Origin of the sequence: Acinetobacter sp. V91_7 (assembly GCF_031799075.1) — a bacterium.
GTDB classification, from domain to species: domain Bacteria; phylum Pseudomonadota; class Gammaproteobacteria; order Pseudomonadales; family Moraxellaceae; genus Acinetobacter; species Acinetobacter calcoaceticus.
The window spans coordinates 1-57671 of record NZ_JAVQNT010000041.1; the positions used below are offsets into that span (position 1 = coordinate 1).

Annotated in this window: 48 protein-coding genes and 1 pseudogene (1 of these 49 running past the window's edge); 28 read left to right on the plus strand and 21 right to left on the minus strand. The window is 31.1% G+C overall.

The window, feature by feature from the left end:
- The 8 genes from RMB03_RS13550 to RMB03_RS13585 form a co-directional block, all read left to right on the plus strand.
- The coding region (locus tag RMB03_RS13550) for a BapA/Bap/LapF family large adhesin (protein WP_311076595.1) at window positions 1-2525 on the plus strand (2525 nt) is incomplete at its 5' end.
- 113 nt (window positions 2526-2638) lie between these two features.
- Window positions 2639-4297, plus strand: a complete 1659-nt coding sequence (locus RMB03_RS13555) for a poly alpha-glucosyltransferase (RefSeq protein WP_311076596.1) — start codon at window positions 2639-2641, stop codon at window positions 4295-4297.
- 3 nt (window positions 4298-4300) lie between these two features.
- Window positions 4301-5026 (plus strand): CatB-related O-acetyltransferase, encoded by a 726-nt coding sequence (locus tag RMB03_RS13560; RefSeq protein ID WP_311076597.1) that lies wholly within the window; start codon window positions 4301-4303, stop codon window positions 5024-5026.
- 3 nt (window positions 5027-5029) lie between these two features.
- Entirely contained in the window at window positions 5030-5824 is a 795-nt protein-coding gene (locus RMB03_RS13565; RefSeq protein WP_311076598.1) for a serine hydrolase, read from the plus strand.
- Window positions 5824-6873 carry a YheC/YheD family protein gene (locus RMB03_RS13570; RefSeq protein ID WP_311076599.1) on the plus strand — a complete coding sequence of 350 codons (1050 nt, stop codon included), beginning with the start codon at window positions 5824-5826 and terminating at the stop codon, window positions 6871-6873. Before RMB03_RS13565 ends, RMB03_RS13570 begins: the two co-directional genes overlap by 1 nt.
- A gap of 10 nt (window positions 6874-6883) precedes the next feature.
- Window positions 6884-8398 (plus strand): glycosyltransferase, encoded by a 1515-nt coding sequence (locus tag RMB03_RS13575; RefSeq protein WP_311076600.1) that lies wholly within the window; start codon window positions 6884-6886, stop codon window positions 8396-8398.
- On the plus strand, window positions 8352-9338 hold the full coding sequence (locus RMB03_RS13580; protein WP_311076601.1) for a hypothetical protein: 987 nt from the start codon (window positions 8352-8354) through the stop codon (window positions 9336-9338). The genes RMB03_RS13575 and RMB03_RS13580 overlap by 47 nt, the downstream gene beginning before the upstream one ends.
- Before the next feature lie 609 nt (window positions 9339-9947).
- The gene (locus RMB03_RS13585) at window positions 9948-10355 is read left to right on the plus strand and encodes a hypothetical protein (protein WP_311076602.1); all 408 of its coding nucleotides are present in this window, start codon (window positions 9948-9950) and stop codon (window positions 10353-10355) included.
- Between the two features lie 90 nt (window positions 10356-10445).
- On the opposite strand, the gene RMB03_RS13590 is transcribed toward RMB03_RS13585, so the two are convergent.
- Both RMB03_RS13590 and RMB03_RS13595 read right to left on the minus strand, forming a co-directional pair.
- Window positions 10446-10820, minus strand: coding sequence for a hypothetical protein (locus RMB03_RS13590; protein ID WP_311076603.1), 375 nt, complete (start codon window positions 10818-10820; stop codon window positions 10446-10448).
- A gap of 561 nt (window positions 10821-11381) precedes the next feature.
- Entirely contained in the window at window positions 11382-11969 is a 588-nt protein-coding gene (locus tag RMB03_RS13595; RefSeq protein ID WP_311076604.1) for a recombinase family protein, read from the minus strand.
- Between the two features lie 840 nt (window positions 11970-12809).
- On the opposite strand from RMB03_RS13595, the gene RMB03_RS13600 reads away from it, so the two are divergent.
- Complete coding sequence (locus RMB03_RS13600; RefSeq protein ID WP_311076605.1) at window positions 12810-13394, plus strand: resolvase; 585 nt, start codon at window positions 12810-12812, stop codon at window positions 13392-13394.
- Window positions 13395-13609: 215 nt separating this feature from the next.
- A complete protein-coding gene (locus RMB03_RS13605; protein WP_311076606.1) occupies window positions 13610-13903 on the plus strand; it encodes a hypothetical protein in 294 nt (97 codons plus the stop codon).
- Window positions 13904-14236: 333 nt separating this feature from the next.
- Here RMB03_RS13605 and RMB03_RS13610 read toward each other — a convergent pair whose 3' ends face one another.
- Window positions 14237-15097 carry a LysR family transcriptional regulator gene (locus RMB03_RS13610; protein WP_311076607.1) on the minus strand — a complete coding sequence of 287 codons (861 nt, stop codon included), beginning with the start codon at window positions 15095-15097 and terminating at the stop codon, window positions 14237-14239.
- A gap of 225 nt (window positions 15098-15322) precedes the next feature.
- Here RMB03_RS13610 and RMB03_RS13615 point away from each other — a divergent pair, with 225 nt between their 5' ends.
- The 4 genes and pseudogenes from RMB03_RS13615 (at window position 15323) to fdhD (ending at window position 20178) form a co-directional block, all read left to right on the plus strand.
- Window positions 15323-16216 (plus strand): PhzF family isomerase, encoded by an 894-nt coding sequence (locus RMB03_RS13615; RefSeq protein WP_311076608.1) that lies wholly within the window; start codon window positions 15323-15325, stop codon window positions 16214-16216.
- A gap of 61 nt (window positions 16217-16277) precedes the next feature.
- A pseudogene (locus tag RMB03_RS13620) lies at window positions 16278-16421 on the plus strand (TetR/AcrR family transcriptional regulator); the annotation flags it as partial.
- 463 nt (window positions 16422-16884) lie between these two features.
- Window positions 16885-19308 carry an FdhF/YdeP family oxidoreductase gene (locus RMB03_RS13625; protein ID WP_311076609.1) on the plus strand — a complete coding sequence of 808 codons (2424 nt, stop codon included), beginning with the start codon at window positions 16885-16887 and terminating at the stop codon, window positions 19306-19308.
- An 81-nt stretch (window positions 19309-19389) separates the two neighbouring features.
- Window positions 19390-20178, plus strand: coding sequence for a formate dehydrogenase accessory sulfurtransferase FdhD (fdhD, locus tag RMB03_RS13630; RefSeq protein ID WP_311076610.1), 789 nt, complete (start codon window positions 19390-19392; stop codon window positions 20176-20178).
- A gap of 301 nt (window positions 20179-20479) precedes the next feature.
- On the opposite strand, the gene RMB03_RS13635 is transcribed toward fdhD, so the two are convergent.
- On the minus strand, window positions 20480-21343 hold the full coding sequence (locus RMB03_RS13635) for a bestrophin family ion channel (protein ID WP_311076611.1): 864 nt from the start codon (window positions 21341-21343) through the stop codon (window positions 20480-20482).
- 941 nt (window positions 21344-22284) lie between these two features.
- Here RMB03_RS13635 and drt2 point away from each other — a divergent pair.
- Window positions 22285-23688, plus strand: coding sequence for an antiviral reverse transcriptase Drt2 (gene drt2 / locus RMB03_RS13640; RefSeq protein WP_311076612.1), 1404 nt, complete (start codon window positions 22285-22287; stop codon window positions 23686-23688).
- Between the two features lie 224 nt (window positions 23689-23912).
- Window positions 23913-24914 carry a hypothetical protein gene (locus tag RMB03_RS13645; protein ID WP_311076613.1) on the plus strand — a complete coding sequence of 334 codons (1002 nt, stop codon included), beginning with the start codon at window positions 23913-23915 and terminating at the stop codon, window positions 24912-24914.
- A gap of 244 nt (window positions 24915-25158) precedes the next feature.
- Here RMB03_RS13645 and RMB03_RS13650 read toward each other — a convergent pair whose 3' ends face one another.
- The gene (locus RMB03_RS13650; protein ID WP_311076614.1) at window positions 25159-25833 is read right to left on the minus strand and encodes a metallophosphoesterase; all 675 of its coding nucleotides are present in this window, start codon (window positions 25831-25833) and stop codon (window positions 25159-25161) included.
- A 203-nt stretch (window positions 25834-26036) separates the two neighbouring features.
- Between RMB03_RS13650 and RMB03_RS13655 the strand changes: the two genes are divergently transcribed.
- Window positions 26037-26294: a helix-turn-helix transcriptional regulator gene (locus RMB03_RS13655; RefSeq protein WP_311076615.1), complete on the plus strand. Its 258-nt coding sequence runs from the start codon at window positions 26037-26039 to the stop codon at window positions 26292-26294.
- 34 nt (window positions 26295-26328) lie between these two features.
- Here the strand turns inward: RMB03_RS13655 and RMB03_RS13660 are convergent, their stop codons facing one another.
- The gene (locus RMB03_RS13660; RefSeq protein ID WP_311076616.1) at window positions 26329-26541 is read right to left on the minus strand and encodes a helix-turn-helix transcriptional regulator; all 213 of its coding nucleotides are present in this window, start codon (window positions 26539-26541) and stop codon (window positions 26329-26331) included.
- Between the two features lie 96 nt (window positions 26542-26637).
- Here RMB03_RS13660 and RMB03_RS13665 point away from each other — a divergent pair, with 96 nt between their 5' ends.
- From RMB03_RS13665 to RMB03_RS13690, 6 genes are all read left to right on the plus strand, one after another.
- On the plus strand, window positions 26638-27357 hold the full coding sequence (locus tag RMB03_RS13665; protein ID WP_311076617.1) for a hypothetical protein: 720 nt from the start codon (window positions 26638-26640) through the stop codon (window positions 27355-27357).
- A 121-nt stretch (window positions 27358-27478) separates the two neighbouring features.
- Entirely contained in the window at window positions 27479-27967 is a 489-nt protein-coding gene (locus RMB03_RS13670) for a hypothetical protein (protein ID WP_311076618.1), read from the plus strand.
- Between the two features lie 66 nt (window positions 27968-28033).
- The gene (locus RMB03_RS13675) at window positions 28034-29176 is read left to right on the plus strand and encodes a CBASS cGAMP-activated phospholipase (RefSeq protein WP_311076619.1); all 1143 of its coding nucleotides are present in this window, start codon (window positions 28034-28036) and stop codon (window positions 29174-29176) included.
- Window positions 29177-29191: 15 nt separating this feature from the next.
- Window positions 29192-30442 (plus strand): CBASS cGAMP synthase, encoded by a 1251-nt coding sequence (locus tag RMB03_RS13680; protein ID WP_311076620.1) that lies wholly within the window; start codon window positions 29192-29194, stop codon window positions 30440-30442.
- A gap of 65 nt (window positions 30443-30507) precedes the next feature.
- A complete protein-coding gene (locus RMB03_RS13685) occupies window positions 30508-32619 on the plus strand; it encodes a ThiF family adenylyltransferase (RefSeq protein ID WP_311076621.1) in 2112 nt (703 codons plus the stop codon).
- Window positions 32616-33167 carry a Mov34/MPN/PAD-1 family protein gene (locus tag RMB03_RS13690; RefSeq protein WP_311076622.1) on the plus strand — a complete coding sequence of 184 codons (552 nt, stop codon included), beginning with the start codon at window positions 32616-32618 and terminating at the stop codon, window positions 33165-33167. Before RMB03_RS13685 ends, RMB03_RS13690 begins: the two co-directional genes overlap by 4 nt.
- Before the next feature lie 156 nt (window positions 33168-33323).
- Here RMB03_RS13690 and RMB03_RS13695 read toward each other — a convergent pair whose 3' ends face one another.
- The 14 genes from RMB03_RS13695 to RMB03_RS13760 all read right to left on the minus strand — a co-directional run bounded on the left by RMB03_RS13695 (window position 33324) and on the right by RMB03_RS13760 (window position 49779).
- Window positions 33324-33596 carry a hypothetical protein gene (locus RMB03_RS13695; RefSeq protein ID WP_311076623.1) on the minus strand — a complete coding sequence of 91 codons (273 nt, stop codon included), beginning with the start codon at window positions 33594-33596 and terminating at the stop codon, window positions 33324-33326.
- A gap of 156 nt (window positions 33597-33752) precedes the next feature.
- Window positions 33753-35687: a TniQ family protein gene (locus RMB03_RS13700; protein ID WP_311076624.1), complete on the minus strand. Its 1935-nt coding sequence runs from the start codon at window positions 35685-35687 to the stop codon at window positions 33753-33755.
- A 15-nt stretch (window positions 35688-35702) separates the two neighbouring features.
- Window positions 35703-36650: a TniB family NTP-binding protein gene (locus RMB03_RS13705; protein ID WP_311076625.1), complete on the minus strand. Its 948-nt coding sequence runs from the start codon at window positions 36648-36650 to the stop codon at window positions 35703-35705.
- Window positions 36640-38514: a transposase family protein gene (locus RMB03_RS13710; protein ID WP_311076626.1), complete on the minus strand. Its 1875-nt coding sequence runs from the start codon at window positions 38512-38514 to the stop codon at window positions 36640-36642. Before RMB03_RS13710 ends, RMB03_RS13705 begins: the two co-directional genes overlap by 11 nt.
- Window positions 38514-39221 (minus strand): hypothetical protein, encoded by a 708-nt coding sequence (locus RMB03_RS13715; RefSeq protein WP_311076627.1) that lies wholly within the window; start codon window positions 39219-39221, stop codon window positions 38514-38516. The genes RMB03_RS13710 and RMB03_RS13715 overlap by 1 nt, the downstream gene beginning before the upstream one ends.
- Window positions 39222-39402: 181 nt before the next feature.
- Window positions 39403-39594, minus strand: a complete 192-nt coding sequence (locus tag RMB03_RS13720; protein WP_311076628.1) for a DNA-binding protein — start codon at window positions 39592-39594, stop codon at window positions 39403-39405.
- A 170-nt stretch (window positions 39595-39764) separates the two neighbouring features.
- Complete coding sequence (locus RMB03_RS13725; RefSeq protein ID WP_311076629.1) at window positions 39765-41003, minus strand: MFS transporter; 1239 nt, start codon at window positions 41001-41003, stop codon at window positions 39765-39767.
- Between the two features lie 130 nt (window positions 41004-41133).
- A complete protein-coding gene (locus RMB03_RS13730; protein WP_311076630.1) occupies window positions 41134-41985 on the minus strand; it encodes a hypothetical protein in 852 nt (283 codons plus the stop codon).
- A 17-nt stretch (window positions 41986-42002) separates the two neighbouring features.
- Window positions 42003-42848 (minus strand): glycosyltransferase family 2 protein, encoded by an 846-nt coding sequence (locus tag RMB03_RS13735; RefSeq protein ID WP_311076631.1) that lies wholly within the window; start codon window positions 42846-42848, stop codon window positions 42003-42005.
- Window positions 42849-42874: 26 nt separating this feature from the next.
- Window positions 42875-44518 carry a class I adenylate-forming enzyme family protein gene (locus tag RMB03_RS13740; RefSeq protein ID WP_311076632.1) on the minus strand — a complete coding sequence of 548 codons (1644 nt, stop codon included), beginning with the start codon at window positions 44516-44518 and terminating at the stop codon, window positions 42875-42877.
- Window positions 44519-44538: 20 nt separating this feature from the next.
- The gene (locus RMB03_RS13745) at window positions 44539-46461 is read right to left on the minus strand and encodes a radical SAM protein (RefSeq protein WP_311076633.1); all 1923 of its coding nucleotides are present in this window, start codon (window positions 46459-46461) and stop codon (window positions 44539-44541) included.
- A gap of 40 nt (window positions 46462-46501) precedes the next feature.
- Window positions 46502-48673 carry an AMP-binding protein gene (locus RMB03_RS13750; RefSeq protein ID WP_311076634.1) on the minus strand — a complete coding sequence of 724 codons (2172 nt, stop codon included), beginning with the start codon at window positions 48671-48673 and terminating at the stop codon, window positions 46502-46504.
- A 21-nt stretch (window positions 48674-48694) separates the two neighbouring features.
- Window positions 48695-49354, minus strand: a complete 660-nt coding sequence (locus RMB03_RS13755; RefSeq protein ID WP_311076635.1) for a cupin domain-containing protein — start codon at window positions 49352-49354, stop codon at window positions 48695-48697.
- A 23-nt stretch (window positions 49355-49377) separates the two neighbouring features.
- On the minus strand, window positions 49378-49779 hold the full coding sequence (locus RMB03_RS13760) for a hypothetical protein (protein WP_311076636.1): 402 nt from the start codon (window positions 49777-49779) through the stop codon (window positions 49378-49380).
- A gap of 597 nt (window positions 49780-50376) precedes the next feature.
- Here RMB03_RS13760 and RMB03_RS13765 point away from each other — a divergent pair.
- The 5 genes from RMB03_RS13765 to RMB03_RS13785 are packed head-to-tail and all read left to right on the plus strand — an operon-like array spanning window position 50377 to window position 56218.
- A complete protein-coding gene (locus tag RMB03_RS13765) occupies window positions 50377-52005 on the plus strand; it encodes a condensation domain-containing protein (protein WP_311076637.1) in 1629 nt (542 codons plus the stop codon).
- Between the two features lies 1 nt (window position 52006).
- Window positions 52007-53344 carry a histidine--tRNA ligase gene (gene hisS, locus RMB03_RS13770; RefSeq protein WP_311076638.1) on the plus strand — a complete coding sequence of 446 codons (1338 nt, stop codon included), beginning with the start codon at window positions 52007-52009 and terminating at the stop codon, window positions 53342-53344.
- A complete protein-coding gene (locus RMB03_RS13775) occupies window positions 53331-54617 on the plus strand; it encodes an ATP phosphoribosyltransferase regulatory subunit (RefSeq protein ID WP_311076639.1) in 1287 nt (428 codons plus the stop codon). The genes hisS and RMB03_RS13775 overlap by 14 nt, the downstream gene beginning before the upstream one ends.
- A gap of 15 nt (window positions 54618-54632) precedes the next feature.
- The gene (locus tag RMB03_RS13780; protein WP_311076640.1) at window positions 54633-55412 is read left to right on the plus strand and encodes a hypothetical protein; all 780 of its coding nucleotides are present in this window, start codon (window positions 54633-54635) and stop codon (window positions 55410-55412) included.
- A 23-nt stretch (window positions 55413-55435) separates the two neighbouring features.
- Window positions 55436-56218 (plus strand): formyltransferase family protein, encoded by a 783-nt coding sequence (locus tag RMB03_RS13785; RefSeq protein ID WP_311076641.1) that lies wholly within the window; start codon window positions 55436-55438, stop codon window positions 56216-56218.
- A 380-nt stretch (window positions 56219-56598) separates the two neighbouring features.
- On the opposite strand, the gene RMB03_RS13790 is transcribed toward RMB03_RS13785, so the two are convergent.
- On the minus strand, window positions 56599-57671 hold the 3' portion of the coding sequence (locus RMB03_RS13790; RefSeq protein WP_311076642.1) for a ribonucleotide-diphosphate reductase subunit beta. The gene runs 211 nt beyond the window's last position; the window shows 1073 of its 1284 coding nt (coding positions 212-1284); the start codon falls outside the window, past its right edge; it ends in the stop codon at window positions 56599-56601.

A 57671-nucleotide genomic window follows, 5' to 3' on the forward strand; every position in this document is an offset into this window, starting at 1 on the left:
GCGACTCGGATTCGGACAGCGACTCGGATTCTGACAGTGACTCTGATTCTGACAGTGATTCAGACTCAGACTCGGACTCTGACAGCGACTCTGACTCTGACAGCGACTCGGATTCTGACAGTGACTCGGATTCTGACAGTGACTCTGATAGCGACAGCGATTCAGACTCTGACAGCGACTCGGACTCTGACAGCGATTCGGATTCGGATAGCGATTCTGACTCTGACAGCGATTCTGACTCTGACAGTGACTCTGATTCGGACAGCGACTCTGACTCTGACAGTGACTCTGATTCTGACAGCGACTCGGATTCTGACAGCGATTCTGATTCTGACAGTGACTCGGATTCTGACAGCGATTCGGATAGCGACAGCGACTCGGATTCTGACAGTGACTCTGATTCGGACAGCGACTCTGATTCGGACAGTGACTCTGATTCTGACAGTGATTCGGACTCTGACAGCGACTCGGACTTGGTTGCGAATGATGACTTGGCAACGCTCGATGCCAATATTGATCCGACGACAAGTTCCGTACCTACACAATCTAAGACGTCTGTAGTTTTACCTTCTTATGATGGTTTGATTTTGGATTGGACATGGGCTGCGAACAATGCGTTGCAAGTAGAAGTTCCTCAAGGAACATTGCAGGACTTTAATGTAAATATCAGTGGCTTATATGCTGGTGTGGGTATTGTGAGTTTAGGCCTCGATGTTCTTCGCCTAAATGAAAATACGGGAGAATATGAGCTTTATGAGCATATTCCAAATGCTGGAACTGCTTTTGCAGCAGTTGTAGGGTTCTATACAGGTGGAACTACAATTAATGACTTACCTGAAGGTAAATATGCCATTGTCATGACAAATGACCAAGGGCTTAACTTTACAGGTTTAGGCTTCCCAACTTTAACCATTCCATCAGGTGGCGTAGCAACTGATTATGGTGAGGTTGTTGTAAGTGGTAACGTCATTGTTCCTGAAGGTCCGGGGGATGTAGCGGATGTCGATCCTGAAGGTCAGCCATTAGTCGTTACGCAAGTAGTTTCTGAGACTGGTAATACATTAACGGTGAATCAATCTGATAATGGTTTCCAAAAAATAGAAGGGGCTTATGGCGATCTCTATATTGATAAGGATGGGAATTATGAATACATCAGAAATCCGGAAATTCCTAACTCAGTAGGTAAAGTTGATACGTTTACTTATACAATTCAAGATGTTGATGGAAATACAGCAACAGCTAATCTCAATATCCGAATTGATAGTTCTCAAGTAGACATTAACTGGCCAGCTGACCCTACTTTGGATGGTACAGTTGATTTAGTTGCTACTAATGATATCAATGGTGCTCAAGTAGATTACAAAAACTTTGTTGAAACAAAATCGGCAGATCTTGGTTCAATGACGGCTTCAGTTACTCGTACTGGTAGCTTATTTGGTGGTTATACTTATACGCGTAATCCTGGAACAGATACTTCAGATGTTGTTACTGTAGATAAAAATGCCTCAGCTGTTTTATCTATCAAAGTTACTACAACTGATTCATCTGGCGCTAATAATGATACCTTCGGTTATAGCGTACAAAAATTGGTAGGGGGTAGCTGGCAAACTGTATATGTTTCACCAACTACAACTTATAGTCATCCATTCCTAGGTGGATCGAATGCTACGATCATTGATAATAGTTATTCAATACCTGCGGATAGTGTGGCGACACAATGGCGTGTAGTGTATACAAGTACTGAAAGCAATGAGTCATTCCTTGTTAATGGTACTAATACGACTACGGTACAAACCTCAGTTCAACCAACATTGACACATTACGATGTATTTACTGCTTCTGGAGAATTTACTCCAGCAACAGGTAACATAATTACAGATGATAGTGGTAATGGTACTGATGTGACAGGTGGTGTGGGTACCAAGTTGTTTGTAGAAAATGCAGCTGGCGTATTTGTTGAAGCTACTGGTCAAACTTTGGTTTACAGTAATGGAACATTAAATATTGCTGCAAACGGTACATATACATTTACTCCAAATGCCACAGCAGACGGAAGTCAAACTACAAGTTTCAATTATAAACTTATAGCTGCGAATGGCGATGAAAGTAATGTAGCTACATTAACAATTAACTTGGGTAGACATTATGAAACGGGTACTGGAAATGATTTAATTTCTGGTACATCAGGAAATGATGTTTATACAACTGGTACTGGTGCAGATACAGTTATATTCAACCTTCTAAATGCTACAGATTCTACAGGTGGAAATGGTTCAGATACCTGGAGTGATTTTAATAAAGCAGAAGGAGATAAAATCGATATAAGTACTTTATTATCAGGTCAGTCTGTTAATAATACAAATATTGGTCAATATGTAACTGCTACTCAAGTAGGTGCAGATACAGTAATTAGTATAGATAGAGATGGAAGTGGAATATCTTATAATTCTACAGAAATCTTAACTCTTAAAAATACTACTACTACGATTGATGAACTACTGCAAAATAGTCAAATATTATTTTAATTTGATTATTTGAAAAAAGAGGATCTACGGATCCTCTTTTTTATTTTGTTAAATAATTTTGAAATTAAATATGATATGTTATAATAACTTAAAAGATTTTTTAAAGTGATAATATGGAAATTAATACCTATAGTAAATTTGAGGAATTCAAAAAAAAATTAAAAGATTGGTTGTTAATTCAATTGAAAAACCATTCTGAAAATGAGGGAGGTATATGTGTTTTCTTATCTGTTGGAAATGAGAAAAAACGCTGTGAAGTATGGAATACTTTTGATGAAAATATTAATACTGTATTAAAGAGAATATATTCTTTTTTAGATAATTTATATTCTAAAAATAGAGGACTAGCTGAGTTTTTTAAAATAGATCTTGCATATAATATCAGTGAAGAGAGCTGGGGTGATGTTGAGTTTTTTATTTTAAATCAAGAGCATAATAATCATTATAGAAAAGGTATCAGCTTTGATGGAAAGTTTAATCTATGTTTTTTAGAACAAGAAATATATGGTAAAGCTATTATAAAAGGTATTTCATTTGATAAACCTAATTTTTTTGATGAAAAGAATCTTAATGATGCGATAAAAGCAAAATATAAAAATATTACTAAGTACTTTAAATTGAATGATATAAAAAAAGTGTGGGTTTTTGACACTATAGCTGCTTTTTATGAAAATGGGGTGTTTGTTGATTTGCAGACTGTAGGTGTAGCAAATGGAATAAGATGTCATTCTAAAATTAGTAAGGCTGAGATCAAAGAAATTATTATTAATAATGCCGAGTTTTTGTATAATCAAATTATGGATGATGGTCGCTTTATTTATGGTTATTTTCCTGCTTATGATAGAGAGATTAAAAGCTATAATACAGTCCGGCATTGTACATCTTTATATGCCTTGTTAGAAACATTAGAAGTAGATTTTAATAAAAAATATTTAGATAAAATTGAAAGATCTATGGAGTATGCATTTCAGAAATTTTATAAAATTATAGAAGAAAAAGGATTTATGATTGATGGAGAGCAAGATTTAGAAATAAAATTAGGTTCAAATGCAACTGCAATTTTTATGCTTGCTAAATATCAGGAAATAACTGGTAATGATAAGTATCTTAAAAATGCTGAAATGCTAGCAAAGGGGATAAAATATATGATTGATGAACATGGACAAACTAGTCATATTTTAAATTATCCTTCATTAAGTGTAAAAGAGAAATTTAGAATTGTATATTATGATGGTGAAGCTGCTTTAGGGCTTTTACGTTTATATCAGATTAATAAAAATAAAGATTTACTAGATACTGTTAAACTAATGTTTAACAATTTTATTGTTAAAAAATATGATAAGTATCATGACCATTGGTTAAGTTATTGTACAAATGAATTAACAAAAATATGCCCTGAAGAAAAATATTTCAGATTTGGAATGAATAATTATCTAAATCACATGGATTTTATTAAAAATAGAAAAACTGCTTATGCAACATTTTTAGAAATGATGATGTCAGCATATAAAATGGTTTTATATATGCGAGATAATAATTATCTAGAGTTGTTTAATGAAGCTAAATTTGATGAGTTAAAAGAATTAATTAAATATAGAGTTGAGTTTCAGTGTTCTACCGGTTTCTTTTATCCAGAATTAGCAATGTATATGGCTAGGCCAGATAAAGTTAAGAATGCATTCTTTGTTAGACATGATCGTTTTAGAGCACGAATAGATGATCAAGAGCATAATTTATCTGGTTTAGTAGCTTTTTATAAATATTTTGAGTGATATATGAAAAGACAATATATAGAGCTAAAAGAAACCATGGGTGAAAATAATATATTTTTTACTCGTAATGGTAACTCAAGATTTCTTGATGAAGATTTTATTAATTTTTTAGAAAAAGTAGAAATTGAACCTTTTTGTGCATTTTTAGTCGGTAACAACATTTGGAGTATGGGCGCATTTTCTTATAGTTGGTCTCTATTGCCAATTACGACTAAAGTGGGTCGGTATTGCTCCATAGCAGAAGGAGTGAGAGTACTTGGTTTAAGGCATCCTCATGAATGGCTTACAACCTCAGCAACAACATATGATCGAAATTTTATAATTTATCAAAAATATTTAGAAATAAATAAGGTGGATCAAAATGCTCGAAGGTTACCAAATAATCCTGAATTAAAAGGACTGGATATTGGGCATGATGTTTGGATAGGGGCAAGAGCGTTGTTAAAGCCAACGATAACTATTGGAAATGGAGCTGTAATTGCAGCAAATTCAGTCGTTACAAAAGATGTACCTCCTTATGCAATTGTCGGTGGCAATCCTGCAAAAATTATAAAATACAGATTTGATAAAGATACTATTAACCAGTTACTAAAATCAAAATGGTGGGAATATGGATTTTCAGATATTCAAAATCTAGAAATAGATAATATTCAACAGTTTTTAATTGAATTTGATTTGAAAAAAAATAATTTAGAAAAAATGAAATTGAAAAAGTTAATAGTGGAGTAAAGTATGAACACTATTATAAATGTAGAAAATAAAGTAATAGGATTAATCGAATTTAATTCAATTATGAAAAAAATTGAGAAAATCTCGGCTAAGTCATTGTCAATCTTTATTGTTGATGAAGAGCACAGCATTGAAGTTTATTCTAAGAGTAAAAATATAAAAATTGTACCAGGGTCTGTTGTAAAGTTATTAACATTGTTTTTGGTTTTTGATTTAAATATTTCTTTAAGAGAAATTGTTAAAATTAAAAAAAATAATTTAATAGTTGGAAGTGGTTATAACTTGTTGGAGAATGATCTTATAACAATTAATGACTTACTTAAAAATATGATGTTTAAGTCAAGTAATACGAGTGCTGAAGTATTAAAGGAAGTAATTGAAGAAAAAACGAATGTTCCTTATGAGGAACATGCAAGAAAAGTAATAAATAGAATTGGGATGAAGCTTACAAATATTGTAAATTCACATGGCTTATATGAAAGTAAACAATATACAACTGTTAATGATTTATTGAAATTAGTTCTTAATATATTGGAAAATAAAAAAATAGAATCTTTCTTATTTTATCCTCATCAAAGTATCGTTGTTCAACGGAATAAGAATTATATCAATATTGATTTTGATTCAAATGAGAAAACATTTATTAAAACAGGAACACTTTTTCCAAATGTATTTAATAGTGTACAGATAGTAAAAATACGCAATAAATATCTTATTGCTTGCCTAGGGTATTCAAAAGATGATCACAGTAGATTGATTGATCAAGAAATGATTAATGATTTAATTGGAGTAATATAATGTCTATATTTGGAATTTTAAAACCAGCAAAAAACTTAACTGATGTAGAGGAAATCTTCATTATTGTTGCCCAAAGCCGAGGGCATGAAGCTTATGTTTTTACAGCAAAAGATGTATGTTTTGAAACTGAAAAGATAGTAGGCAAGACTATATTAAATGGAAAAGTTTTAGAAAAAGAATTTAACTTTCCTCATGTAATTCAAAATAGGCTAGCTGTTAAGGCGGAGGATAAGGAAATATATCTAAAATTAGCAGAAAAAATTCCTTTTACATCAAATAGAATTGGAACAAAAAAGAATGTTGACCTAAAATTAAAAAAAATTGAAGATATCAATGAATTCTTGATAAGTGTTGAAGACTGTAAAGAATTTGATGATCTTTTGAATGCAATTCAAAAATATAAGAAAGTGATATTAAAGCCCTTATCAAGTAATCAGGGGAAAGGAATTTTTTCTGTAGAGTTCTTAGATAAAAAATATATTGTAAAGCAGTTAGATAAAAAAAATGAATTTAATAAAAATGAACTTAGACATTTTTTTGATAAAGATATTAAGAATAAAGGTTATTCCCTAAGTAAGTATTTTAATAGTTCTACAAATAATTCACTCAATACAGTTTTTCGCATGCAAATTAGTAGAGGAGCGGGTGGTAAGTGGAAGTTAATAAAATTCTTTCCCTATGTGAATATCAATAAAAATATTGATATTACGAATGGTATGCAAGGAGCATTAATCACTACGCGTGAAAAAATGTTTTTAGAGCAATATTATCCAAATTCATTTGAGAAAATTAATAAAAGTATAAAGAAAATTTTCGAAAAATTCCCTCTGGCTTTCCAAAAGCAATATGCATGGCGCTTAGACTCATTAGGTTTAGATTTAGGCATTGATCAGGAAGGGAACATTGCTATATTTGAGGTCAATGCAGGTCCAGGAATTGGATTTATGGCTTATCCTGTAGCAAAAGCTCAGGTTGATTATTATGAGTGGTTACAAGAAAATGCAAAACCACCTTTCAAGAATAACTTTTTACCTATCAATTTAAGATAAGAGAATTATAATGTTACAGGAAAAGGGTATATATATGCTTTATCCTGCAATTAAGCAGGAAAAAAATGGTCTATTAATTGCACTGATTAAAAGAGCAGATTTATTTAGTAGAAATGGAATTAAAGTAAATATATGTACTCTTTCTTATAATCCTATGATTAATGTACTTTATAAGGATTTATATTTAAGTGGACTGTTAGATCTAGAAGTAAATAAAAATATTAATTTCTTAAATTTATATTCTTATTATCAAAAAAATGAATTTTCAGTTGATCTTGAGCATGGAAATAGTTATAAATTTTCCACCGAAGAAGAAAACATTGAAAATGATAATCTAGGAAATGTTAAGGTCTTTGATGATAAAAATAAACTTTGTAAATATTATGTTAAAAACAAGCAAGGGCTTTTAAGTCATATAAATATTTTTGAATCTGGACAAATAGTTAAAAGATTGAAATTTAATGAAAAGGGAATTTTGAGCTCATCACAAGTCTTAGATAGTAATAGATTAGTTATTACAGAAGACTTCTATGACATTAATAATCATCTTGTTCTATCAAGAAATTATAATAAGGAAGGAAAGATAATTAGTTTATATCTATATGGAGAGGAGGGTATAATTTCACGAAAGTTTAATTCAGAAATTGAATTGTTTGAATATACTTTATCTAAAATTAATATGAATGAACATAAGGTTTATATTATTGATAGAGCTATAGTTTTTGCAAAAAACATACTTTTGAATAAAAAAGAAAATTCTACTGTGATTGGGGTTATTCATGCTGCACATTACTCAAAAGCTAGAGAAAAAGATTCAAAACCTAATGCTCACTACAATAGTTATATTGAGAACTTAGATAAAATTGATCATCTCATTTTTCTAACAGATAAACAAAAAATAGATTTTAGCAAGAGATTTGGTTCTTATTCTAACTATACAGTTATCCCCCATTTTTATAAAAATACAACATTTGAAAATAGTTTAACTTCACCACAGGAATATCAATGTGTATGTTTGGCAAGGTTTGATAAAGTAAAACGGTTAGATCTACTTATTGAATTATTTAGTGAGATTCATAAGAGAATTCCTCAAGCAAACTTAGATATTTATGGCTTTGGGCCTGAGAAAGAAAATTTAAATAAAGTTATAAAAAATAATAATTTGGAAGGTATTGTGCGACTACGTGAATTCATTGCAGATGTAAGTTCTGTACTTAAAAATGCAGATCTCATGTTGTTTACTAGTGGATCCGAAGGATTTTGTATGGCCATATTAGATTCTTTGAAGAATAATTGTCCAGTAATTTCTTTTGATATTGATTATGGTCCGAGTGAAATGATTATTAATGACTATAATGGTTATTTGATTGAGGATAATGATACAGAAAAATTTATTAATACTACTGTAGAATTATTAAGTAATAGACAAAAAATAAATTTATTCCATAAAAACTGCGCTAGATCTGTATGGAGATTCAATGATGAAAATAATTTTAAACTATGGAAAAATCTTATTTTTAAATAATGTATTAAAGATTATTTTCTTATTTTTGATCTCATCGTTTAGCTTAGTATGTCTAGCTGGAGTCAAAGAAAATATGACTATAAAAGACGAAAAAAAATATTATAAATCTGGGAAAATTAGGGTCGTCTATACTCTGAATGAGATAGAGCAGATAGATGCTAATAAAAATAATATTCCAGATTATATAGAAAACATTGCAATTCAAGCTAATGCAACTATAGATGCACTTGACTATCTAGGTTTTGTTAATCCTATCAAGAGCCCTAGGTATAATTCTGAAGTAAATTATATTGATATTCATGTGGTTAGTATAAATTATAATGGTATTGCCTATGATAAACCCTATGTATACAGTTTTGATGGACCTAAAAGAAACAAGGCTTTGTTGATTAAATTAAATAGTAGATTAAAAAACTTTCCGGGAAATTATTGGACAGTTGTTGCCCATGAGATATTTCATCTTTATCAATATGGTTATAGTCCATTAAAACCAAGTTGGTATCTTGAAGGTATGGCAAACTGGTCAGAAAGATTATTAAGAAAAGATGACATTGACACAAAGGGGAGAGTTCTTTTACCAACAAATAGCAGCAATTTACAAAATAATATTTACCAAGTACCTTATAATAAGTTGTGGTATAGATTAGCTTTTTTGGCTAAAAAGGATGACAGTCAATTGAATTTACCAGATAGCATAATAAAGCGTACGTATGTTGATGGTAGCTTAGTTTTTAAAGATAATTCTTTCTCTGGCTATATGTTCATGAGAAATTTTTTATCAAATTTATCATTAGCAGCAAGTGACCGAAATGTATTACTTCCATTAAATAGATATAATAATTTTTATAACTCTGCAATAATCATTAACTGTCTTAAAAAAACAATCATAGAATCAGGGATAAAACTAAATTCTGATGAGAAGGGTTTTTTAGCTTTGTAATTCTTGGTGCCTATAGTTTATTTTATTAAACCTTTAAATAATAAATCACCAATATTTAACTAATCTTAGATATAAATATTATAAAATAGGTTTTATTATTATAATTTTTAATATGTTTATAAAAGTGTAGTTATTTAAAATCTTAAAAATTTAGTACTTTTTTAATTGAAAATTGACTTAAAAAGAGTGTATTTAAAACATAATTTTAAAACATTTTTTAAATTATGAGTGAGATTACTGTATGTAAATTAAGGATATTTTTTAACCTAGGAAAAATTATTTTTAACTTAATTAATTTGTAATTGATAGTGGTGGATTCTCATGTGAATATAATTTTGAGGATACTTATTACATAATCATCCTCGTATTTCAGGTTTGAGTGATATTCACTAAGTCCACAACCTCTTAGGATGTGGACTCTTCTTGATTAATAAAGAATTTAAAGTCATATTGATTTTTTGATTCTAATTTAAGAATGTAAAGTCAAATTTCACTTAAACTTATTTTAATGATATATCTATTATTAATGATCCTAATTCTATAAATTTTAATTTAAGATGGGTTTTATAAAAATGGATGTTTATATATTTAACATGAGGATTAAAATTAATGAAGAATTTAATTCTAACTCAAATCGTATTTTCATTAACACTCATCTTGGCTGGATGTGCGAATCAGCCATATGGACATCAATTTGTTTATTCGCCAGCTTCTATTAATACCATTGCTAGCCATAAATTGTATTTAATAGCAGAAAAATCAGGCCACCCTAGTTTAGGTACGGGTGAGGTTACAGCAGATAAAGCTACTCAGTATGCAAGTAATCATAAGAAGACAGTGATTTGTGATAAGCATCATTACTATGCTGCGAGTAATGCTACTAGCGATGTGAAACAGACAAAGATTACTTTAGTAAGTGGCGAGGAGATTAATGTCTCTAAATCATGTTGGGTAGAAGATGCAAACCCACAAAATTCAATTTATGTTTCTAAATCATCTGTTAGTCATGGTTTTTGATAATTAAGTACATAAAAGTAGACTAAGTTTTAGTAGCTTAGTCTCTCTATAAATCATTCAAGTAATTTAAAAAAGTTCTCTTTAAATATGTTAACTATTTAAACTAAAGCAATTAATTGAAGTAATAGCTTGAAAATAATTTTTATATGATTCCATATTGAAATCTATCAGATTATTTTTTTCAATTTCTATTAAGTATATCTTATTACTATTTACCTCCTCTCGGCTTAAAATATATTCTATTGTTGAACCAATTTCATTTTTTTTATTTAAGTTTAATTTTATTATAAAAACAGAAAAACCTATTTCTTTCATTTTTTTTGCATAGAAAGTAGCATAAGTTTCTGTGATTTTTATTAAACCTGTATCAAAAATAATAATTGTTGGAAAAGGTCCAGTTCCTGTCGGAATATAAATCTTACCTGTTGCTGAGCCTATTGAGAAATTCAAAAAAATATCATTCATATTAAATATTTATCATATTTTAAAATAAATAAACTATTCATAATAGAGCCTGTAAAAGCATGAATTGCTTTTGTTGAAAGCTGAAATTTATAAATTTCAAATGGTTGAATTGTTAATCAATTGTTTAAAATAGATCTATACTGTCAAGTTTTTCTTGAAAATAAAATCATTTTAATTCAAGGAAAACTCTACGATCTAAATATAATATAATCAATAGTAAATATATATAAATTATATTTTTATATAATTTTTTTTTGCAAACTATTGAAAATAAATATTATTTAATTTGTTGAGCAATCATAATAAAAGTATAAAATTACTTTTAACGAATCGTATGGAAAAAGTAATTTAATCTATAATGGTCGACATCTAAATTTCAAGCATAAAATATATTTTGAATATGTGTTTAAATTTCAATAACTTATTTTATCATTGCTTGGGATTTAATAGTATCTCGAGTTAATTTTGCTTAGCGGTTTAATACTGTATTGTTCATTACTCTTCCTTGTTATATTATTCCATGTGTATGTAATAGGATGCAAAGTTAAAAAATTTTAATAATTACAATACATTACTTTTCGTTGCATTATTTAAAATTCGCTGAATTACTGTTCTTGTAACTGAAAATTCTTTAGCGAGTGAATATACGCTGTAGCCTTTCTTAAATAATTCAATCACTCTATTTTTTTGTTCATTATTTAATATTTCTGGCCGACCAACTTTTCTTGCTGGTTTGTGATCCTTGAACTTCTTATTGTCAGACTTGAACAATTTCTCAAATTCGGCTGATAATTTGAGAAAATGGAGAAAGAAAATTTTCAAGTCACCATTAATTTCATTTTTAGAATAGTCTAAGCATATTAATCGAATTTTTTTCTGATCAATTTTATCAACTATTCCTAAAATTTCTTCAAAACTATTGCCCAAGCAATCCATGCTTTTTATCACTAAAATATCTCCTTCCTCTAAAGAATAGCTTATTAAATTCAGAAATTTATCTCTATAAGCAATAGATTTATTAACTGATACTTCTTCTACTACTAATCTATTCTTTTGGATTTTATAGCCATACTCACTAAAAAAAGAGATATACCTAGAAAATTCAAATTGCAAATTAGGCTCTATTCTAACATAGGCATATGTACGCATATTAAAACACCAAAATGAAACAAAAACAAAACAAATCTTAGCATCTTATTTTTTTAAAAAAAACATGAACTAAATCACAAAAGTGTACTATACAGTGTTTAAAACATATCAATTAAATACATAGTTAAATAACTACTTACTTCTAACTTTTATTAACTTTCACAATTATATTAGTTAATAACTTTATTGATTTTTTTTGTATGATATTTTCCATCTTGAATTAACCCTTTAATTTGAATATTTCTGAATCTAATATAAATATTATATTAAAATCTAGTTTTATTGTTTAATTAAATTAATTTAAGTAGGTGGAAAATAAAAAAACAATAAGTTATTGCTAATGTGATTATTTGTAATTGCTATATGTAGTTGATTTTTATTAATTTATTTTTTGTTTTTATTTTGTTTGGGGTTGTGTGTATAAATTTATGAAAAATTAAATACATAGGTTTAAAACAATTTTGGATAATTTATTGTAAAGAGTATCTGGCTTGTTGTTATATATATAAAGATACTTTGTTATTTAAAATTGATTTTTATAGCTATTATATTTAAAGTATATTGCTAATTTTTATTAATGATATCTAAATCTGAAAATAATAATTAACTTCTCAGGGTATCTTTTTTGTTATTTATATAATGTTTTTTAATATTATATATTTCTGTTATTTAATGGGTGGAAATATAAAAATATTTATATTAATATAAAAAAATATAAATTTAAGATATTAATTATATATAAAAAACAATAAGTGAAGCTCTAAAAGTGTCTAGAACCAAATTTTTGATTTGAACATACATTTGGAATGTACTTCACATAATTCCAAGGACGGGGGAAGCATGCGTACTTATGCTTATATGCGGATTAATTCTAATCTTGATGACTTTGATAAAGAAAAAGAATTTTTTATTTCAATGTTAAATGATTTTAATCATAAAGTTCAAGATACTAGAGTAGTTCTAGAGTTGGTCTCAGTTGATAAATCTATTAGTTTAAGGTCTATGTTTTTTAATTTAATTAATTATTCTTTGGAAGAGGATGACTTTTTAATTGTCAAAGGTATTGACTGTTTAGGAAATAGCTTTAAAGAAATATTATCAACAATTATTTTAATTGAAAGAAAAAAAATTAAATTGATTATATTGGGTTATATGAATAATGAATTAAAAGGAGATATTAAAGAAAATTTAATTCATTTTATAGGAATTTGTATCGGTTTTGAAAAACTTTTCTTGTCTGATCAAACTGCGGACAAAAAATATAAATTATCTAAGAAAGTAGGTAGACCTGAAAAATTAACGAATGATCAAAAACAAGAAGTTATTAATAAATTTAAAAAAGGATTTAGTGTATATTCTTTAGCTAAGGATCTTGCTGTGTCGAGAACTGTGATACAAAGAATAATTGAAAAATCTAGTGAGTAATTATAATTATTAATATTGGGGTTTAATAATAAATTATTTTTTTAGTTTGGCTGTTTTTTATGTATTAAATTATGTTTAAATCTTTAATTTAATACTTACTAAATTGAATTTTATTTTTAAAATTAAATTCATATTGATGTTTTTATTTTTCTGTTGATATTGTTATGTATGTTTTGTAGCACAATCTTAATTTATATGATGTGGTAAACTTAAATATGCATATTGGTATTGATTTAGATAAATGGAAGTGTCCTATATGTAATGGTTTTATAGTAATTGATCATTCAAAAATTCAAAAAGAGGATTCAGTACAATTTGTCTTTAGGCGAATAAATAATAATGATTCTCTTTATTTTGTTTATCGAGTTGGTTTGGTAGTTGATCGAAAAGAAAAAATACTAATTATAAAATATAAGACTAGGCTATATAAAGTTCTAGATCGTGATACCTATCCTATAGGGGCTCCAGCTCTCCTTATCTATAACATGTTTTGGGCTTGTGGTTGTTAGGTTTGAATATTAAAAGATATTTATTTTTGTATATACTAAAAATTAGTATTTAGTTTTTTTTGATTTATATATTTGATTTTAAAATTTCTAGATTTAAGTGATTCTTCTTTAAAATATTTTTATTTAGTATATAAGTGGGAAATCTATGAGTGTTGAGGTGGGATAGGAGTCAAGTCTTACACTAAAACTTTCCTAGGATATGGGTGCCTACAAACTATCTATAGTGAATTAGAGGGTAACCGATAGTTTCCGTATCTAATTTGACGATTACGAAGAAAATTTTGTGCGTTCTCTCTTCCTCTTTTTATCAGTCTGAGTCAAGCAAACAATCTATCACAACAGATATTCTTGTAGTTCTTTTTCAATCGTTTCACTAATCAACGTTGAATAGTCACTTTTCTTAGTATCTAAATGACGCATTAACCAGACATCTTGTTTTAAAGTTTGCTCAGGTAGTATTGGCACTAAACCCGAAGCCTTGGCAACAAAACAAGGTAGAGCTGTAACTCCTTGTCCTTCAATGACTGCTCGTAGTTGCGAGTGCATGTTATCAAAAGATAAGGCAGGGGATGCATCTTGGGTGAGTTCACGCATCCATTGTGCTAAGAAAGTATATTGAAGGCTTCGGTCCCAACCGATTATACGATGATTCAATAAATCATCCGTTTCAGCATGCTCTGTGAAACTGGCGAGATAATCTTGACTACAATAAAGACCATACTCCAGTTTGCCAAGTCGCCGAATAATGTAACGCCCGCTTTCTGGACGAACAAGTCGAAGAATAATATCAGCTTCCCGTCGGGAAAAATCAACAGGAACGACACTCGTTGAGATTTCTAATTGTAAATCTGGGTGCTTCAGTTGCAATGCTGTTAGCTTTGATTGGAGCAACTGCTGCCCAATTAACTCAGGTAAAGCAATACGGAACAATGATTGTTGTCCTTGATCGTTGTAACGTTCCATCGCTATTAAATGCTCTTCTGCTTTTTCAGCCAAAGAAAAAAAATGTTTTCCAACGTGGGTAAGTGTATAGCCATCATTGTCTCGGGAAAAAAGAGTCGCATTGAGACTTTTCTCCAGTTCAACGGCTCTGCGATGTACTGTAGAAACACTGATACCAAGCAATTTTGCACTGCGGCTCAACCCGCCAGTCCGGCCAATAGCTAACAAAATTTTAGTATCGTCCCAGTTCATACCTTTCCATATTTAAAAAATGCGTTTTCAATAAAAACTATAGTATCTCCGATGTTTAGATTTATACAATTCAAACAACCACTACAAAGGCTCAAAAAATCATTATATGAGGCGACTATAAACCTTTTAGAGCTATGACATGTTTTGCTGCAATTAAATAAGATTTTCTGGTTATGGCGAGAGCTATTTCTGAGATCACTATTTTAACAACAGAGGAGTCGTGCCATGACGACCATTTATGTGGTTGATGCATTTACCACCAAACCAAATACAGGAAATCGAGCGGGAGTTGTTCTAGAGGCAGACCATCTTACAACTCAAGAGATGCAAGATATTGCTGCATTCGCAGGGTATTCAGAAACTGCCTTTGTTTTGTTACCTAAAGATCAAAGCTATGACATACATGTTCGATATTTTACGCCAACAAATGAAGTCCCGATCTGTGGACATGCGACGATCGCCACTCATTTTTTACGTGCAACTACAGGCCACCAATCAGACTATCCATTAATCGCAAAAACAGGGGCTGGTCATTTACCCGTTTCAATATTTGGAAGTCCAGAAGCGTTATTGGTGAAAATGACTCAAGGTCGCGTAGAATTTTTACCACCTTTTAATGCGAGACAACGGGGTGAACTTACAAGCGCGCTGGGTATGAGTGAAAGTGATTTTGCTGACTTGCCAATACAAGTTGTCACGACGGGGCATTCCAAGGTGATGGTGCCAATGCTGAGCAGAAGTAAGCTTGATGGATTAATTCCAAACAATGAAAAATTGAAAGCTATTAGTGCTGAAATAGGTTGCAATGGGTTTTTTCCATTTGTTTTGGAAGGTAGTAAGCAAGAACCTATTACTTATGGTCGAATGTTCGCACCTGCAATCGGTATTAATGAAGATCCTGTAACTGGTAATGCAAATGGTCCCGCAGGAGCATACCTTGTTCACTATGATTTAATCGAATGTGACCAGAAAGTAAGTTATTGGGGGTATCAAGGCCTCGCAATACAAAGACCGGGGCGAGTTTTAGTTACAGTTGAGAAAACAGATTCAATATTACATGTCAGCATTGCAGGACAAGCGGTTTTAGTTGGTTCAGTTTTGTACTCGGGAAAAGATTGATTATATTTAAGAAATTATGACATCTTGCGAGTTTTAAAGAAGTTCTTTTCTTTACCTAAGTTCATCATCTAAAGCAGCCGCACAAGATGTAATTGCTTTAAGTAAAGGGATGATTAACGCGGCAAGCATGGCAGGGGAAAGTGATTTAAACCATTTACAGCAGCGAGTTGAAAAGGCTGTATTTGGTTATTTGGATCTCACATAAAGATCATATATTTTTATGAATATGTAGATATGAAAGAGGGCAGCGAATAGACCAGTTTTTTTTGAAAAATAAGCATGATATAAAAGTGAGTTGTTAATTATTAATTATACCTATAATGTGTATTATATCTTGGAAGTACTTGAAGATTATAGATTAATAGGAGATATTAATTTAATAAAAATATTATATATAACAAATATTAAATGAATCGAGTTTAAAAATATAATTTTCATTATGATAGAAAATTATTAATTTAAGGAAATAAACTTATAGTGGATGATCTGCAAAAAAAATCGATTTAAGAACTGTTTTATTATGTCGAGTAGATAATTGTAATTTAATGAAATAAAGTGATAACAATGATGAATGATTGTTATGAGTGGTTGTAAAGTAAAGTGATCTAAAATTTTTTCATGAGCTGATTTTAGAGTAAATCAGGTAACCCAATAAAGAGGGCACTCAAATGAACAATTCAGAACAAATAAAACCTGAAGGTGAAGAGCGTCATATTCAGGAAAATACGAATTTCGCGCGTATCGAACCTTATACACATCCTGCTGGTGGATGGGGGGCTTTATTGAGTGTTGCTCGAAATTTAAAAAGGCAAGAAGTTTTCGCAAAAGGCTCAATTACTTTAATGAATATTAACCAGCCAACAGGTTTTGATTGTCCTGGTTGTGCATGGCCTGAAAAAAAGAATGCTCATGCATTTAACTTTTGTGAAAATGGAGCAAAAGCTGTTGCATTCGAAGCAACAAGTAAAAGAGTTACTCCAGAATTTTTTGCGCACCATACTGTCAGTTGGCTAGCCGAGCAAAATGATTTCTATTTAGAGGATTTAGGACGTTTAACAGATCCGATGCGTTATGATGCGGCTACGGACAAATATGTTCCAATTTCTTGGGATGATGCGTTTCAAATCATTGCTAAGCATCTTCAGGCTTTAGATAACCCAGATCAGGCCGCTTTTTATACTTCAGGTCGAGCAAGTAATGAAGCTGCGTTTTTATACCAATTATTTGTGCGCAGTTTTGGAACCAATAATTTCCCCGATTGTTCAAACATGTGTCATGAAACGACTAGTGTGGGTTTGAAAGACTCTATTGGGCATGGGAAGGGTACAGTTACTCTAGAAGACTTTGATGAAGCAGATGCTATCTTCAGCTTTGGACATAATCCAGGTACGAACCATCCTCGAATGCTAGGTACTTTGCGTGAAGTTTCGCGTAGAGGTGGGAATATTATTGCCATTAACCCTATTAAAGAACGTGGATTAGAACGCTTCCAAGACCCGCAGGCTCCAATTGAGATGATGACTAATGGAAGTACTCCGATTAGTCGTTTTTATTTCCAGCCTAAAATTGGCGGGGATTATGCTCTTCTGTTAGGCATGATGAAACATCTTCATGAATGGGATAAACAAGCATTGCTTGCAGGTAAAGCCAGTGTATTTAATCGTCAATATATTGCCGAGAATACAGTTGGTTTTGACGAAATGTTAAAAGAAATTGATCGAACAGAATGGAGTGATATTTATAAGTATTCTGGTCTTTCTCCAGAAAATCTAGAATCAATTGCTAAAATGTTCTTAGATTCTGAGCGTTCAATTTTTTGTTGGGGCATGGGGATCACACAACACAGACATGGTACGGCCAATGTCCATATGTTAGCGAATTTACTGTTAGCGAGAGGGCAGATTGGCCGTCCAGGAGCAGGCTTATGCCCAGTTCGTGGGCACAGTAATGTGCAAGGCGATAGGACGATGGGGATTCATGAGTTACCAAGTGAAAAAATGCTTGATAACATAGACCGCGTTTTTGGAATTAAATCACCTAGAAAACATGGTTATGGTGTCGTTGATACCATTAAGGCGATGTATGAAGGGGATGTGAAGGTCTTTATTGGTTTAGGTGGAAACTTCGCGGTTGCAACTCCAGATACTCCTTATACACAAGAGGCTTTAAGACGTTGTTCATTGGTTGTCAATATTGCAACTAAGCTAAACCGTAGTCATCTAGTTTGTGGTAAAGACGCATTAGTTTTACCGTGTTTAGGTCGAACAGAAGTAGATAAACAACTGAAGGGTAATCAAGCTATCTCAGTTGAAGATTCAATGAGTAATGTCCATTTGTCAGCTGGACGTAATGAGCCTGCCTCACAAAACTTACTTTCTGAACCTGATATCGTTGCGCGAATGGCTGAAGCGACTTTATCAGACTCTAAAATTAAATGGCGTTGGTATATTGAGGATTATGATCGTATTCGTGATTCTATTGAAGACGTTTTTGAAGAGTTCAAAGATTTCAATGGTCGCGTATATCAACCAGGTGGTTTCCATCTTATCCATCCTGCGAATGAGAAAGTTTGGAATACCCCAGCTGGTAAAGCTCAGTTCCTCATCACACCATTAACAGAAGTCTATAAAGATCAAGAAAATCAATATGCTGCTGAGTATAAAGAGAGCAAAGTCTATACGTTAATGACGACTCGTTCACACGATCAATACAACACGACTTTATACGGACTTGATGACCGATATAGAGGTGTTTTTGGTCAACGTCGCGTATTGTTTATGAATCAAAAAGACATTGATGAAGCAGGATTTGTTGATAATCAATGGGTTGATATTGAAAGCGTATTCTCTGATGGCGTGAAACGAGTGGTCAAAAGTTTCCGAATAGTGCCTTATAACATTCCGCAAGGAAGTTTAGCGGCATACTATCCTGAGACGAATCCTCTTGTTGCGCTTTCAAGTCATGATAAATACGCGAAAATTCCAGCCTCGAAGAGCATTCCGGTTGTTCTACATCCAGGTGATGCGCCTGAGCACTTCAATTTATTTACTGAAGTTGATCCTGAAAATGCAGAGAACAAGGTTGGAATCTAAGTATTTAGTACTTTAGTTCACTATGAGTGAAATTGAATGGCAATCTTTGATTGCCATTCTTAATTGTAAGGAAAACTAAAGTTGGAGCTAAAATTGTCAGGTTATGAGTCAATTCAAATTACACGATTTGAGAAAGGCCAAACAGAGACTCAGTTTGATAAAGTTGTTCAAGAGTATCCTATTGCCTTAGTTTATAATGGTATATCGCATGCTGTTATGATGGCTACACCAACTGATGTAGTTGAATTTGCAAAAGGCTTTAGTCTTTCTGAAGGGATAGTTGGAAGTTTAAAAGAAATTTACTCAATTGATATAATTCAGAATAATTTTGGCATACAGGTTGAGATGCAGATTTCATCAAAAGCTTTTATGGCATTAAAAGAACACCGCAGAATGCTCATTGGTAGAACAGGATGTGGCTTATGCGGTATAGAGAGCCTACAACAATTACATTTTTCTTTACCAAAAATTAGTCATCCAGTTAAATCAGATTGGTTAAGTGAAATCCCTAGCGCAGTGAAACAATTAAAAAGTCAGCAAAAAATTACGGCTGTTACAGGGGGAGCGCATGCTGCAGCTTGGGTTGAGAATGGAATAATTCTAGCTTTATTTGAAGATGTTGGACGTCATAATGCATTAGATAAATTGCTGGGGCATATTTCTGCACAGAACTTTGACTTATCGAAAGGCTTTGTTGTGATGACTAGTCGAGCAAGTTATGAGCTGATTCGAAAGTGTGCTGTTTTAAATATAGCTTTACTTGCAACGATTTCGGCCCCAACGAGTATGGCAATACAAATGGCACAAACAGCTGGCTTAACTTTGGCAAGCTTTTGTCGAGGCGACGGTTTTGTAATCTATACTCAATAAATTCTGATGCTTTAGTAATAGGTCTGGGTGGACATTCAGGTGCAAGAAAAAACAGTATCTTGCATGTGATTGCTAGACCAATAGCTCCAACATAAGGTTGGATTTAAATAAATAGTCAGCTTTGCTTTGGATAAAAAAGAGAAAATAAATTTATCTATTTAACAACGTCGTATGGGTGTTTAGTCTCGCAAACAAATATTCCCACAAGCGTTTTGGTCGGAGAAAAGCAGAGAGTAGCATTAAGACTATGAACAGATACTATTTGGTATCTATAAGAAGGGATCAAATTATATTATTAATCTCATAAATGTTTATTCATTTCATATTCAATATTCGAAACCATCTTGTCGAGAGGTAATCCATTAATATTTAAATTAAAAGGTTCTTCAAGTTGAGTGCTGAGAGCATCTAATCCTAAGAATAAATAAGCAATCAGGCCAACTAAGAAAGGAGTGCCAATTCCTAATGTGGTTTCTAAGCTAAATGGTAATGTAAAACAAAAACAATATACCGCACGATGTAATAGTACAGAATATGAGTATGGAAGAGGTGAGTCTTTTATTCTATCGCATCCTGCTTGGACATTACCTAAATCGGTGATATGTGTGTTTATTTGATTGTAAATAATATCTGTCACCGCTTGTTCTTTTAGTGCTGTAATCAAAACATGTTGTATTTTTTCTAAAATAAATTGAGGTGGATTTTTTTGTTCTAGTAATATTTTGATATCAGAATCGCTAAGAAAACTATAATTTGAGAGTATGTCTGCATTTAATGGGATATTACGTAATCTATAGCGTAATATGCTACTGAATAATATTAAATAATTCAGTATCAATATTCGATATGATTTTGTGAGTAGAAGAGTTTCACGGAGAATGTGTCTTGATGAAGCGATTAATGTTCCCCAAAGTTTTCTCGCCTCCCACCACCGATCATAACAAGCAGTATTTTTGAAACCTAAGAAAATGGATAAAATAACACCAAATATTGAAAAGCTAATAGTAGGGAATGTTGCAATTTTAATGACATTAAAATATATCAAACTGCTAAATGCTGTTGAAATTATTAAAACTAGAAGTAGTGCAGGAAGTATTTGAGGCAAAACTGTTTCATTCCATGCAAAAAGTAAGGATATGATGCTTTTTTTGTCTCTTTCAAACATGGTTTTTTCCTTTATATCTGATTTTATTATAATTTAGATATATTAGAATTAATAGAAGCCTAAACTTATCTGCTTGGATAAGTTTTTATATCGAATTTGTTGTTAAAGTAATTAAAATCAATATGTTGTGATCGAGTTGTGTGAAATTTAATAATCAAAGTGAATATGTTTTCATGTTGTATTATAAAAAGAAAAAATGAGCGAAATAGTTAAAATATCTATATTTTATTTATCCTATAAATTAAAAAGAGCCTAAAATTTAGGCTCTTTTTTAACTCGATCCGAAAAACGACAATTGAAACTTCCTTGGTAGCACATATAAATCAATGACTTAGGTTTTGGTGCGACAATTGAAAAGTGCATAAAACGACAATTGAAACTTCCTTATTTTGCCAAAACGACAATTGAAACTTCCTTTTTTTGTCTGATAAAACGAAGCAGGCTTCTGTTTGACTAGTATTTCCTAAATTAAATATTGTATGAGTAACTATAAATTTGATACTTGGTGTTAATTTATATAAAAAAATGAATTTTTCTTAGGAAGAGGGAGCAATAATTAATGAGAGAGAAGTTTTAAAATTTAAATATTGATTTTGTTTATATTTTTTAATAAATTAATATTGCCTTTGGAGTAGGTCGCCTAGCTCGCAAAGGGAGACAGTTTGAACTGTCAAGCAGTTTGTTAAGAAGTATTGTAATAATGAACCTAGCCATTAAGGCAATCCATGGTTTCAACACTAACAGTATCATTAGCAAGTGGTTTGTGATCATACTAGCTCCAATAGTATAGCATGTTAAGTTTAATGCGTTTGTCAAAGCTGTTTTTTTGACTAAATTAAGTGCTGGGTTTAAGAAGTTTTTGAACCAAAGTTTAAAGACTCCGTAAGGGCGTAACGTGAGACGCGCCACAAGCCCTTACGGATCTGCTAAATGGAATTGTTTTGTTAAATTTTAATCAATACAAAGAAGAAATATACGATAAAAAACATCGGATAAACGATTCCCACAATAATAGGCTCAAGTCGAGAGTACATTTTGATACTCCATTAGATGTTCACTCTGCTTTTGAATTAGTCTCTAATCCTGATAAAGTCTCAAAACATTGGTTTTTACCATTTATTGGTTTTGATCAAAGTGTTAGAAAAATTAGAAGACACAATGGTTTAACTCGAAGAGTATCTAAAGTTCGACCATTACGATATGCCGCAAACAAAGATGGTTATATTTACGCTTACTACTCATATCTTCTTGATAGACAATATGAGAATTTAATTAAAAAGACATCCTTAAACAATTCAGTATTAGCATATCGTTCTTTAGGAAAATCTAATGTTGACTTTGCAAAAGAGGTATTTGATTGGATTGCTCAAACACAAGGATGTAATGTCTTAACTATCGATTTATCTAGTTTTTTTGATACTTTGGATCATGAAATATTAAAAAAACAGTGGCAAAAAGTTAATAATGTCGATCGTTTATCTCAAGATAACTATATGGTTTTTAAGTCTTTAACAAATTACTCTTTTATGAATATAGAAGATGCATTACTCGCGTTGGGATGGAGCGATAAACTTAATAGAAAACGATTAGGTGAAAAAATTCCCAATCCCTTAAGGAAAAAGACAAGCGCCTATCATCAATCCTTAAAGGATTTTCGAGATATTCGTAAATATAAGTTTTTGGGACCAAATGAATCATTTAAATATTTGATCCAATTTCCTGAAAGAATAGAGGGAAAACGCTATGGTATTCCACAGGGTTCTCCAATGTCAGCCGTACTTTCTAATATTTATATGTTAGATTTTGACTATCATTGCTGTGATTTGATGGAAAAAATAGGAGGACTGTATAGACGTTATTGTGATGATATTATTGTTTTATTTCCTGAAAATGTTCAAATCAATGATATCTATATTGCCTTACAAAGCGCTTTAGGAGAACTTGGTGGTTCTCAGCTCAAAATAAATCCAACTAAAGTTGAAAAAATACAATTTATCAATGAATCTGGACAATTAAAAGCAGTAGATGCCAGTACTAAAGTTGATAAGCCTTTGCAATATTTGGGTTTTACTTATAATGGGAAAAAGATTCTAATTCGTTCATCAAGTATATCTAACTATTACAGAAGGCTTGTTTCGAAAATAAGGTCTTCTAAAAACAAAGCTAGTCAAAATAACTCTATACTTTATCGTAGAAAAATTTATCGTATGTACAGTCATTTAGCTCGTAAGCAACGTAACTTTATAACTTATGCGTATAGAGCTTCAGAAACAATGGAAGATAGCTTTATTAAGAGGCAGTTATCTAATCATTGGCAGCGCATTCATCATGAAATAAATAAATAGTCGTCAATTTAAATATCATTTGGTAGTGGTGTCGCAATTTACTAACGGGCTATGCCCGTAAGAATCTAGCGTTTAGTTTTTTTAGGCGATAAGATGTTAGATGATATGTGAGGATGATTTAAGGACAGGTTTTAGATAGTTGTAAGTAAAGGTTGCATTTTATGTGATTATATTTATGCTGAAATAAACATTTAATATAAGTAGATAAAATGAATAAGAGCTATATGACTAATTTCGGTTTAGAAACTAACAATGATCATTATGTTTTTAAGACCTCACATTCACTAGACCATAAATTTTCTGAAAATCATGAAGATATCATTAATAAATGTCATATTTATTGCGTTGTTGACTGTCCAAGAATAACTTTTATACCTAATACATTAAAATATGAAATTATAAATAATCAGCTTTTTTTTACTGTAGAAATGAATTATAGATTTAAAGGTAAAATAAAAAGTGTCAGTATTTTTGATAGTTTTGTTGTTCATAATAATAAAGTTCGAGTGGAAATTGATGAATTCCCACATACGGATATAATAATAAAAGATGAAAATAATCAATTTATAACCTCTAAAACAGCTATAGAAATTGCTTATCTGCTTGGAATTGAAGATATTACAACAATGAAAGTGCTGTATGTGGGAAAAGGGACAGGTATAAAGAAAAAGAAAAATGCTTTAGAGCGTGCAGACGGTCATGAAAAAATTGGTAAAATATCATTGGATTGGGGGGCAAGACATCCAGACCGTTCAATTTTAGTAGGTTTTTTTGATTTTCCGCCCATAATTAAACCTATAACCATTGTTGATTTTTCGGATCCTACTAGAGTACATGGCGAAGAAAATGAAAAAAGAATAAGAAAAATAAGTAGTTTTGAAATGTCATTAAGAGAACAAACTTTAATGATCGAAATGGCTTTGATTAGATATTTTCAGCCTGAGTATAATACCCAAGTAAAAAATGACTTGCCTGAGAAAGATTCAGTTAGTTTAAGAAAATGTTATGAATATGATATTACAGCAATTCTTGTTAAATTTTGGACAGAAGATGAAACAAGCAAAAAATTTAAATATTCTTTGTATTCTGATAGTGTAGAAAAAAGTTCAAAACATAATATTAGTATCGAACTTGTAGACCCCCAGGTTAGAAAAGGAATCTATTCGTTTGGTGGTAATAATATAGCTCCACATGGGACGATTAGACGTAATAAGAAAAAAAAGTGATAGAGATAAGGGGAATATTAAGGATTTTAATCTTCAAAAAATATAAATGATTCTATTACCATTAACAAATGAGATTAGCCTGCGCTACTAGCTTGCCAGCTACTAACAAGCTCTAGCATTTGAATAATTCCAGTTATTCATTCTGATTCTTTTAATTATATATGATTAAAAGAATCAAGACGTTTAGGTTAAAGCTATAAATTTTTAATATTGACCAAAGATAGGTTCTCTAATCACTCATTGGTTAAGTGAGTTTTTTTATATATAGATTATTACTCCAAAAAGAACCGATATCGATATAAAAACAATTATCAAGTTGGATGGGGGATTTCACGATCGTATGCCCTAAATAGACTTCATCTATATTTCGGATAGGTTCATAATCTTCACAATAGTTGCGAATACGATCTCGGCCCCATAGCGCTTTTTGATAAGCGGACTGTAGTCCAGATATTTGATAATTACCTTGCTCAACGTCTTTCTTGAATAACTCCCAGTCATTGCAATCTATATCTGCATGAACAAAGCCAATTTTTTTGCTAAAGGTTTTTAGCTCTATAAGAATTGGAAGTTGAGAAAAGGTGGCAGAAATTTCTAATTGTTTATTTTGTGGTAATGAGTAGAACCATTCACCACCATTCCTTAAGTGTATATCCCGAATTCTAAGATCAGTTTTTCCTAAGATACACATTTCCTCATGATTTCCCCGAATCATAGTGAACCATGGTTGGTTGATAAGAGTTAGACAATCGATATTTTCTGGACCTTTATCTATTAGATCACCCACTGATATAAGTAAATCATTATCAAAGTCAAAATTGTGTTCATCTAATTTTTGCATTAGAAGAGAATAACAACCGTGGATATCACCTACGACAAAAATATGTCCTTTAGAATGGGATAGGTAATGAGTAAACATAGTCTTTTCTCTTGTAAAGCAATTGAAGAGTGTAATCATCAAAAGATTTTAAAACTAATACTTTTGAAAAGTTCATTCCTGTTTTCTAGTAGGGTACTCGGTGAGATAGATTAATAGATCTTATAAAGTTAGCTATATAGCTAACTTTATTCATTATTTATAGAATGTTAGCCATATAGCTAATTTTGTATGAGAGGAATACGATGGCGCATAGAGGCCAGATAGGTGAAAAAGTAAAAGAAGCAAGAAAAAGCAAAGGCTATACACAGCAGAAACTATCTGAATTAACTAGAATTAATAAAACAACCATATCTGAAATTGAGAATGGCCGTTTTACAGGATCTTTTGATATCTTTGAGCGTATACTGGATGAGGTTGGATTACAATTTGAAGTCGTGCAAAAGAAGCATATTTTACCTGATTGGGATGAAATCGAAGCGTTATTTACAGAGAAAGACTAATGAATAACATATTAAATAGATTAAAAATTTTAAATTAATTATCAGGCAATAAATCTTTAGCATTAGTCTCTAGAACATTAGAGATTTCATACAGTTTTAATATCGTAATATTGACTTCACCTCTTTCAATTCGGCCTAGATAACTGCGATCTATATTGCAGAGTAATGCCAATTTTTCCTGACTGATTTCTTTCTCTTTACGTTTTTTACGAATTAATTGTCCAACTTTTATAGATAAATCTTGCATAAATTCTATTCACATAAAGAATAGAACTATTATTTTTTGCGGATTAATAGTCCACGGATTATAATCCTCATTTTTAATGTTGTAAGTGAATTAAAAATGAGCAAAATTCCATTAAGTATAATTACCTTTTTCAGTTTGACTTTAGTTGGTTGCCAACAAATGCAGGAAGCTGCAAATTCAACCGCAAAAACTATTTCTAAAGGAGTTCAAGCTTATGATGGGTGGGTGAGTAATGGTACAGTTAAGGTTTGGAACGATATGCGGGATGAAAATATTCGCAATAAGTTCTTAGTACTTTCTTCACAAGGCAATAATAACGTCATCACTCTAAACTCAGCTTTATTAAAGGATAAGTACAAATTAGAGAAACGAACTTTCGATGCCATCTTTCTAGAAAAATATATTACTCACCAAGCTAATTTTTCAGAAGCAAATCGTAGAATTAATAATGGTATTTACGTTTCAGAAAAGGACTTGGCTGCACAACTTTTTATTGAGCAAGCATTAGCTAGAGGTAATGAAGTTCGTTTATATAAGAAAGATGTAAATGCATCACTGAATAATAATTTAAGACAAGCGATTACTGCCTTTAATGGTGCATCTAATCGTTATGATGTAGATCCAGCTTTAATTGAATTTGATAAAAAGGGTAGTCCAGTTGCGATTATGACTCGTTCTTGGCAAACCATCTCAGCAATTGGAGTCGATAGCCGTATATATACCAATATTTATTTTGGTGCAGATATGATGCATTGGTTTGAAAACAATTATACCAATCGTTATTTGGAAAATAATTTAATTCGGACATATCGTTAATTTACTTCGGTTTAAACTTTAATGAAGCATAGGAAAGACCAGTACTTTCCCATGCTTATCTATACTTTGGCTAACTAACCCATTGTTCATTTTCTATTTCAATTGTTGATCTTATATTTGTATGTCTAAACTGACTTTACCCTTTTACCATGAATTTTTTGAAATCCTTGAGAGTAATGAAATATTGAATTGGAGAGCAAATGATTTTGTCCAAGCCATTTTTGAAAAAAGAAAAAACATGGGAGATCAGGACCGCCAGTTAATCTATAGAGGGCTAGCCATTCTAGTCGAGTGCAAATATTTAAAGTGTGAAAAGAAAGCTGAGAACAATAGGATATATAGATATAGTGAGGCTCTTCGACTTAAAGTACATAAGGAAAATATTCAGCAAGAGAAAATAAAAGAAGTATTACTTACCGAGCAAAACATTATTGAAAAATCATTGCAGAGAAACAAGGTAGAACAAATTCTTATTCAGGATATTATCCATAAACATCCTGACTTTGAAAATTTCTTACATAAATATGATCGATGTATTTCTAAGAGAATAGTTGAACTGGAAACTAAAGTTCTTTTTATTAAATCTATATTGAATGATATTGATCTCTAGATAAATATTTATAAACGAACCGTCATTTTTTTCTGAAAGAAAAATCATTTTTTCATAAGGATTCACTTGAAATTATACAAAAAACCACCACATCATTACAAAATGAGACAGGCTTTATTTTATAAGATTATAGGTAAGCCACTGTTAAAAATAACGAAATTAACCTTTATTACAGGTATGAAAATGGATATAGAAACTAAGCCGTTTCAAATTTTAGCGTTATCTGGTGGTGGGTACCGTGGGTTATATACTGCACAGGTTCTTGCAGATTTGGAAGAAGAGTTTGGCTCACCAATTGGCCAACGTTTCGATCTTATAACAGGAACTTCTGTTGGAGGTATTATTGCAATTGCTATTGCTCTTGAAATACCAATGCAAAAGGTAGTTGAACTATTTGTTCAGCATGGTCATGAAATTTTTAAAAAAAGACGCTGGTATAGCAGATGGTTTGGTTATAGACGTTCGAATTACACTGCTGATGGTTTAAAACAACTTTTAAGTTCACCAGAACTATTTGGCGAGAAAATACTGGCTGATGCAAAGCACCCTGTCATTATTCCTTCTATTAACTACACAGAAGGAAAACCAGTTGTCTTTAAGACACCTCACCATCAAGACTTTAGACGTGATTGGAAGTTTAAGTTAGTTGATATTGCTTTAGCTACCTCTGCCGCGCCTATGTATTTCCCAAGACATATGATAGAGAATCAACAGTATGTAGATGGAGGATTGTGTGCTAACAATCCTAATTTAATTGGATTACACGAAGCAGATTATTTCTTTGATGTTAGTCTTAAAGATATCGCTCTACTCTCCATTGGTACTCTTTCATCAAAAAGAACCGTTAATGCCTCAAATAATAAAGATGGTGGTCTTATAGATTGGGCGGAATCAAAATACAAACTAGGTGATAGTGCAAGAAATATTATTGACTTGACATTAGCTAATCAACAGATGCTAATGCAACAAATTGCAGATCATAGACTTACAAGGCATAAAGGTATCTCTTTTAAAATTGATGAAAACCTTGTTGCAAAAAGTACTGACTATGTAGGGTTAGATCTAGTAAGCGAGTGGTCACAAGAAACTCTTATTGGTAATGCTCGCTCCAGTTCAAAGATCGCAATAGCGAAACCTGAACTTATTCAAATTATGAGTCATGTGGCTCCTAGCCCCAAATGGCACCATGGACCGAATAAAAATATTTAATTAATAGGACACAAAATGCAAAATACATCTACAGCTAACTTACATTTAGTTTATCAAAATGAAGAAAATGGATATGCAACTAAGTTATTACCTCCTCCAAAACTTGTCGATAAACTTAAAGAGTGCCAAATAAAAGTCCGCAATAAATTAGAGCAAGTATTAGAACAGGAGTACGGTACAAAACCAAAATTCCGAGTACAGGGTTCTTTTGCCTATGGTACTTGTAATATTCCAGCTCAACCACACAAAGGACAAGAGCTTGACTTAGACTATGGTGCTTATCTCCCTGCTAGCGTATTTACCTTAAATGATGAGGGAAAACCTAATTCTTCAGAGGAAGCTAAAAAATATATTCAAGTTGTTTATGATGCTTTAACTGAGCTTGCGCAAGAAAATACAGGGTGGAGTGTTGATCAAAAACCAAGTTGTATAAGAATAAGTGGGGTAGCACCGCTTGCTCATATGGATGTACCGTTATATGCAGTTCCGAATGATATGTTTAAGGACATCCAAAACCAACATCAACTTGTTTTAGACTCAGCGCAAAAATCAGATAAGTCACTCCAGGAACGTTTTGAAAGTACTAGTTATTCAATGGAATCTTATGATTTTGCATTGAATAATGAAATTTTTGAAAATGAATCTTTAATTGATCTTGAATCAATTGAAATGATTCATATGGCTAAAGAAGATGGAAGCTGGTTTCCTTCGGATTGTGAAAAAGTACGTAATTGGTTTAAAAAACAGTGTCAAAAACACCCAAATGCAGGCAGACAGCTACGCTATATCGCCCGCTATTTAAAAGGTTGGAGAGATCAACAGTGGGAAGAAAAAGGACCAACATCCATTGTTTTGATGATTGCTGCGGTTAAAAGTTATACTTATGTCCAAGGGCGTGATGATCAGGCATTATCTATAGTAACTTCGAACCTTGATACAATCTTGGCGAATGATATCTATGTAGAAGATATGGAAGACCATGAAACAGAAGATTTTAATAGAGCAAATGCTTCTCAAAGACTTGAAAATGCACAAGCTGCAAGACAACTTCATAAGAATATTATGCAAGCACTTCAACAAGGTGTAATGAGTCCGTCTACTTCACTAGCGTATTTAACTGCGAGTTTTGGTAATCGTATTCCTACTGATACATCACTAGTGAGAAATGATCATCAGAATCCTGAAGATAGTATTCCTAATATTCTTCAGACTCCTTCCATCCGTCGCGATAGTTCAGTGAAACTAAAGTCTCAGTCTAGTGGTTAATTATAATAGAACCTTATCTGCTATGTGTTAAATGATATGTAGCAGATAATTTTACTGGAGTAGTCGTGTTACCAACTCAATTAAAACAAAGAACTAAGCTTATAGAGCTAATTAGTACTTACCTAACTTCTAAGGGTTTTTGTCACTCCCTATTTCCCGCTCCGGCCTCTGCACTCCATTTATCTACTATCTCACTCGATACATTTAAACCGATATTCATAGATACATGGCATGGTGAATTAAATATACCTCTACCGAATGATAAAATTAGTAAGGTCGAGCTAATCATCCAAATTATTGATTGGAACTTTATTTCTCTTCCTGAAGTATATATAAAGGGTCCACTTTGTAGTGAACTCCAACAATTAATTGGATTAGCTCATTTTCTACCTATGCCTTTTTACAACCCTCTAGCCACTGAGGATGAAAACTCACAATACTACCTAAAATGCTGTTACAGCCTGCATAATGAGATTTCTCTACCAAGAACCAATCCTATAGCTATATTTGAATGGCTTTTAGAACAATGTTTAAAATTATTTAATGAGTCACTAGTAGAAGTAAATTCTCGTGATGAGGATATTAGAAGAGACTTGAATATCATGTGGGAGCAATTAAGTGATATCCTGCATTTCAGTGAAATAGACTTTAATTATGCTAGAAGAGCTGAGTTAGATAATCTATTTATAAAAATTAATAATAACTTTAAGAAGAGCGAAGCCAATCAACCAACTGAAGATCTAACAGAACAAGAAAACAATTTACTACAGCACTTCAATATTTATGTGCTAAGTGCATATTCGTATGTCCACTTAATAGAAAGTTCAACTATTAAATATGAATCTTTTACAAGTTTAGTTCCATGGAAAATTAAAGAAAAAAATACTTATCAAAAAATCAAGACCCATTTTCTAGTTTTGAACTCCCCGTCTAATGATGAGCCATTACCGAGTTTATCAATTTTTTCTAAAAGAATTTTTGATTATCAAGCTGAAGTACATGTAAGTAAAAACCATATTGTTAGCCAAGATATGCCCATACTAAGACTAATAGACTTAATATTTTGGTTACGTATGTGGCAAAGATCATCTTTAAAACTGTGGAAAGATTTGTTTTATGAATTATTCAGGCGATCAGATATAGAGGTTAAAACAGAATTTTATTGCTGTCTTATCATAGATGGTATTCCTCTTTCTTTTTGTATAGCACTCCCTAAGCCATTAAAAGAGTACTCAAGCTATAAATCTATATCTCAAGAAATTAACTTATTAGGAGTAACCAGTGACTTAGACAAAATCAAATCTTCAAGTTTATTAGCACAGATTGGTTTAGTACCTACAAGTACAATTAATACTACTGCGGAATTTATTTTTAATAGGAATATAAAAGCAATGGAACAAGAAAATTTATCTTGTCGAACTATTATTGTAGTAGGAAATGGTGCTATTGGTGGATATTTGGCACATAACTTAGCTAGGCTCGGTGCAGGTTCCGAGTCAGGCGAATTAATACTCATCGATCCTGATAATTTATCTGAAGATAATATTGGCCGACATTTCTTAGGTAAAAATTACATAGGTCGTCCTAAAGTAGAAGCACTGAAAGATCAACTTTACAATGATCTTCCGCAACTTAATATTAAAACTTTCAAAAACTCCATTGAGCAGTTCATAGGCACAAAAGTAAATGGTTTTGATTTAACTGATGCTGATATTATTTTTGATGCTACAGCTAAACCAAGCATAGGTGAGCTTTTATCTGAATGGAGGTTAAATTTAGACTATCCTCAACCATGTTTAATACATTTGTGGATCAGGGATAATGGTGAATGTGTACAAGGTTTATTGAATGAGCCAAATAGAAAAGACTCAGCCTCTAATTTTGCGTGTCGAAGTTGCTTACAAAATGCGGGCAGTGTTTTCCTCGAGCAATATGATGCTTTAAAAAATAATACACCTACTCATGCATATGCAGCATGTAGTGATTTCACTCCTTATTCTGTTTCTGCAAGCATGTCAGCAGCAGCACTAGGAACTGATATTGTTCTTGATTATGTTAATGGCATTTTATCGCCAAGATATAGAACAAGATATTCTGAACGATGGCAAGGGAGTAAAATAATATCCAATGATGCTCCAAAAGCATCGGATTGCCCATGTTGTAGTACACTACAATGAGTGATCTTATTATTTGGAAAACTATTATTGATCATACGATTAGAGATGAGATATTTATTATCATAGATAAAATTGCTTTTGATCAAATTAACTGCTTTAGACAAAAAGAAGTCTCTCAACTAGAAGCTTGTGGTGTGATTATTGGCGAACGAAAGGATAAACATTTTTTTATTAGAAAATTCACTCCTCCTATGCCAACTGATAATCGAACTAGATATTCTTGCAAAAGGAATAATGACGGTCATCAAGAACTAGTTGACCAATTACATTTAGAGAGCAGAGGTAGCCTTCAATATTTAGGCGAGTGGCATTCGCATCCCCAAATAACAGCAAGACCCTCTACAAAAGATAAAAATGAGTGGCCGCAAACATATAATTACTTATCTAGAGAAGAAAATATTAAGGAGATGATCTGCTTAATATTGGGAACTGACAGTGACTGGCTAGGAATTTATCATCAAGATATCCTTTATTCAGCTTCTATAGTGAACAACATACACATGGTAGAATATCAAGAAAATCAGTCAGAATATCTCAAAAATAGATAATTGATAAGTGCCTTGAATTAATTAAAAAGTACTTATGAGGAGAAGCTAACCTCGCAGTTTAATAGCTTCCAAGTATGATAATAACAGGTGCTCAAATAATCATAAGACTACCTTGTTTAAACTAGTAATAATATGCAAATATTAATGGAAAAGTGTTTATTGTATTGATTTATAAGTATTTACCAACTGAACATTCCGTTTTTTAATTTTAAAAGTTCCGCGATTAGTAATTCTTTTGCAAAGACTAGGATTTCGACCAGCTAATTTTTTAATGAAAACTGGTTGACCATGTGGAGTCTTACTCCAAAGAATATCATTCTCTACGTAAAGTACTTTTCCACTACTGGCGGCTTTAATAAAGCTTTCTCGCAATATATAAGCAGCTGCTTTAGCGATATCACGCTCAGATGTTAGCTTTCTAGTTAGCATATCTAAAACTCTCAGAAGTGATCATTTTCAATAAAAAATTTAAGAAGGCTTACTTAAAGCTGGAACGACTGGTAGAGTATAAACAGGAATGGGTGGTAGAGTTATATAAGAATATGCACTACTCTAAATAAAAATTTCAGATGATCTGGTAATGTTTTAAGTCTTTACGAGATCATCTAGATAGTTGTCTTTTAGAGCAAAGATATCTTCCTTTTTAAAAAGCCTAATTTTAGGACCTTTGCCGAGATAAACAGGGGTAATGATCTCTTGAGATGCTAAATTTGTGACATGCGAGTTTTGCATACCAAGAAATTTGCTCGCTTCTACACCAGTAAAATAGTTTTCTTTAATTTTTAGAACCTCTTCTACTTGTTGTTTTGACACGAGTCGCCACAAACAAAGATCAATTACTTCAATGAAACCCGTTATAACCCAATATTTAAAAAACCAGTTTTTAGAGACTTGTAAAACTTCTCTAGCATCATCAATAGTTAAGTGATCATCGCTATTTCTAAGTCTAAAAATATTATTTACTTTGTTTCGATTAAAGAAGCATTTATGTTCTTTATAATCCCATTTTTCAATTAATCCACATTTTACTAATTTGTTAAACTGCATTTTATTGATTTTAAGTCTGTCGCAAATATATTGGATTTCAAGTTGTAATTGGAATTTTATAAAACTTTTATTCGTTGTTCTTCTTTCATAATTAGTAATATCTAAAATTTGGTCTTTAGTAATGTTTTCTAAATCTTTTCTTAAATAGATATTTATCGGGATCCCATTTATCTCTGGACCATGCGCGGGGAGAATGTTAAGAAATTTTAACCGCTTATAAATAATAGCTGGATTGATACCTAGTGATTCTGCAAAGCAACTAGCTAACATATAGTTCTTATCAAATTTCAAGAAATCCTTAAGTTTTATAGCTTTGATTGTTTTTGAACCAATTTTTAGTGATTCAACTTGAAAGATATTTGAGTGATAAAATAGTTTATTAGCCAGATCATAGTTGATAGCTAAAATTATAGTTAGTTGTTTTATATCACAATATTTATCAAGATCAATTTCAATGGGATTTATCTTTTTTTTCTTACCCATGAGGATATCTTCAATAATCTTCGATGATATTTTTGATGAGGAATTCAAATCTGGTAGATAATTTCTATGTAAAGTAGATGCAGATAAATTTAAGGCAATACAAGCTAATCGGCGAGAGAAGAAATATTCAGAAGTATCTGTAATAAAATTAATTTTAGATAATTCTGAAAGTATATTGTAGAGACTTTCGGAATTTTTCTTTTCAAATGCAATGAAATAAATTAAAAGTAAGCGGGGGTGGGTAATATTAATATTGTCTTGAGCTATCTTTAAAATTGAATTCTGGTATTCAATTTTATTATTAAAATAATAATATGCTATAACAATATCGGGAAGATAAATTTGAATATTCGAATATAAAATTCTGGTTGAGTTGATTAAGTTGAATAATTTATTGATTTTATTTAAATTAATTAATGAATTCGCTTCTAAACAACTTATAATCCATTGATTCGCTTTTAGTTCAGCAGAATTAATTAATTCATTGCTTTTCTGTTCTCTGAAATCATATTCACAGTGATAACACAAATGTATAGCACGTCTATTAGCTGTCATGAGTGTGCCGCAGTTTGGACATTCTGATATGAGTTTTGTCTTATGCTCTATGCATACTGTTAAGTGCTTAAATAACCAAATTTTTCTAAGATAATGTTTCTCAGCTATACAGCTAGGGCAGAGCTTTGTTGCATCTACACTAAGAAAATTCTCTGGAAATAGTTGATTATCAAGTTCTTTTAAATGTCTTTTTGTTGGGCCGACACTTAGTGGGGCAAGTTTCTCATATTCGGGGTCTAATTCAAGATGGTGAAGTAGAACTCGGAACTTTTCTCGATTTGCAAAAAAAGCATTTAAACTTTTAGTATGTACTTTTAAGTTATAAGCATAGATAAAGCTCGTAGAACTTCTATAACCATTTTTTTCTGTGGCGCGTAAAATTAAACTTGCTGCTGATTCATCTTCATGCGGTATGGGTATATAAATTAAAGACATTTCAAAACTTTCACGTTAATTCATAAAATTGTTTAGTTCATTTGCTTGCATTTCAAATGGGTTTCGCTCAGATAATCGTACATAAGCAGTAATATCTGTTTCCCATGCCAACGAAAAATGTTGGATCTTCAATGTGTGATTGTCTTCTTCCAACGCAAATCTTATAGCTTCTTTTACTAAACTCATCACATAATCATGATATCCAGCCGTTGCTATATATATTCTTAAAACCATAGAATCATCTGATAATTTCAAAGAGCTAAGTCCTAGTTTTTTATCGATAAATCTATCAACTTCTGCTAAAAAAGGTTTTATATGAACTTTTTTTGAATTGATTTTTATTGATAGTGGATGAAGAATATATTTATTTTTAAATCGGCGGCTTTGCTGACTGTCTCTCTCAAAAATTTCAACATACTCAGGTAGTGAAACTAAACAAATACATATCTTATTTTCGTCACTTAGTGTCTTGATCCAGTTCGCGATGTTTTCATTTGACTTACTAAATTTCATTTTTGAACTTTGAGTCGAATATATATGATGAAATTCATCAAATATTATTAGTTCAGTACAGCTCTCACTTAATTTTGTCTTTAGTCGGAAAGCTCGGTCACTCCGTGTACCACTGCTTGGATTGATATCATTGAGCTTATTTAACATTAATGTTGTAAGTGAATCGATCGTACTTCCAGATGGGATTTGTATATAAAATGCAGGATTTTTGCGTATAGAATGATCGCTATATTCGACTAAATTAGAGGTAAAACTCTGTAGAACTTTTTTGCAAATTGTAGTCTTACCAAGCCCACCCTCAGCAATTAACATGCAACTTGTTGCTTTGTTCGGTGAAGCAATTGTTCTTTGCCAACAGTCAATAATTCCTGACACGGCATTCCTGTATTGGTTATGCTGAATTATACAATTATCCAGTCTTGCTAACTTTTCATATAAATCAGACTTCATGATCAAGCTCCAATTCTTCATATCCGAATCTTTCAAAATCCCCAAAACTTATAACTTCACTATTTTTTAACGAACTTTCTTTAATATTTATTTTTTCTTCTTGATTAAATTGAATATTCGATTCTTTTATAAGTTTAGCTAGATTCCTTTTCTTTTTACTTGATTTGTTTAGTTCTATATCGCTTTGAATAAGTTGTCTTAATTTAATTCGTGCATATATATTGTTCTTCTCTGGATATTCTTCTAAGTCATTAAGCTTTAATTTGTTTTTTATTTCACGTACAGCTTTATGTTCACTAAGAGATAAGCAGTCAGTATATTCTTTTTGAGTTGATTCTGCTTTTATACAAATATCATTGTTTATAAGAACATAAACGTAGCTTAAGTCCGATTCATCTACTAGAATCGGAGCCTGTTTAACACCTTTTAATTCATGTGTTTTTAGAGCATGTGAATAATAATAGATATATTCGAATAAAACTCTTCCATTGTTAATATCTCTTAAATGTAGAGTGCGGCATAATATATCTGCTTCATCGTGAGTTATGCCTTTGGGAGTATATTTTTTTACTTCTTGGTTCCATAGAGCTTGTGGAACTCTATTAATACCTCGGTGAAGTTCTTTATGATATATATTGATCCAATTGGGTATATAATTTTTTAGTTGTTCTAATGTTACGCTTGCATATTTTTTTGAGTCGTATTCTTCCCGTTCAATTGGATCGGATAAAGTTGTGCCAGAAATTTTTTTAATCAAACTATTTGTCATGTTTTTAAAAAAAATTTCAACGAACGGTTTATTATTTCCAGTCCTAAATTGCGCGGGTAGAATAGTAATGTTGAGTGATGAACATAATCTAAAAAAAGAATTATTAATATTTTCTGAACCGTTATCTGGGATTATTGCAGCAGGAATTCCGCCCATTTCATGCTTCGTCGGACGAGTAATCATATCTTTTAATGTTTGAAGAGAGCTGAAAGAAGAAGGTGGTAAATATGAAATATAGAAGCCAACAATTACTCTTGAGAATCTATCTATAGCAAGTGTTATCCACGCTCTACCCATAACTTCCAAAAACTCATCATCTAAAATAATTATGTCAAGTTTATGAGAGTCGATCTCTACTACATGTAATAATCCGTCACTTATTTGACTCATAGCAGATGCACGAACATATAGTTGTGCATACCGATTTCCATTTTTTTTCAATTTTTGTAAAAAAGGGTCGCTAAATTTTTTCATATATCTTTGAATTGATCGAATTGAATAATGATCATTTTCATAGTGAATTATATTTTTTTCATCTAGTTGTTCATAAATATGACTTTCTAAATCTTTTGCAGTTTTAATTAATGCTGCATTATTTTCATTTTTTAATACATGATTCAAAGCTTCAATAATATAAAATGGTTTCCGTTTTGTTGAATTACCTTTTCTATTGTCAATTAAACATTTTATATCATACGAATCTGATCTATAGATTCTAATCCATTTTGATAAAGTTCGAGTAGAAGGAGGATTGGAATCATTAATTTTTTTTGAGATTATTTTTATTGATCTTTCTAAGTTTTTCTCCGATTGACATCTTATTCCTTTTTTCAAAGATTCATGGACATATGAAAGCCTTCTTTTTATTGTATTAATATCTTTCGGATTTGTAAGGATGGAGTTGTTTTCATAAATTATTTTAATGTCTCCTTTGTTATAAAGTGAATTGATTTTATCTATCGACCAATAGCTGTTTACACCTCCATGGGCTGTTGTAACTCGAAATTTATCTATTAAAAGAAAAGTAACTTCATACTCTCTATTTTTATAGATAAAACGCATGCCAATTGTTGGAGATATGAATAAATTATCCATCAGAATTTCTCCAAAATATTTATTTCTTTAACGTTATTTTTGCCAAGATGTTTATAAAAAAGGAGATAGTTTAAGTCTTCATATGAGTAATCATAATTTTTAAAATATGAATATAGATACTCTAAAAATATACGCTTAGGAAAAGGGATTTCTTTTGCTAACTCAATTCTTTCATCTGATAGTTGATGTGTTCTTATTGATTGATACATTGCTAGCAATCGTTGCCGTTGTCTTTGCGTCGGTATATGTCTATGATCAAAAAGCTTATATTCAATATCCAATCTTTTAAGATATTTTTTAATTTGATTAAACTTTTCTATCTGTTCATCTGACAGAGATTCAAGACATTCTTTGATTTCATGTAGTTCATATTGCTTAAGATTATTTAATATTAAAAAATCTGGGAATGCATGACTATTATTTCCCAGTTCAATTTTTATTGCTTGGGTGCGGTATGCATAGATAGATGAAAGTCTCTCAAGCTCGATTGCATGTCCAAGTTCAAGCTGACTTTCTAGTGATATCGCACCATTATTTTTTAAACTTGGAAGAATTGCTGTCCGTTTGCCAAAACTACCATGGTAAATATTTCTGATACCAACTAGTTGGTTGGAAAGTGAAGGAGGTGAGAGAAAAGCACATTTAATTTGTTCAAACAGATTTTTCTCAATGTGGATTTTTTTTCGAACATTCGGTTTAAATCCCATATTTAATATCTCCTAATACATCTTTTTGATAGATGTGTTAAATACGCTCTATAAATTAAAGCGAAGACTTGACTATTTAGCCGCATCTAGAGATACTAAAAATCCTACTTAGCAGTATCTATTTAGATGCAGGCTAGGCAAAACGGACTTTTATAGTCCGTTTTGTTTTTTATAACTGTTATTACTCATTAGTTTCCCCTTCTTTTAATCCGAGTTTTACTGCGATGTCATGGCTTTGACCGCGCCTTGGTATACGATTAGAGAGTAAGACTTGATATACGAGATGTTCAGAAAAATTATTTTCTCTTGACCACTCAGCAATACTCTTACCTCTTGATTCAAATTCTTTCCGTATTTGATTTGCTGTTTTCATCTCTTACAGTTCTATAAAGTTATAGAGATAATTTAAAGTTAGTTTAAAAATACACCAATGTCAACTAAGTGGTTGAAATTATTAATGTTAATTTAATGTTTTTATTGCTGATAATGAAATGTTAAATTAATATTTTATTTACTATAAAATATTGTATATGGATTCTAATATCAAAATTTATTTTTAGATCTGATACTAAATAACGATAGAAAACTTAAAAATTGAAGTAAAATAATAAAAATAAAGAAGATAGCCCAGTTATAATGATTAATCAAAAAAGATGATAGTGGAACAGTACAAAGTAAAAAAAGCATAGGTAGCGAAGTTAAAATAGAATATTTAAATGATGATCTTGCTCCTTTAACAGTAGTCATAATGAAATTTGAAAAAGAGTATGTTATTAAACTTGTTGAAAATATATTTAATAAAAATAAAATAATTAAGGTGTGAAAATTGTAATATTTAAAATGATATATGTAAATACAAAGAAATAGTGTTAGAGTTTTAAATAATGACGATGCTATTAATATGGTAATATTGGAATATTTTTCATTGAGTTTAGACCAGATATATCCGCAAGATAAAATTGCGATAAGGGATGTGATACTATTGATAGTACCAAAGGCATCAAGTTTAATCCCAAATTTTTGGATAATAAAAATAGTGATAAGAGAAGTGAAAGTTAGGTCAAAGAGTTTGTATAATATTGAAAATGAATATAAATTTTTTAATTCATAAAGTGTTGAAAATGAGTCTTTAAGATTTGTAAAACTAGTTTTTAAAATAAAATATAAAGAGAAAAGTGGAAATAGTATAAAAAAATATTGGTAATTAATTTTTACAAGGGATAAAATATTACTTATTTTAAATTTCATGAAGCCCAAAAAGAAAATAAAAAACATTATTCCAGATAAAATGAATAGATACTCCATGTCGCTTTGCAGTAATTTGTTAAATAAATATAAAAGTGCACCTCCTGCAAAGATGAATGCCAATCTCCAACCAAATATATAAAATGTAAGTAAGTTGGGTCGAATTTCATCGGAATAGTTTTTAATTAAGTTAGCATCTGTCAGTATATCAAAACATGATCCTAAGAAAGCTAAATTTAATAGCATTAAATAGAAAAATGGATTGTAAAAGTTGTTGAACAAAAAAAGAAAAAAGAAATTGACAGAAATAATTAAAATAAAAAAACTAATAAGTTTTTCAATAGAGGATTTTTCAATTTTATCAGCGAATCCACTCCACAGAAATTTAAATGAATAGGGCAGTATCACAAGTGCTATTGAAGATAAAAAAGAAATCGAATATCCTAAATCTGTTAATACTGCTTGTAAAGTAATAGCAATAAAACAATATGTGAAGCCGGATAAAAAACCATTGGATAAAATTTTAAATCTGTTCATATGTACGTTTCATGCAAATAAAACCTATTATATATTAGAAGATAAAACACAAGTAAAATTTACTCTGTTTTATTCTACTAATTTAAATTTTAGTAAGTAATTTATGTTTAATTGTTGATGATAATAAAATCTAATCAATAATATCTTTTACATCGTAGTCACTAAATTTTTCCATATAGTTTAAAATTGAGGTATTTATCTCATCATATGATACTTCTTTTTTTAAAATTAAATTAGCTGTAGCTTTATATCCACAAAGATGACAACAGGCTAATATTCCTGATAGACTATATCTCATATTGATTGAATTATCATATTTTATGTTTTGATTCAAAAAAATATCTAAATCAAAAGAGTGTTTTTCCAAAATTCCTATTAATTTATTATAATTGTATTTCATTAAATTTTTAATAACTAATGTTTGTTTATTTGGATTAAATAAATCTTCTTTACTATTTATTCCAAATTTTCCAGTGAAATTACCCATCCAAGTATTTACATTGGTTGCGATAACTAAAGGGGTGTTATTTTTATCAAAAATTATTTTCTTTTCAATATTATCACTCCAAGTGTGGTCTTCGAGCTTTACATATATAACATTTAATTGATAAGTTCTATTGTTATGAAATATTTCTTCTTTCTTAGGTGTATAGATACCACAATCAAATAAAGCTTGTTCTCCAAGCTGATATCCAATAAAACCCCAAGGATTTATAGATCTATATTTCATTAAATTTAAACTAGATATATTTAATGGGTCAAAATACTCTAATACACCTAAAGTTTTAAAATATTCATTAACAGAAATTTTTTTTCTTTCAGGCTTACCAGTGATAGTATTTCGAGTTACTATTCCTGTACTTTTTACATCGAAATAATCAATAGTTTTATTATCCCAGTTTGCAAGATACCAATCAAAGTATAATTCATTTATACCAGATTCATAAGTTAGTAATGAATTTAAAAAATTAACAGAAGACAATTTTTTATCCTTTTATTTTAATATGTGACAGTTCCTGAAGCTATAAAATGCTTTGGTATGTTTTTTTCTGAGCCTCTTTGCATGCTGCGATTTTTTAATAGTGAAATATAATTTTCCATTTCTAGTTTTAAATCTTGATTTGACTCAAAGAAGTCAAAATACTTATTCATAATTACTATAGTTTCACTTATTCGAAGATCATCATTTTTAGAAGAGGTTTGCCGTGTTGAAATATGATGGTTAATTAAAATGTTTATATCTGTATTTATACGACACTTAAATCCCGCATTCATCAATCTGACAAAAAATTCAGTATCTTCTGTAACTTTAAAGTTAGTATCAAATTTACCAATTTTATCAAAGCAGTTCTTTTTCAATGCTATACCATAGCCAGTTCCTATAGACAGTAAATCTATATAATTCGCATAATCTGTGCAATGAAAGATCCGATTCTTAGTTAGAGTAGGAGATAATTGAGAATCTTTATATATATTTATTTTAGCATTACTCCATGTCATTACTACATCTTCTGGAGAATTCTTTAGGGTATCAAGAGTATTCTTTAGAAAGTCTGGGAAGTATTCATCATCATCATCTAAAAAACAGATTATAGGAGAGGTTGCTAGTTCTATTCCTATGTTTCTAGTTTCAGCAATTCCTTTATTTATTGAATTTTTAACATACTTATAATTTAAGTTTGTTGCTTTCAACATATCTTCAACGTAATTTTCCTTTGAATTATCATCTACTACAACTAACTCAAAATTCTTATAGCTTTGATTTAGAACACTATCCAAAGCCTTTTTAAAACTAGACTTTCTTTCATAAGTAGTTATGATAACTGAGATATCATTTTCTAACATACTTTATCTCCTAATTTTAGATTCATTTATTCCAGCTCTATAATCATTGGATTTCTGGAGTTAAGTAATTTGTCTTTGTGATTATCAAATAAATAAGTTAGTTTTTTTCTTTGTATTTTTCCTGTACTTGTACGCGGGATAGCAGTTTTTCCTAATAGTATGCAACGCGGACGTTGAAATTCAGTAACTTGATCAAGCATATTTAAAATTTGGGCTTTATCTAATTTATGTCTACCAACATTAATGTATAGTCCAACTTCTTCACCCACATAGTTATTATTAAAACCTATTACAGCCATCTCAAATTTTGGAGATAAATTTAAAAGTTCATTTTCAACTGCAATAGGAGAAATATTTTCACCGTTACGGATAATAATCTCTTTTAATCTTCCGCATATAAAATACATTTTTGAATTAGCGATATAACGCCAATATCCAAGATCACCAGTTTTCAATCCTTTTTTCGTTAGAACTTCTAAAGTTAGGTCATCTCTATTCCAATAGCCAAGCATCAAATTTTTTCCTTGGACTATTAGTTCTCCAACCTCACCTTCATTTAAATTTTCTCCAGTATTTACATCAATAACCTCTACTGAGCAATCAGATGTAGGGCAACCAATTGAGCAAAAATCATTATCATGCATTGCTTCTTCATATTCCTTATCCGTAAGGTGCCAAGGAATTTTAGTTGCAAAATTTGTACATTCTGTAAGGCCCCATCCTTGATGTATTCGCAACCTCGTTTTTGAGAAAAACTCTACTGCCAATTTTTGGGGGAGGGGGGCAGCCGCACTCGTTATATATTTTAATGAGGGAATATTTTCAGCACTAAATCGTTGAGTTAATAAAACTCTTATTAATGATGGGACAAGACTGATAATATGTACTTTATATTCATTAGCTATACTGCCTGTACTTAGTCCCAAAAGCCCATTCGTTAATACTACTTTGCCGCCCCAGTAGATTGTACCTACGAGAGAAAAACAAAATGCATTTGCATGGAAAATGGGAAGTACACACATTGATATTGTTCTATTATTAGCATTATGAATAACTTTCAAACTTTTTGAGTTTGACATTAAATTACCGTGAGATAAGCATGGTAACTTGGGTTCTGATGTGGTTCCTGATGTAGATAATATTATAGCAGGCTGATTTTCATCAAACTCAGTTGGTAAATCTATAATATTTTTTTCATAGATTTTAAGATTATTAATACAGTTTAGTTTTTGGAACTTGATATTAATTTCGTTTAATATATCTGATACTGAGTTTTCAGATACTATTAAGCTACATTGTGTGGATTCAATTATAAATTTTTGCTGTTGTGAACTGACTTTAGGGTCAATTGGTACGAGGATACACCCTTGTCTAATAATGGCGAAGTAGAAAAGAACTACATCTAATGAAGAATTTCCTATTACTGCTATTCGATCTCCATTCTTTAAATTGTGAGTTTCTTTTAGGAAAATCGATAAAGATTCAACACGTTGTCTAAACTCCTTATAGGTTAAAGTATACGGAGTGTGGTTGTTATCAATATAAGTGATTAGATCATTATCTGGAGTAGTAACAGACCAATAATTTAATGCATCTATAACTGATTTAAAATCAGTATGATTATGCTTATTATCTTTAATACTTTGATTTGGTTTGTAATTCTGGCTCATAGTCTTAATTAATTTACCCTTTAAATATTAGAAACACTTATTGCCTTATTATTTTCTACGGAAGTTTTTAAGTTCATATTATTAACTTCATCCACGTATTTACATTCCCCACGGAATGAAATGAAACCAAAATACCACTTATCGAATGGGTATTCAGATAACCCTTTACGATAGAAAATTCTATAATTACTTTTTTTCTTAATTGGCTTAGTATCTTTACCTTGCTGGAAACTTAAAAAGTCGTAGTCAAATGAATATTCGGATTCGTAGCAATCATTAGGTGTAGATAATACGACGTCATTTTTAATACACTTGGGATAAAGTGCAAAGTCGTATTTTAAAGATTGGCTAAGAATATCTGCTTTCTGAGGATCAACTAATGAGTGTATTCTTTCGTCAGCGAATAACTCTATCATATTCAGAAAATCATCACGTCTATCTCTAATGATATTCCAAACTCTTGCTAACATATGACGGTGAGTAGCTAAAGGATTGCGTAAAAAGGGTGTTAGTAATTTGGCTATTGGATCTTGAGAGCTTGGAATCCAATCCACTAATTTTTCTAATAATTGAGATTGTGTAATTCCTGCAACAGCATTAACTGTACGGTTATAGACAACAAACACGTTACCGCCGACCTTAACAATATTATTAGCGATGATAAATTTCATTCCACGAATGAAATCATCTCGAGACATGTCAGCATGTTCAGTACAGTATTCATAAGCTGTGTCAAATTCTGCAGCTTCTGTTTTTATGGAGAATTTATCTCTTTTATCACTATAATGAGTATTTGGTAAAATATAGTGCGGATAAACGGAAATGGCATCAGTGTAATCTACGATCTTGTCATATGATTTCAAAAAAGTATTATAGCTTTCCCCCGGCAGACCAAAAATTAACTCGCCTCTTGGTACAACATTATTCTTTCTACAGAGGTCTGTGAGATCTTTAATATTGTTAATAGCCATATTTTTTCGTTGGGCTAGTTCTAATGTATGATCATCCATAGATTGGGCCGCAACTGTAAAGGTTGAGTGGATGCCTTCTTTATTTAGCTTAGATACTAATGCAACAATTTTTTCATTTGAATGTTTCGCCCAGTTAGTATGCACTACACGTGGGAAGCCGTATGTATTTTTAAGCTCAATGATTTTGTCAACAATTTCAAAATCTCGTTTAAGCATTCCAAAATTTGCGTCACATATATACCAAGATTCAATTTCATGTTGTGCAAACAGCTCCATTTCAGAAAAAACTCTATCTAATGAAAATTTTCTTACTTTAGAGTTGGTTGCAGAACCCCAATAACAGAATGAACATTTATATGGACATCCTCTGTTTGTTTCAATGAGAACTGTATTAATATCATCCTTTGTTAAATCAAGTGTTCCATCTAAATAAGGGGATGGGATCTCATCGATATCTTGAATTCTGTCCCTTCTTGGGCTTTCAAAAATATCTCCTTCACTTGTTCTAAAAGTTATTCCTGCTACACTTCGCAGCACATCATCAGATAGGCCATGATTAGCTAAACCTAACATCAATTCTTTGAATAAGAACTCACCCTCTCCATTGCATATAGCTTTTACATAATCTCTATTCTGTAGTAATTGTTTACCCTGATCAGTTACATGATTACCACCATACATAATGACCGCTTTTGGATACTCTTTGGCTAATCGAGCTGCAAGTAAGTCTACAAAAGGAATTGCCCAACCTTGAACTGAAAACGCAATTAGTTCTGGTGGTTGTTTAATTGAGGTTATGGATTGAAGGATATCTTCAAGTTTTGATGCGGGATGAGGGTAAAGTAGTTGAAAAGAGATTGAATTACTAACATTTAAATCTGATTTAGCCGTAGCAATTAAGTAACCTCCTGCTAAAGGTAAATATCCACTTTGACCTGGTACATCTATAAATACTACTCTTTTTTTATTCATGAAAATATTACTTCCTTTATTATATATTTAGTAATTGATCTTAAAGAATTGGGCGTTGACCCCAGATAATTCCTCCTAGATCAAATTTACCCGCTCTAAGCTGACTAAAACCAATTTTTTCAAAACCTGCTGTATTGAGTAAACTTATCCACTCTTTTCTAGAGATAAAACCACCTTTATCCCACCAACCATTAAACAACCCGTAAAATCCATTTAAACACCAAGGAGTATTATTTTTTGGATATGGAGCACCTTCACCTAATACTAAAATACCTCCGGGTTTTAACATTTCTTTTAGATTTTGAAGGGTAATTAATTTGTTATCAGCACAATGCAAAGCATTGACTCCAAAAATAGTATCTAGGTTTCGCCAAGGGCCTTTTTTATTAAAATCATAAGGACTAATAGTTCCTTTACATTTTATTTTGCTAACCAATTCAGGTATAAGATCGGTTCTAATAAATTCATTGTTTACATAGTCTGCTATCAGTCTAGTAGTATTTCCAACACCTGCACCTATTTCTAAACATTTCCCATTAAGTAAGTTATTTTTTATTAAAAACTTACTGGTTAAGATAGCGTATTGTCCCATAGGGTATCCAGTCATAAGACTTTCCCACAACCCTTTGTTATCTTTAATCAAATCTATAGGTTTTTTATTTCCATTTATAAAATATGGCCAATATTCTGCTAGTAAGTTAAGACTTTTAGTTACATCGGTATGAATGATTTCATCAAATGAAACCAATGGATCAGATTCATAGCTATCAACGAACTCATAAGCTTGCTTAAATATGTAAGACAATTGCACTAAATCTTCAGCTGGTTTATTTAATAAAATTTCTTTATAAATCTTATAAGCATATTCTTGAAGTAATTTATACTTAATCTCGCTACTAGGAATTGAAACCATCCTATTTGACATCAAAGTTCTTTGAGGTTTAAGAGTAGTAGTACGCGTAACAGCTTCAAATCTTACAGTTTCTATAGGTGGACGATGATTATCTAGTTTTTCAAAAACATCTAGAATATTGGCCTCATCAACTAATTTAATATTCGCCCCAATAACAGTATCCATTTTGTCATTCAAAACTCCATAACAAGCAATTTCTTTACATTCAGGGATTTTAGATGCAAGAGATCTTTCAACATCAGAAGGATAAATTGTTTCTCCACCTCTATTAATTATCTCTTTAAAGCGGCCATTTAATACAAGATATCCATCCCTAATATAACCAATATCACCAGTAGCTAAAAATTTTTGATCATTAAAAACTTTATTAGTTTCGATTGGATTATCTAAATACCCTGACATTATCCCTTGAGATTTAACGTAAACTTCATTATTAATCAGCTTAAACTCTGTATCGACTAATGGGATCCCTACAGGAGGATGTTGTTTAATATATTGAAGCTTAAAATTCTCATCATCCAATAGCGGCATCAAAAAACTAAAGTTAACTGCTTCTGAGAGACCATAACCTTGACGCAATTTAGGGCCAAACTTTTGATAAAAAATTTCACATTGATGTGACGATAATGGTGCAGATGCTGAAATAAAATATTTCAAACTAGAAAAATCTAGATGTGAAATATCACAGTGTAAGATTTCGGTTAATATTGCTGGGGAAACTGATATAGTTTGAACCTTAAACTTAGAGCTTTCAGACAAAATTTCTTTTGGAGAAGCATTGCTGAACAAGATAAATTTAGCGTGATTTATATAATGGCCTAATAATGACATGGCAATCGAATTACAGTGCAATAATGGCATACATGTTGCGTGTAACTGATTTGAATCAAATCCATGTTCCTTTGCGGTAATAGTAGAATTATGTAATATGGCTTGCTTAGATAGCATTACTCCTTTGGGAGTAGAAGTAGAACCTGATGTAAATAAAATGAATGAAGTGTCTTCGTAATCGCTTCTAAATTCAGTATATTTTTGGACAGCTGCATCAGCCCCTTTAACCCAAAATGATGGTTGAACTAAATTGAAAATATTATTCTTTTGGTGATCATCTAGCCGTGGATCTACAGGAACAATGGTTACATTTTTTTCGAAACATTGAACAATAAACCAAGCAAGAACTTCACTACTATTCATTTCAAGCATAACGCAAGAGTTTGCTTTGCATTCACTCAACCAGTTTAATTTATCTTGGATATTACTTGGAGGTGGATGGCTAAAATCAATTATGCTAAACGTCATACAGATAAATCCTTTTTAAATTTAAAGTCCTTGATTCAGCATATGTGTTCCGTTAAACATAGGATGATTGCTTTCTAAAGCACCTACTGAGCTAAATATATGGATAGGAATAACCATCAATGGTTCACCCTCCGTTTCGAAGTGGTGCGGACTCATCTTATCTAAAATGACAACCTTTCCTTCTGTAAGTTCTTCAATGACGTGTTTTTGCTCCATACCCACAATACTTTTGCCACGACCTTTAAGAACGTATACAACACGTGCAGTGGAATGGATGTGGTGAGCTTGCTCTTTTGTATATGCAGGGATTTCAAGGAACTGCACTGTTGGATCGCCCAATCTTTCTGGCGGGAAAATTTGTCTCGTTGAACAACCATTTACATAGGGTAATGTAGTTTTAATATTTAGTTCAGATGTTTTATTTTCAGGCGAATAGCCTCTTAATACTAACCCAAATTTTTCTGAGTTTACGTTCAATGGACCTCGTAACCACTTAACTATAGAGTCATTCTCTATAAGAATAACGCTATCTCCTTTTTCAACAGAAATTGTATGATCTCCAATATAGCATTTGAAACTATATAAATCGTCTTCACGGCTTTCTATAACCTCTTTAGATCCTTTTTCGTGATATTGAACGCCGTATAATTCCATTATTAGTTTTTCATTTTCACATAACATAGTGTTAAGTTCCTGTTAAAGAATTAAATTTTAATTAGATGGGTAACTTCATATTTGGTAATTATTTTTTCATCAATAGATGAAATTAGTTCACAGTTGCTAATCCTCCTGTAGGCATTCTTGCGGTTGTTAAAATCTTGTTGGTAAGAAACTTTAATAAACATTTTTGTATCAAAATAAGCAGGTTTTATGAAATCAATATTTATATTTGTCGCACAAATTAAACCTTTATAATCAGGATGGTTAATTAAAAATTTATTAATAAAACATTGAATTAAAATTCCGGAGACACACTGTTTTTTTATAAATGGAGTATCAGGTTCAACTTCAATATGTATAGGAATAGGATCGTATAACTCAGCAAACTCAATAGCTTCAACTGATTTAATAAGAAATTCAGAAGTTTCAAATGCCTTTTTTATCATTGAAAAATACCATATTTATCTCATAATAATTACAAGGTTCCTACTCAGTTTTTGAGTAAATATAAAAAGTTTTTAACTCTATTGTTGAGTAAAGCTAATTAATATGAGCAAAACATAGGCGGAAAAGATATGACATTTTACATTAATTAACACAAAGATATAATAAGAAAACATTAACTATTCTTTTTTAAGTTTTATGTTAATTAAAAATAAAACAATGTTTTAAATGATAAAAAAATAAATTTAGTGAAATTTCATGTAATTATTTAATGTTTTTCTAAAGGTTGAAAGTTAATTTTTTTTATTTTTAAGTTTTAAATGTATTTGATTTTAATGGAAATTAAATCTATATAGATTCTTAATTTATATTGGTAGAAATTTTAAATAAGATTTTAATTTTGAGGTTTAGATTTGTTGGGGTTATTTTGTTTTTGATACAAAAAATATACAAATGATTTATTTTAAAGTAAGATTTTTTAAAATTTGACATGCTATTTTTATTTGAAATATTTTGATTTATGTTTGCTGTTTTGATTGCTAATAAAATTTGTGGCAATTAAATAAAAATTATTTTGAATATATTAAGAGGATACATCATTGGATAGTACAAAATATAACGATGTACAGGAGTTTATACTAGAGAAGCTTAAAACAACGTTAAATATTGAAGAAGTAGATGAAAATCTTTCTTTTTATGATCATGGTGGTGATTCACTAACTTTTGTTATTTTTGTGTCAGAGGTTTTAAATCAATTTGATCAAGATCTATCTGACATTAAATTGAGTGGTATACAACCTTTAGGTCAAATTTTTTCTTTGTTTAACACTAGTAGCCAAAGTTCAAATTCTCATCACGAATCTTTATCAATAAACGAAGACAAAATTAACAATGGGAATATACTTGAAAGTTATATTCCTGTTACGGCTAATAGATATTCTTATTTGTTAAAAATGAATAGTGGAATTGAGCAGTGGATAGTTCATTCGCCTGTATATGAATTCTCAAAAAAAATTACCAGTGAAAATTTATCTGCTGCTTACAATCTGGTTCAACAGAAGTTCGATGGCCTCCGCCTGAAAGTGGAATATTCAGATGGTAAGTTCGAACAGTACTTTTCCGATGATAATGCAAAAATTGTAGAGATAAGTATTGATCAGTCCTTTACCAACTCTCAAATCAAAGATTCTATAATTGAATATATAAAGAATTTAAGACAACAACTTTCTTTAAGCAACAATATGATCTTGTTGCTTGTAAATGATAACGTGAACAAGAAAAGTTATGTTGTATTAGTATTTCATCATATTCTGTTAGACAGTGTTTCATTAAGAGAAGTTGAAAAAGAGTTAATAGATCTTTTAGTTACTAATCGAGAGAGTTTTTTTAATAATAATAGAATAGTTAAATCATATCGAGAATATTGCAGTGAATATATCCAACGTTGTGAGAAGTTGGCTCATAATTCTTCAAGTTATTGGTCAAGCCTCCCATGGCCGTATGTCAGGTCAACACCATTAGACTTTGAAGAAAATGGAGTTCAATTAAGTCATGATTGGACAAAAGAATGTAAATTAGAATTCGATGGACATAAATTTGATCTTGCTGTAAAGGCTCTAGCTAAAAATTCGAATATGTCTATTTCCAATATAGTACTTGTAGCCTTATCAAAAGCATATAGTAAGTGGTCTGGATTAGAATATATGCTATTAGACCTTGCCCATCATGGTAGGGTAGCGGAACAAGGAATGGTGGATTTTGCTAAAACGGTTGGATGGATTAATGAGACAGTTCCAATAATTTTTAATACTAAATTGTCAGATTTAGATTTAATTCGAGAAACAAAAGAACAGTTAACAAGAATGAGTGTCGAAGCTTCTTTATTCAATTACTGTAAATACTTATCTAAAGATACCACTATATCAAAGCAATTTAGTTCATATCCTAATGCAGATATTTCGTTAAATATTGAGTTAACTCATTCTGAATCTAAAATTATACCGTCAACTGTAAAAATACATTCATGGTCAGTTGAGAAGGGTATTGGGAATAGAGTTCATCAAATTGCAGGTGGTGTAGTTCGAAAAAATGAATCTTTTTTCCTCCAGCTTGATTATAACTCTACAACCTTTAAAGAGGGGCGGGTGGAAGATTTATTAGAATTATGGGGAAGTGAGTTTGTCTCTCTGCTTAATCAATTTTCAAAAGTAAATTTAATCGGTGCTTAAGATGAAAAAAATTAATAAAATCAGTGGATTTCCAGAATATAGTCCATACATTAGATCAATTGAATTAGATTATATTAATAAAATTAAATCAAGTTTTGCTTTGCATGGATTCACGGATATAGAAACACCAGCTGTAGAATTAATTGAAACGCTTTCGTCGAAAGGTGAAGATGTTGATAAGGAAATTTATTCATTATCTCGGTTAGCTGATAACTCTAATAATGATTCATCAGGTAAGTTCGCTCTACATTATGACCTGACAGTTCCTTTAGCTAGATATGTTTCACAACATTTTAATGATTTAGACTTTCCATTTAGACGTTCGCAAATACAAAAAGTATGGCGTGGGGAGCGTCCACAGGAAGGTCGATATCGTGAATTTTTACAATGTGATATCGATATTATTGGTAGTGAGAACCTAAGTATTGATTCAGATTATCAGGTTATTGCTGCTGCTTTAGATGCAATGCGAAAACTAAATATCGGTAAGGTTGGTCTTAAATTAAATAGTCGGAAAATACTTGAAGGTGCTTATGGCTGTATAGGTGTCGTTAACATTGATGAAGTTATTCGTATTATGGATAAGATCAATAAGGTTTCAAAAGCAGAGCTACAAGATATGCTGATAAAGCATGGATTAGATAGCCAAATTGCTGAAAAATGCATTAAATTTGCAGAAATTTCGACCTCAAATGGAGAGATATTAGAATCTTTAATATCAAATGTGGTGACATCTAATAACGATCTCCTTAATGAAGGTTTACAAGAGACAATAAATTTGATGAACCGTCTGCAATCAAAGTTTGGTAAATATTTCGATATTCAAGCAGATATGTCGATTGCGAGAGGCTTTGATTATTACACAGGTATGATATGTGAGGGATATTTCTTGGATTATCCAGCCTACCCCTCTATATGTGCTGGTGGTAGATATGACAATCTAGTGAGTAATTTTTCAAATAAAAAGTTACCTGGTGTAGGAATGTCAATTGGGTTTACTCGTATATTTACTAAAATGTTAGCAGAAAATTTATTGCCTCAGGGCTCTAAAAATCCTGCCAAGGTAATGATAGCTAGATATCCTGAAACTAAATTTGAAGATTTGGAAAATTTAGCTGATTTACTAAGAAATGAAAATATATCAACTATAGTCCATTACGAAGACTCGAAATTGACGAAACAGCTACGTTATGCATCTAAGATACAAATTCCTTATGTGATTTTAGTTTCAGATAGTTCAGATGTAATCGAGCTAAAAGATATGAATACAGGTGCTCAAGAAATTATAAAAGCTGAAAATCTTATTCAGTCATTGGTAGGCAAGAATGAAAGTAGATAAGAACTCAGAAGTATATAGAAGCCCTGCTGGTTTTAGAGATAGATATGGTGCCGATTGGGATTTTGACTATAATTCGCGTGACATAGCTCGTAAGGTTGCATATCTATCTTGTTTTGAGCCATTAATAACCACACCTATTGGATTCCTAAGTACTTTTGAAAAAGAAAGGATATTAAATAAAGACCGTATTTATCCTTTAACTGATTTATCAGGGAGACAGTTAGTTCTTTCTCCTGATTCTACGGCATCTGTGCTTAGATGGTTATGTGAGTATGGTAAAAGTTCAAATTATACTCGATTGATGTTTACATCGCCTGTATTTAGATATAGACGGAATAAATACAAATACACTAACCACTTGGGATATGCGATAGCTAATGAGAAAAGTGATTCTTCGTCCACATACAATCAAGCATTAATTACAATAGTTGATGCTATGTTTCAATTTTTTTCAAAGTTTGATAATTCGATAAAAATAAAGGTAACAGATTTTTCTATATGGCACAGATTATTGGCAATGGAATTTAATCATGATGGCGACAGAAAGGATATATTGTATCAATTAAGATTTAAGGATGTTGATAGTCAGAAATCTTATATTGAAAGTACAATAAGAAATAGCTCTTTAAAAAACCTTATATTAAGTTTGCTAAATGAAAAGAATGTTGAAATAGAAAATATAATTCAACAAACTGGAAAAAACTTATTTGAACCTATTTTAGATTTTAAATCTGATTTAAAAAAAATATACGGAATAGAAGCTAGCTTTGATCTAAGCAATTTTCATGGGTCGGAAGTTCAATCTGGCATAGCATTTCAATTTTATAGTGGCGAAGGCCTAATGCTAGGCGATGGTGGATGTTATTCAGATTATGCCAAAAAATTTAATTCAAATATAAGATCTTTTTTTAGTGCCGCTACCTCAGTAGAGTATTTGGGAGAAATTTATGGTAATAAGTTGAGTCAAAGCGATTTAAAGGTTTGTATTGTATATATGAATAACCAAGCTAAATTGGCTAGGAAAGTATGTGATGAGTTTAGAAAAATAAAAATTCCAGCATTAATAACCAAAGCTAATAAAAAAATTTTAAATAGTATTAATTCAGTAAAGCAAAATAATTGTTGGTATACAATTTTAGGTGCTGTTGAAGAGGAAAATAATATGATTGTTTTAAAAAATACAACCAATGATATTGATTTTTCAGTAAGTATTAATGATATAAAATCATTAAGCTCTATATATTTTGAAAATTTAATGCCTAGTGAATCATAATATTAAGGATATATAATGAATTCTCAATACGATATACTATGTATTTCACCACATCAAGATGATATAGCTTTATCTACAACATGGCTTTTAAAAGAGATTATAAAAAAGAATAATAGTATTAAATTGAAGTTGTTAAGTTGTTTTACTATAACAAATTTTGCACCAGAGTTAAAAACTACTAATATTGATATTATTAGTGGGCAGCGATATAAAGAAGATTTATCATATACTAAAAAGTTATCAAAAAATAATTTTACTGTTGAGTGTGTAGGTTTGTATGACTCACCATTGAGAGAGGAATGGGATAAAAGAAACAATATTTTGGAACCTGCCAATTATTATAAAGAAAATATAATAGAAATTGAGAAATATACATTACAATTAATAGAATGCTTTAAAGAAAAAAGTAATTTGAATTCTCTTGTTGTGGCACCAATTGGTTTAATGCATAAAGATCATATAATTGCATCAAATGCTAGCACTTATGTTTTTAAGAATAGCCCGATATTGTTTTATTTAGATATTCCTTATGGCTTTGAAGTAAGCAATGAGGAGACTATAAATAGAGTGAAAACCGTTGAGAAATTTATTAATAAAGAGTTAACTTTGATTAATAGTTTAGATGAATTTTTATTGGATGAATGGTTGAATATATTAATGAGCTATAAATCTCAGTTTTCTTGTAATGACATAGTGGCAATTGGTAATAAAATATTAATAAATCAAGGTGAGAGATTTTGGGCTTGTAATAGGGCAATAGAATTATTAAATAAATTTAGTGTTAAATTTAAATAATATTTAATAATTGGAGATATTAAGTGAAGCCTAGAATAGTAATAATAACTGGAGATAAACCACATATGAATTATTTCATATCTAGAATATCTTCAGAGTTTGAGGTTGTTTCCGTTTTTTATTTTAAACTGTGGGAGAGACCTATATCAAGAACTTTTGAATATTTCAGATCTAAAGAATTCCGCTCTCGTAATACAATTATTTCCTCAATAGCATATGATATTTTGGGAGAATCTAATATTGGGTATAGTTATGCTGATGGAAAACTTCAAAACTATTCAATTAATTCTTCTATTCCATTGAATCATTGTGAGGATATTAATTCACAAAAAGTCATAGAATCAATTAAAGAATTAAACCCTGACTTAGTGTTTTGTCATGGTGGGCCTATTTATAAGAGTGGTATTATAAATTGTGCAAAAACGGTAATAAATTTTCATTCAGGTATATCTCCAAATTACAGAGGTGCACATTCCCATTTGTTTGCATATATAGATGATAACTCAGATTTTATTGGCGGAACATTGATGAAATTAAATGCTAAAATTGATGGGGGAGATATAATAAGCAAGTGCAAGCCGAAATTAAATAACACTGATACTCCAAATACTATTTTCCTAAAAATTATGCATTCAGGTTGTGATTTGGTTATAGATTACTTGAGAAATTATGACAATTATAAACAAGTAGAAAAGCAATCAGTTGAAGGTAAATATACTAAAAGCTCAGATTTCAATTTTTTAATACTATTTAGGTACTATTATAGAAGAATGATTGGTCTTAAAACTATTGATAGATATAAGTAGTATCGGAATAATACGTGATAAGAATACTGCTGGTAAATAAAAATTCTACTTGGTAATAGAAGGAATTCTGTGTTTTAACTTTTATATAAATTTATTTGGTGAGTAAATGAAGTATAGATGAGATGTCTTAAGCTTATGAGAGCGGGGAATTAAAGGTCCGTTAATTGTGTTCTATGGATGGAATTAAATTAAAAAAGTAGTTCGAAAACTCTGAAACAATAATTAAGGTAAAATTTTAGCCTACTAATCATCATTCATATTTCATGTGTCAACTTGTTTTAAAGTCAAAAGCCATCTACTTTGAGATGGCTTTTGACTCAAGGACATTTCAATTGTCGCTAGGGAAGTTTCAATTGTCGTTTTTCGCGATCAGATCAAACTTACCAGCTTAACGCACCACCAGTTTGGTAGTCAGTTACACGCGTTTCAAAGAAGTTCTTCTCTTTACGTAAGTCCATCATCTCAGACATCCACGCAAACGGGTTGGTTACACCAGCAAATTGCTCTGGTAAACCTAACTGAGATAAACGGCGGTTACAGATGAATTTCAAATATTCTTCCATCATGCTTGCATTCATACCCAATACACCACGTGGCATCGTGTCACGTGCATATTCGATTTCAAGCATTGTACCTTCAACAATCATTTGAACCACTTCTTGTTGGAACTCTGCGCTCCAAAGGTGAGGGTTCTCAATCTTGATTTGGTTAATCATGTCGATACCAAAGTTCAAGTGCATAGATTCATCACGCAAGATGTATTGGAATTGCTCAGCAACACCGTTCATCTTGTTACGACGACCCATACTCAAAATTTGAGTAAAGCCACAGTAGAAGAAGATCCCTTCAAGAACACAGTAGAACGCGATCAAGTTACGAAGTAAACGTTGGTCGTTTTCAGGTGTACCTGTGTGGAAATTAGGATCAGTTAAAGATTGAGTATATTTCAATCCCCACGCCGCTTTACGTGCAACAGATGGAACTTCACGGTACATGTTGAAGACTTCGCCTTCGTCCATACCTAAAGATTCGATACAGTATTGGTAAGCGTGAGTGTGAATCGCTTCTTCAAATGCTTGACGCAAGATGTACTGACGGCATTCAGGGTTAGTAATGTGGCGGTAAATTGCCAATACCAAGTTGTTTGCAACCAAAGAGTCCGCAGTCGAGAAGAAACCTAAAGAACGCATAACAATCGTACGCTCATCTTCAGTTAAGCCGTTTTCAGACTTCCAAAGCGCGATGTCTAGGTTCATGTTTACTTCTTGCGGCATCCAGTGGTTTGCACACCCGTCAAGATATTTCTGCCAAGCCCACTCATATTTAAATGGAACAAGCTGGTTCAAGTCCGCACGACAGTTAATCATAGCTTTGTCGTCAACTTGAACACGTTGTGCGCCCATTTCTAGCTCTTCAAGGCCAGGGGCAACATCTAAATGTTCTAAGGCTGCAG

What these genes read in the sequence shown, in the direction of transcription:
- RMB03_RS13555 (WP_311076596.1), top strand. Translation starts at nt 2,639, where the DNA reads ATGGAAATTAATACCTATAGTAAATTTGAGGAATTCAAAAAAAAATTA.
- RMB03_RS13560 (WP_311076597.1), top strand. Translation starts at nt 4,301, where the DNA reads ATGAAAAGACAATATATAGAGCTAAAAGAAACCATGGGTGAAAATAAT.
- RMB03_RS13565 (WP_311076598.1), top strand. Translation starts at nt 5,030, where the DNA reads ATGAACACTATTATAAATGTAGAAAATAAAGTAATAGGATTAATCGAA.
- RMB03_RS13570 (WP_311076599.1), top strand. Translation starts at nt 5,824, where the DNA reads ATGTCTATATTTGGAATTTTAAAACCAGCAAAAAACTTAACTGATGTA.
- RMB03_RS13575 (WP_311076600.1), top strand. Translation starts at nt 6,884, where the DNA reads ATGTTACAGGAAAAGGGTATATATATGCTTTATCCTGCAATTAAGCAG.
- RMB03_RS13580 (WP_311076601.1), top strand. Translation starts at nt 8,352, where the DNA reads ATGATGAAAATAATTTTAAACTATGGAAAAATCTTATTTTTAAATAAT.
- RMB03_RS13585 (WP_311076602.1), top strand. Translation starts at nt 9,948, where the DNA reads ATGAAGAATTTAATTCTAACTCAAATCGTATTTTCATTAACACTCATC.
- RMB03_RS13590 (WP_311076603.1), bottom strand. Translation starts at nt 10,820, where the DNA reads ATGAATGATATTTTTTTGAATTTCTCAATAGGCTCAGCAACAGGTAAG.
- RMB03_RS13595 (WP_311076604.1), bottom strand. Translation starts at nt 11,969, where the DNA reads ATGCGTACATATGCCTATGTTAGAATAGAGCCTAATTTGCAATTTGAA.
- RMB03_RS13600 (WP_311076605.1), top strand. Translation starts at nt 12,810, where the DNA reads ATGCGTACTTATGCTTATATGCGGATTAATTCTAATCTTGATGACTTT.
- RMB03_RS13605 (WP_311076606.1), top strand. Translation starts at nt 13,610, where the DNA reads ATGCATATTGGTATTGATTTAGATAAATGGAAGTGTCCTATATGTAAT.
- RMB03_RS13610 (WP_311076607.1), bottom strand. Translation starts at nt 15,097, where the DNA reads ATGAACTGGGACGATACTAAAATTTTGTTAGCTATTGGCCGGACTGGC.
- RMB03_RS13615 (WP_311076608.1), top strand. Translation starts at nt 15,323, where the DNA reads ATGACGACCATTTATGTGGTTGATGCATTTACCACCAAACCAAATACA.
- RMB03_RS13625 (WP_311076609.1), top strand. Translation starts at nt 16,885, where the DNA reads ATGAACAATTCAGAACAAATAAAACCTGAAGGTGAAGAGCGTCATATT.
- RMB03_RS13635 (WP_311076611.1), bottom strand. Translation starts at nt 21,343, where the DNA reads ATGTTTGAAAGAGACAAAAAAAGCATCATATCCTTACTTTTTGCATGG.
- RMB03_RS13645 (WP_311076613.1), top strand. Translation starts at nt 23,913, where the DNA reads ATGACTAATTTCGGTTTAGAAACTAACAATGATCATTATGTTTTTAAG.
- RMB03_RS13650 (WP_311076614.1), bottom strand. Translation starts at nt 25,833, where the DNA reads ATGTTTACTCATTACCTATCCCATTCTAAAGGACATATTTTTGTCGTA.
- RMB03_RS13655 (WP_311076615.1), top strand. Translation starts at nt 26,037, where the DNA reads ATGGCGCATAGAGGCCAGATAGGTGAAAAAGTAAAAGAAGCAAGAAAA.
- RMB03_RS13660 (WP_311076616.1), bottom strand. Translation starts at nt 26,541, where the DNA reads ATGCAAGATTTATCTATAAAAGTTGGACAATTAATTCGTAAAAAACGT.
- RMB03_RS13665 (WP_311076617.1), top strand. Translation starts at nt 26,638, where the DNA reads ATGAGCAAAATTCCATTAAGTATAATTACCTTTTTCAGTTTGACTTTA.
- RMB03_RS13670 (WP_311076618.1), top strand. Translation starts at nt 27,479, where the DNA reads ATGTCTAAACTGACTTTACCCTTTTACCATGAATTTTTTGAAATCCTT.
- RMB03_RS13680 (WP_311076620.1), top strand. Translation starts at nt 29,192, where the DNA reads ATGCAAAATACATCTACAGCTAACTTACATTTAGTTTATCAAAATGAA.
- RMB03_RS13690 (WP_311076622.1), top strand. Translation starts at nt 32,616, where the DNA reads ATGAGTGATCTTATTATTTGGAAAACTATTATTGATCATACGATTAGA.
- RMB03_RS13695 (WP_311076623.1), bottom strand. Translation starts at nt 33,596, where the DNA reads ATGCTAACTAGAAAGCTAACATCTGAGCGTGATATCGCTAAAGCAGCT.
- RMB03_RS13700 (WP_311076624.1), bottom strand. Translation starts at nt 35,687, where the DNA reads ATGTCTTTAATTTATATACCCATACCGCATGAAGATGAATCAGCAGCA.
- RMB03_RS13705 (WP_311076625.1), bottom strand. Translation starts at nt 36,650, where the DNA reads ATGAAGTCTGATTTATATGAAAAGTTAGCAAGACTGGATAATTGTATA.
- RMB03_RS13710 (WP_311076626.1), bottom strand. Translation starts at nt 38,514, where the DNA reads ATGGATAATTTATTCATATCTCCAACAATTGGCATGCGTTTTATCTAT.
- RMB03_RS13715 (WP_311076627.1), bottom strand. Translation starts at nt 39,221, where the DNA reads ATGGGATTTAAACCGAATGTTCGAAAAAAAATCCACATTGAGAAAAAT.
- RMB03_RS13720 (WP_311076628.1), bottom strand. Translation starts at nt 39,594, where the DNA reads ATGAAAACAGCAAATCAAATACGGAAAGAATTTGAATCAAGAGGTAAG.
- RMB03_RS13725 (WP_311076629.1), bottom strand. Translation starts at nt 41,003, where the DNA reads ATGAACAGATTTAAAATTTTATCCAATGGTTTTTTATCCGGCTTCACA.
- RMB03_RS13735 (WP_311076631.1), bottom strand. Translation starts at nt 42,848, where the DNA reads ATGTTAGAAAATGATATCTCAGTTATCATAACTACTTATGAAAGAAAG.
- RMB03_RS13740 (WP_311076632.1), bottom strand. Translation starts at nt 44,518, where the DNA reads ATGAGCCAGAATTACAAACCAAATCAAAGTATTAAAGATAATAAGCAT.
- RMB03_RS13745 (WP_311076633.1), bottom strand. Translation starts at nt 46,461, where the DNA reads ATGAATAAAAAAAGAGTAGTATTTATAGATGTACCAGGTCAAAGTGGA.
- RMB03_RS13750 (WP_311076634.1), bottom strand. Translation starts at nt 48,673, where the DNA reads ATGACGTTTAGCATAATTGATTTTAGCCATCCACCTCCAAGTAATATC.
- RMB03_RS13755 (WP_311076635.1), bottom strand. Translation starts at nt 49,354, where the DNA reads ATGTTATGTGAAAATGAAAAACTAATAATGGAATTATACGGCGTTCAA.
- RMB03_RS13760 (WP_311076636.1), bottom strand. Translation starts at nt 49,779, where the DNA reads ATGATAAAAAAGGCATTTGAAACTTCTGAATTTCTTATTAAATCAGTT.
- hisS (WP_311076638.1), top strand. Translation starts at nt 52,007, where the DNA reads ATGAAAAAAATTAATAAAATCAGTGGATTTCCAGAATATAGTCCATAC.
- RMB03_RS13775 (WP_311076639.1), top strand. Translation starts at nt 53,331, where the DNA reads ATGAAAGTAGATAAGAACTCAGAAGTATATAGAAGCCCTGCTGGTTTT.
- RMB03_RS13780 (WP_311076640.1), top strand. Translation starts at nt 54,633, where the DNA reads ATGAATTCTCAATACGATATACTATGTATTTCACCACATCAAGATGAT.